Raw genomic sequence first — 57,671 nt, 5'->3', positions numbered from 1 at the left:
TCCTCGCGAGCAACCATCTCTCCTTCTCCGACTCCTTCTTCCTGCCCGCGGTCCTCGACCGGAAGGTCACGTTCATCGCGAAGGCGGAGTACTTCACCTCCCCCGGGGTCAAGGGTCGGCTCACCGCCGCCTTCTTCAAGGGCGTAGGGCAGCTTCCGGTGGACAGGTCCGGTGGGCGGGGCGCCGGTCAGGCCGCGGTCAAGGCCGGCATCGAGGTGGTGGAGGGCGGAGGTCTCTTCGGCATCTACCCCGAGGGCACCCGCTCCCCGGACGGCCGGCTCTACCGGGGCAAGCCCGGTGGCCTGGGCCGGGTGGCGCTCGCGACCGGCGCCCCCGTGATCCCCATCGCCATGATCGACACGGAGAAGATCCAGCCGCCCGGCAAGGTCGTCCCCAAGCTGATGCGTCCGGGCATCAGGATCGGCAAGCCGCTCGACTTCAGCCGCTACCAGGGACTGGAGGAGGACCGCTACATTCTGCGTTCACTGACCGACGAGGTCATGTACGAGATCATGAAGCTGTCCGGGCAGGAGTACGTCGACATCTACGCCACGGTCGCCAAGCGGGAGATCGCGGAGGCGGAGAAGGCGGCGAAGGCGGCGGCGAAGGCCCAGGGGAGCAAGCCCCGTGGGGCGGAGCCGACCGTTCCGGCTGCTCCGGTCGAGGGTGTCGAGCAGACGGACAGACCGCCGGCCGCATAGCAGCGCGGTCGTCGATCAGGGGGTGATCGGGGGTGGGGGACATGGCCGGGAAGGGCGCGGACGCCGAGGGTGCCAAGAGGCCGGGGGACGGTCGGGGCCAGCAGGGCGCGCGGATGTCGGTCGAGCTGCCCTTGTGGCGCGCGCTCGCCGGCTACCGCGTGCTGACGATGGTGTACGCGATACTCCTCTTCGCCTTCACCCCCCAGAAGTTCGAGCGTCCCTGGGTGGCGGTCGTCTTCCTGACGGTGATGTCGGTCTGGACGCTGGCCACCCTGCCCCAGGTCTCCAACGCCGCCCGCTGCACCAAGCGCTTCCTGGGCGCGGACCTCACCATCGCGCTCACGGGCATTCTGATCACCCCCCTCGCCGACGTGGACGCACGGCACGTCGACGGGCCCACCCTGCCGTCCATCTGGACCGCGGGCGCCGTCCTCGCCTTCGCCATCAAGGGCGGCTGGCGGTGGGCGGGCTTCGCCTCGTCGCTGGTCGCCGTCGCCAACATCCTTGAGCGCGCCGAGCCCAGCCGGGACACCTTCCATAACGTGCTCCTGGTCTGGGTCGCCTCGATAGCCATCGGATACGTGGTCGAGGTCGCGCGGGCCTCCGAGCGCACCCTGGCCCGGGCACTGGAGATCGAGGCGGTGACCCGGGAGCGCGAGCGGATGGCGCGGGACATCCACGACGGGGTGCTCCAGGTGCTGGCGATGGTGCAGCGCCGCGGCACGGCCCTCGGCGGCGAAGCGGCCGAGTTGGGTCGGATGGCCGGGGAGCAGGAGATCGCCCTGCGTACCCTCGTCTCCCGCGGACTGGTGCCCGTCACGCGCCCGGGTGCCGCCGAGGCCGGCGAGACAACGGTCACCGAGTACGTGCTCGGTGGGGAGGATTACGACGAGTCAGCCCACGAGTGCGATGTCCGCTCCCTCCTCGCCCGTTATGCGGGCCCGCAGGTGACCTTGTCGGAGCCGGGCGCTCCGGTGCAGCTCCCGGCGCTGGCCGCGGCCGAACTGACGGCCGCCGTCGGCGCCGCCCTGGACAACGTGAAGCGCCATGCGGGTGCGGATGCCAACGCCTGGATCCTGGTGGAGGACTGGACGGACGAGGTGATCGTCACCGTCCGGGACGACGGCCCCGGCATTCCGGACGGCCGTCTCGCCCAGGCGGAGGGCGAGGGCAGGCTGGGTGTCGCCCAGTCCATCCGCGGCCGGTTGCGGGATCTGGGCGGCACGGCCGAACTGGTCTCCGTACCGGGGCAGGGAACGGAGGTCGAGTTGAAGGTGCCGCGCCAGCGATGACGTTCGGAGCGCGTTCCGTCGGTGAGACGGCGAGACGGCGAGACGGTGAGACGGCGGGCCCTGCCAGGTCACGGGCGGCCGAACTCCTGCGCCCGCCATCCCCTTCATTTGATTTCGTTCCATTTCAGTTCACTTGTTCATAGGGTCGGTTTCATGGGGTCGATCAATTCACCGAGGGCGATGAGTTCGGCGGGGGAAGGCAGCGGGAGATGACGGAGCAGCAGACGGTCAGGGTGATGGTCGTCGACGACCACCCGATGTGGCGGGACGCGGTCGCCCGCGACCTGGCCGCGGCCGGATTCGACGTGGTGGCCACGGCCGGCGACGGTCGACAGGCGGTACGCCGGGCCAAGGCCACCGTGCCGGACGTCCTCGTACTCGACCTCAACCTTCCCGAGCTCCCCGGTGTGCAGGTGTGCAAGGAAGTGGTCGGCGCACTGCCGGGGGTACGGGTCCTGGTGCTGTCCGCCAGCGGTGAGCACGCGGACGTGCTGGAGGCGGTGAAGTCGGGTGCCACGGGCTATCTGCTGAAGTCCGCGAGCACGCAGGAGCTGACCGATGCCGTGCGCCGCACGGCCGTGGGGGACGCCGTCTTCACCCCGGGGCTGGCCGGTCTGGTGCTCGGGGAGTACCGCAGGCTGGCCACGGAGCCGGCCCCCGCGTCGGGTGCGGACGAGCCCAAGGCCCCGCAGCTGACCGACCGGGAGACCGAGGTGCTGCGGTTGGTCGCCAAGGGGCTCTCGTACAAGCAGATCGCGGAGCGGCTGGTCATCTCCCACCGCACGGTGCAGAACCACGTCCAGAACACCCTCGGCAAGTTGCAACTGCACAACCGGGTGGAACTCGTGCGCTATGCGATAGAACGCGGCATCGACACCCCTGACGGTCCCGAGGTCCCCCGCGGCGGCCGACGTTAGCTTCGCCCCCGACGGCCGGGCCGGGCCCGTGAGCGCTCCGGCGCGCGCCGGGTGGAACATCTCCGCGTCGGTGCGGTGCCCCCGGAAACGGGCGCCGCACCGACGTTTTGGTGTCGCGTTTCAGCAAGTGTCGTGCGAGCCGTCGGGACCCCCGTGGTGATCGTCCCCCTTGCCTGCCTTTGCGCGTTGTGATCACGGCCGTCCGCCGGCGTGCGCCATAGCCACGGCCGGGTGGTGGTGAGCGTGCGAGCACCACCCCGCTCGTAAGAGTGAAAAAGCCCCTCTATGCAGTGCTTCAACGGCCTTAATTAGCGCGGGAATTGGCTATCCCTCGCATCCCACGGTGACGCGTTTCACCACTAGCGTTGCCGTCCTGGGGCCCCCGCGAGAAGACGGATTTGGGGCCCATTCAGGCGAAGGGAAGTATCCATGCGCGTAGGAGTACTGACCGGGGGCGGCGACTGCCCCGGCCTCAACGCCGTCATCCGCGGCGCTGTCCGGAAGGGCATTCAGGAGTACGCGTACGAGTTCGTCGGTTACCGCGACGGATGGCGCGGCCCGCTCGAAGGTGACACGATCCCGCTCGACATCGCGGCAGTACGCGGCATTCTGCCTCGCGGTGGCACCATTCTCGGCTCCTCCCGCACCAACCCGCTCAAAGCCGAAGACGGCGTACGGCGGATCAAGGAAAATCTCGCAAAGCACGAGGTCGATGCATTGATCGCAATTGGCGGCGAGGACACTCTCGGCGTCGCGACAGCGCTCTACGACGAGTACGGAATTCCCTGTGTCGGGGTGCCCAAGACCATCGACAATGATCTTTCCGCAACCGACTACACCTTTGGATTCGACACGGCCGTCGGCATCGCCACCGAGGCGATCGACCGACTGCACACCACGGCCGAGTCGCATATGCGGGTGCTCGTCGTGGAGGTGATGGGCCGGCACGCGGGGTGGATCGCGCTCCACTCGGGTCTCGCGGGCGGCGCCAACGTCATCCTCATCCCCGAGCAGCGGTTCGACGTCGACCAGGTCTGCAAGTGGGTGACCTCGCGTTTCAGAGCCACCTATGCACCGATCGTCGTGGTGGCCGAGGGCGCCATGCCCAAGGACGGCGATGCGGTGCTCAAGGACGGTTCGCTCGACTCCTTCGGGCACGTACGGCTCTCCGGGGTCGGCGAGTGGCTGGCCAAGGAGATCGAGTCCCGTACGGGCAAGGAGGCCCGTACGACGGTTCTCGGCCATGTCCAGCGCGGGGGCACTCCCAGTGCCTTCGACCGCTGGCTGGCGACCCGCTTTGGGCTGCACGCGATCGACGCGGTGCGGGACGGCGACTTCGGCAAGATGGTCGCCCTCCAGGGCACCGACATCGTCCGGGTCCCGATCTCGGACGCGACCTCGAAGCTCAAGACGGTCGACCCGAAGCTCTACGAGGAAGCCGGAGTGTTCTTCGGCTGATCCACACGCTGAACGGCGCCACCGAGGTGTGGGCCGTATATTCGCGATATCCGGACCCTTCGCGATATCCGGCCCACAGCTCACATTCCTGGAGGAAGTCGTGGACGTCCTTGCCTTCGGGGTGCAGGCGGATGAGAAGCCCTTGATCGAAAAGGCATTCGCCGGACTTCACGACGTCCGCTGTGTCGAGGTGTTCCTCAGTCCCGACACCGCGCCCATCGCCGCGGGCTATGAAACGATCTCCACGAGCGTCAACGCCAATCTGAGCGGACCGGTGCTGCAAACCCTGGCGGTCGGCGGTACCAACATGATCGCTCAACGTTCCACAGGATTCAATAATATCGATCTTGAGGTGGCGGAGCGGCTGGGTCTGACCATTGCGAGGGTCTCCTTCTACTCGCCCTACTCCGTGGCCGAGTTCGCCTGGGCGCTGGCCATGGCGGTCAACCGCAGAATTGTCCGTGCATCCGCCCGCACCCGTGATTTCGACTTTCGCCTCGACGGGCTCATGGGCCGTGATCTTCACGGCCGCACGGTCGGTGTGATCGGTACCGGAAAGATCGGCGAGGCATTCACCCGGATCGCCCATGGCCTTGGAATGAACCTCTTGGGCTGGGACATCACCGAGAATCCCGCCTGCGTCGAACTCGGGATGCGGTACGTCGACAAGGACGAACTGCTCGCGTCCGCCGACCTCGTCAGTCTGCATGTGCCCCTGCTCCCCGCCACCCACCACCTGATCGGCCGGGACGCGCTGCGCGCCATGAAGGACGACGCCATCCTGATCAACTCCAGCCGGGGTGGACTGATCGACACGGAAGCCCTGGTGGGCGAGTTGCGCAAGGGCAGGTTCACCGGGGTGGGGCTCGATGTGTACGAGGCGGAGGCCGGACTCTTCTTCCTCGACAAGTCCCTGGAGCCCGTCGAGGACGACACCCTGGCCCGACTGGTCACCTTCCCCCAGGTCCTCGTCACCTCGCACCAGGCGTACTACACCGAGGACGCGGTCGGCCAGATCGTCGCCGCGACCGTGCAGAACGTCAACGACTACGCGGCCGGTCGGCGCACCGGGAACTTCCTCGTCCCGAAGGCGGGCTGATCCGGCGGACGGTACGCGGACGCCGTTCCCGACCGGCCGTGGGCGCGGGCCGTCCCTGACGACGCCCGCACCCGGGGTGTCAGCCGCGCGGCAGCGCCGTGGCCGCCAGAAGCTCGGAGACCACTGCCGGACCGTCCAGGGTCAGCACCGATTCGGGATGGAACTGCACCGAGGCGAAGGCAGCCGACCGCAGCGCATGGACATCACCGGTCAGCGGGTCCCGCGCCGCCTCCACGCCCCGCCCCACGAGTTCCGCGGCCATCCGGTCATCGCAGCGCGCGGTGAAACTGTTGTAGAAGCCGACGGTCCTCGTGCGTCCGAACAGTTCGATGCGCTCCTGCGCGCCCTGGTACGGCTGCGCCTTCCGTACGATCGGCACGCCCAGCTCCGCGGCGATCAGCTCATGGCCCAGACACACGCCCAACAGCCCCTGCGGGCGGCTCGACAGCAGTTCGGCCGTCAGCCCCCGCAGCAGCCGCATCTTCGGATCGGACGCATCGGTGGGATCGCCCGGCCCCGGCCCCAGCACCACCGGTCCCGGATGGGTCAGTGCCGTCTGGCGCAGCCCCGGTTCGTCGAAGCGCCGCACGGTCACCTCCAGCCCAGTGGAGCGCAACAGATACGCCAGCATCGCGGTGAAGGTGTCCTCACCGTCGATCATCAGGGCGTGTCCGGTCGACTCGACGGAACGCTCCTGCATCCGCAGCCAGAACGGGGCCAGCGACGCCCGCCGCGACTCCAGGGCCGCCTGCACCCGGGGGTCGTCCGCCAGCCGGGGACGCTCGGGGCCCTCCTCGCTGCGCCGCGGACCCACGCCGAGCGCCGCCAGTACCCCCGCCGCCTTGGTGCGCGTCTCGGCCACCTCAGCCTCGGGGTCCGAATGCCGCACCAGCGTCGCTCCGACCGCCACCCGCACCCGACCGTCGGCGGAGATGTCGGCCGTACGGATCGTGATGGGGGAGTCCAGCATCTGCTGCCCCCCTGCGTCGACACCGAGGAGGGCGAGCGCGCCCGCGTAGTAGCCGCGGCCCCCCGCCTCGTACCGCCGAATGACCCGACAGGCGTTCTGGACGGGCGATCCGGTGACCGTCGCCGCGAACATCGTCTCCTTCAGCACCTCCCGCACGTCCAGCGACGAGCGCCCGCGGAGTTCGTACTCGGTGTGGGCGAGGTGGGTCATCTCCTTCAGCCGCGGACCGACGACGACTCCGCCCCGGTCGCCGACGGTGCACATCATCTTCAGTTCTTCGTCGACCACCATCGACAGTTCGTCGCGCTCCTTGCCGTCGTCGAGGAAGCGCAGCAGCCCTTCGGCGTCGGGGCCCTCGGGCGGGTAGCGGAACGTGCCGCTGATCGGATTCATCACCACGGTCTCGCCGCTCATCCGCACGTGCACCTCCGGGCTGGCGCCGACCAGCGTGCGCTCCCCGGTGTGCACGACGAAGGTCCAGTACGCACCGCGCTCACCGGCCAGCAGCCTGCGGAACAGCGCCAGCGCGTCCGCCCGGCCGAATCCGGGCACGGCACCGGAGAACGTGCGTCGGATCACGAAGTTCGCCCCCTCGCCCTGACCGATCTCGTCCTCGATCACCCGGCGCACGACCTCGGCGTACTCGGCGTCCCCGATGTCGAAGGCCCCCGATTCGACGCTCACCGCGTGCGCGGGCAGCGTCCGCAGCGCCTCGTCGAGCGGGAGCGTCCAGGACTCGTCCGCGACCAGCACGCTCAGGGGCGTCCCGTCGTCGTGGACGTCGAAACCCCGTTCCGCGATCTGCCGGAAGGGGACGAGCGCGAGCGAGGGGCGCTGGGAGACGGGGAGCTCGGCGAGGGTTTCGACCTCCCGTACCGAACCGATCAGGACCTCCACCAGGTTCTGATCGTGGCCGGGGGTGCGTCTGCGCAGCAGCGCGAAGGGGGGACATGCGTCGTCGAGGAGTCGACCGAGGTTCTGCGGGGGTGTTGCGGCGGTTGCCATCCGGGCTGTTCCTTCCGAGGAGAGGAGGAGGAACGGCCCGTTTCGCTGCGGAAACACCGAAGGCCGCCCCTCGGGCGGCCTGTGGGAGTTCCGATTGCGCCGTGCGCAGTCAGTGGGCCGCCGAGTGAGCGGTCCACCACCAGTTCTGCTGCACATGTGCGGTCACGCCGCGAACTGTAGCGCACAGGGGATCGAGGACGACGGCTGTGACCAAAACCACCTCGCGCCCGGGAGGAGCGCCAAAGTCGCGCCCCACCCGCCCCATCGCACGCCCCCGTGCCCATGGACCCGCTCCCGGGCCGGGGCGATCCCTGTCCAGAGTGTGAGCGGCCGGGGAGTACGGCCCGGCGACGTCGTAACCTAAAGAGCGTGACGATGAACGTTGAGAGCTCAGCTGCCCCGGTGCCCACCTGGCGAAACCTGCCTGCCGCGCAGCAGCCCGAGTATCCCGATCCCGAAGCTCTTCGCGGGGTCGTCGCCGAGCTGGAGAGCTACCCCCCGCTGGTCTTCGCGGGGGAGTGCGACCAACTGCGCGCCCGGATGGCTGCCGTCGCCCGCGGAGAGGCGTTCCTGCTCCAGGGCGGCGACTGCGCCGAGTCCTTCGAAGCCGTGGGCGCCGACGACATCCGCGCCAAGCTGAAGACCCTGCTCCAGATGGGAGCGGTCCTGACCTACGCGGCATCCGTCCCCGTGGTGAAGGTCGGTCGCATCGCGGGCCAGTACTCCAAGCCGCGGTCCAAGCCCACCGAGACCCGCGACGGACTGACGCTGCCGACCTACCGCGGCGACTCCGTCAACGGCTTCGACTTCACCGAAGAGGCCCGCGTCCCGGACCCCGAGCGGCTGAAGCGGATGTACAACGCCTCCGCGGCCACGCTCAACCTGGTGCGCGCCTTCACCACCGGCGGTTACGCGGACCTGCGCCAGGTGCACGCCTGGAACCAGGACTTCGTGAAGTCCTCCCCGTCCGGTCAGCGTTACGAACAGCTCGCCCGCGAGATCGACAACGCCCTCAACTTCATGGAGGCGTGCGGCACCGATCCCGCGGAGTTCCGTACGGTCGAGTTCTTCGCCTCGCACGAGGCGCTGTTGCTCGACTACGAGTCGGCGCTCACGCGGATCGACTCCCGCACCGGGCACCTGTACGACGTTTCCGGCCACATGGTCTGGATCGGCGAGCGCACCCGCCAGCTGGACGGGGCGCACATCGAGTTCGCCTCGAAGATCCGCAACCCCATCGGCATCAAGTTGGGCCCGACCACCACCGTGGACGACGCCCTCCAGTACATCGACCGTCTCGACCGGGACCGCGAGCCGGGCCGGTTGACCTTCATCGTCCGCATGGGCGCCGACAAGGTCCGCGACAAGCTTCCGGAGCTGGTCGAGAAGGTCACCGCGTCGGGTGCGACCGTCGCCTGGGTCACCGACCCGATGCACGGCAACACCTTCGAGGCCGCTTCCGGCCACAAGACGCGGCGGTTCGACGACGTCCTCGACGAGGTCAAGGGCTTCTTCGAGGTCCACAAGGCGTTGGGCACCCACCCGGGCGGCATTCACGTCGAGCTGACCGGCGACGACGTCACCGAGTGCGTGGGCGGCGGTGACGAGATCTTCGTCGACGACCTCCACCAGCGGTACGAGACGGCCTGCGACCCCCGGCTGAACCGCAGCCAGTCGCTGGACCTGGCCTTCCTGGTCGCCGAGATGTACCGCGACCAGTGAGCTGATCAGCAGTTTTGAGTGTGATGTGGGGCACGTATCCATGTGATACGTGCCCCACACTGTTTTCAGCCACCCTCAAGGCGGGTAAGGTTAGGTTTGCCTCACCGATCAATCGGAAAAGGCGCGCCCCAGATCCCATCGGCCCGTCGGGGAGGTGACCCGCGTGTACGTCTGCTCATGCTTCGGCATCACCGAGAAGCAGGTGAAGGAGCACGCTGACGCCGGCGCCCACACTCCGCGCCAAATAGCGTCCGCCTGCAAGGCGGGCACCGACTGCGGGTCATGCGTGCGGCGCATCCAGTCGATCCTCGGCCGCGGCAACTGCCCACGGCGTGAGCTGCTCGACCAGGGCAAGCCGGCTCTGAGGGCCGTATCGGAGCTGAACGAGGCCGCCTGAGGCGGTGCCCGACGAACCGGATCCGATGGATTCCCGTCGATCACCAACGGTCGTCCGCCCGATGGTTCGAGCACCCCGCTGGAAGGCGCTCAGCTCTCCGGCTGCTCGATCAGCTGGGCGATGTAGAGCGGCTCACCCAACTTCTCGACCAGTTCCAACTGGGTGTCGAGATAGTCGATGTGGTGTTCCTCGTCCTCAAGGATCGACTCGAAGATGTTCGCCGACGTGATGTCGCCCTTGGTGCGCATGACCTCGATGCCACGCTTGAGCCGGTCGATCGCCTCGACCTCGACCTGTCGATCGGCCTGGAACATCTCGGTGACCGTCTGGCCGATCCGCACGTGGAACAGCCGCTGGTAGTTCGGCAGGCCGTCGAGGAAGAGGATGCGGTCGGTCAGCACCTCTGCGTGCTTCATCTCATCGAACGACTCGGCCCGGGTGTACTTGGCAAGCTTCGTCCAACCGAAGTTCTCCTGCATCTTCGCGTGGAGGAAGTACTGGTTGATCGCCGTCAGCTCGGCCGTGAGCTGTTCATTGAGGAACTCGATGACCTCGGGGTCGCCCTGCATCGCAGAAGCTCCTTCCACGTGTGTGGCTCGGGGGCAGGTCCGCGCATCCTTGCATCGCCATAGTGAGCCGTCCAGTAAGTGCCTCCTTAGTAGGAGTTGCCCGAATCGGGCCAGACCTGGTCATGACCACCCCTCCCGGTCTGTCACCATGGAACGCATGGGTCAGCCGGAGAGCCGGGATTACCGCGCAGCAGAGGAGTCCACGCTTCCACCGGGACAGCGAGTCCAGCGCGGTTGGCCCGTTACCCACTATGGTCCGGTACCCAAATTCAAGGCGGACCGTTGGGAATTCAGGGTGTTCGGGGCGACGGCCGACGGGGACAAGCACTGCTGGAGCCATGAGGAATTCTCCGCATTGCCGTTTTCCACCGTGGTGGCCGATCTGCACTGCGTGACGAAGTTCAGCATGTTGGGGGCCGAATGGGGCGGTGTGCCCGCCTCCGTCATCGTCGATCTCGCGCCGCCTGCGGATGACGTCACGCATGTCATGGTCTGGGCCGAGTACGGCTTCAGCGCCAACATGCGACTCTCCGACTTCACGGCCGAGCGCACGATTTTCGCCACGCACAAGGACGGTGAACTGCTCACGGCGGAGCATGGGTTTCCGCTCCGCCTGGTGGTTCCGCATCTCTACGCCTGGAAGGGGCCCAAATGGGTCCGGGGCGTGGAGTACATGACGGCGGACCGCCGCGGGTTCTGGGAGGAGCGCGGCTATCACAACCTGGGCGACCCCTGGGAGGAGCAGCGGTACTCCTATCAGGAGGAACCCGGGGACGGCCCTGAGCTGTAGTGACACGTGACAAGGGCCCTGGCGCGCGCCAGGGCCCTTCGTCGTGCGGTGCCGTTGTCGGTTGTTGTGGAGCCTGCTCGTCCCCGTGCAACTCGCCTCAGTGGAACTGGTGCATGACGGCGTGGCCCTTGCCCCGGCCGATCAGCCACTTGTTCACCGGAGTGGTGACGAGGAAGGCGACGGCGAAGGCGATCGCCAGCGCGTACCAGAACAAGCCATCGGACAGTTGGGCGTGCATGGCTCCGGGCCAGAGCGCGAGCACGCTGTTGTCCGTGATCTCCATGACCAGGATGGAGAGCGTGTCGGCGGCCAGGGCGACCTTGACCGCAGCCTTGAAGCTGAGGCCGGCACGCAGGATCGTGATCATGGTGAACGAGTAGCCGAAGATGAAGGCGAGGAAGATGGCGAGCGCCATCGTCGGAACGTTGTGCCAGCCCAGGGCCGTACCGATCACCATGCCCAGCACTTCACCGATGGCGCAGCCGATGAGACAGTGGAGGGTCGCCCGGGCCGCCATGGACCAGCTGACGCCGTCCTCGTGCGCGCTGTGGTCGTCGTGCGCGCTGTGGCCTTCGTGTCCGCCCGGTCCTTCGTGCCCGCTGTGCTCCGCCCCGCTCGGCGGATGTGCTCCGTGTGGTGAGTGTTCCGTGTGTTCTATGTGATCAGCGTGGTGCTCATGTCCTGAGTGCTGGGTGTGCTGGGCGTGCTCGTGGCCCGTTCCGTTCGGGCTTCCAGGGTGGCCCGCCGGGTGGCCGTGAGCGTCGTGCTGCATGAGGGATCCCCCGAGTTGGGTGTGAGGTTCCTGCGAACAGACAGAAACCTTATACCCCCACAGGGTATTTGGTCAGGGGCGGAGGGCCTTCAACCGCTCCACGTCGGCAGCGTGCCCCTGTGGCCCTCCGGGTGTTTCGATGACCAGCGGTACCCCTTCGGTCGCCGGATGGCGCAGCAACCGTCCGAACGCCTCCGCGCCGATGTGACCGGCACCGATGTTGGCGTGCCGGTCCTTGCGCGCACCGGCCGCCTCCTGGGAGTCATTGGCGTGGATCAGCTTGAGCCGGCCCTCGCCCACCGTCTCCACCAGCAGGTCGAGCGTCCGCTGCACTCCGAGCGGGTCCGCCAGATCATGTCCCGCCGCGTGGATGTGGCAGGTGTCCAAGCAGATGCCGAGTTTGGGGTGGGCGTCCAGGGCGTCGAAGTAGGGGCCGAAGTCCTCCGCGCGGGAGCAGAGCGAGAAGCCCTGTCCGGCGGTGGACTCCAGCAGGAGGAACGGATCGTCGTCGTGCGTCAACTCGTCCAACAGCGGCAGCATCAACTCCCTGGCCTGCGCCAACGCCACCTCACGGGTGCGACCCCCGGTGGCGGAACCGGTGTGGACGACGACGCCCCGCGCACCGATCTGCCGCCCCCTGCGCAGGGAGTGCCGCAGCGACTCCACCGACTTCTCGGCGGTCGCCTCGGTGTGGGACCCGAAGTTGATCAGATAGGGCGCATGGACCCAAGCGGTCAACCCGGCTTCGGCACACCCGGCACGGAACCGTTCGTCCTGTGCCGGGTTCCCCGGTGGTGTCGCCCAGCCGCGCGGATTGGCCACGAAGACCTGGACGGTCTCGGCCTTCAACTCGTGCGCGTAACCGAGACCGGTGGTCGCCAGACCTCCCGCCACGGGGACATGACCGCCGACGGGGTTTCGCATGGGGGTTCTCGCTGTTCTCATCAGGGGAGGGGCGGGGCGCGGTGGACATCCTGGGACGTGCGACGAGCACGCCCCACTCGATGCCGGACCGTGGCCGGGGCGGTGGTTCACCGGGACACGGTGATCACAGACCCTTGATCTTGATGGTGACCGTGCTGTTCTCCGGTGCCTCGTCGTCGCCGCCGGGCGACTGGCTCTCCACCGTGTCACCGAGGTACGGGAAGTTCTTCTCGGTCTTCACCCGGAAGCCGGCGGCCTCCAGTGCGCTCTTGGCCTCGCCGGCGCTCTGCCCCACCACATCGGGGACCGCCACCATCCGCGGGCCCTTCGACACCGTCAACGTCACGGTGTCACCGCTGGCGAGCCGGGTGCCCGAAGGTGCGGACTGCCGGGCCACCGTGCCCGCCGCCTCGGGTGCGTGGACCTGCTCGGCGGCCACCGAGACCTCGAATCCGGCGCCCTCCAGCACGCTCGTCGCTTCCTGCACCGGGCGCCCGGCGACATCGGGCACCGTGATCGGTGCGCCCTTGCTCACCACGATGGCCACCGCGGAGTCCGGGCTGCGGCCGGCCCCCGCACCCGGGTCCGTACGGATCACCGCGCCCTGGGGAACCTCCTGGCTGAACGCCTTGGTCACCACCCCGGGTGCCAGCCCGAGGTCCCGTAGGGTCCGTTCCGCGTCGTCCAGTGATTCGCCCCGGAGATCGGGCACCCGGACGATCTCCGGGCCGCGCGAGATGATGAGCGTGACCGATCCATTGCCGCGGATGCGCTCGTGGGTGGCCGGATCGCTGCTGATGACGGTTCCGCGGTCGACCGTCTCGCTGAACTCCTTGCGGACGTCGCGCACGTCGAGGCCGGCAGTCCGGAGGTCCTGGCGGGCTTCCTTCTCGGTCTTGCCGATGAGGGCGGGAACGCGGGTGAACTGGCCGGAATTGATGTACCAAACGCCCGCACCCACGCCGAGTACCAGCAGTACGGCCGTGAGGGCCGCGATGATGCCGCGGCGGGGCAGGGCGAGCCGCCGGCGCCCGCCGGGACGGTCCGGGGTCATCGGGGGCAGGACCAGCCGAGCCGTGTGGCTGACGCCGGACTCCGGTGCCGGCAGGGCCCTGCTGATCACGTCCGTGCGCTCCTGGCCGTCCGCGCGGCCGGCGGGCGGCTCCCGGTCGGCGCTGGACCGGTCGGCGCTGGACCGGGTGGCGTCGACGGCCGAAGCCCGGGGCGGCATCCGATCGAGTTGTTCGTCACTGAGCCCGGCCCGCGCCCGACGCGCCCTGGCCAGCAGTGCCACCGCGTCGTCGGGGCGCGCATCGGGATTGCGGGCGGTGGCCCTCGCCACCAGGTCGTCCAGTTCCGCCGCGAGCCCGGGCGCCAGCGCGGACGGTGGCTGAACGTCCTCGTGGAGGTGCTGGTAGAGCACGTGCGCCGGTGTCTGGCCGCCGTACGGTTTGGCGCCGGTGAGCATCTCGTAGAGCACGACGCCGCACGCGTACACATCGGTGCGGGTGTCGGACGTGCCGTCCTCGATCTGCTCGGGGGCGAGGTAGGACACCGTGCCGAGGACCGTGCCGGTGGTGTTGGTGACCGAGCCCACGGCGCGCACCAGTCCAAAATCGGCCACCTTGACCCGGCCGTCGTCCCCTATGAGGACGTTCTCCGGCTTGATGTCGCGGTGGACGAAACCGGCGCGATGGGCCGCGCCCAGGGCGGCGAGCACGGCTTCCAGGATGTCCAGCGCCGCCCGCGGCTGGAGTGCGCCCCGCTCCCGCAGTACGTCACGCAGGGTGCAGCCGGCGACGTACTCCATCGCCAGGTAGACGTAGGCGCCCTCGGCGCCCTGGTCGAAGACCGCGACCACATTGGGGTGCGCCAGCCGCGCCACCGACTTGGCCTCGCGGATGAAGCGCTCGACGAAGGTGACGTCGGTCGCGAGGGCCGGGTGCATGACCTTGAGGGCGAGCTCGCGGTCGAGACGGGTGTCGACGGCCCGGTAGACCGTGGCCATACCGCCGACGGCGATGCGCGCGTCGACGCGGTAGCGGCCGTCGAGCAGCTGCCCGACGAGGGGGTCCTGGAGGGTCGTGTCCACGCAGCGATTCTACGAGCCGGTACCGACAGGACGATCTGGTCGCGTCCGTACCGCAGCAGAGCTGTGACAGCCCGCGCGCACCGGCGGGCCTGCGCTTACCCCGCCGCCGGACGCCCGCCCCGCCGCCGGGGACCGGGGTGGACCGCGTCCGGCGGGCGCCGTTGCGCAGCCGTGCGCGACCTGGCGGAGCGGGGCGTTCCGCGACAGCACGCCTAGAACGCGGGGCGCTCGGGGTCGAACTCCGCCCTGCCGGCCTCCGGCGACGACGCCAGGGCGAAGTGCCGGCGGGGGATGCGTCCGGCGCGCCGGGCGAGGCGGCCGGCCGTGACCGCGTGCCGCATCGCGTGCGCCATCAGCACCGGTTCCTGGGCGCGGGTGACCGCTGATGCGAGCATCACCGCTGCGCACCCCAGCTCCATGGCGAACGCGGCATCGGACGCGGTGCCCGCGCCCGCGTCGAGGATCACGGGCACCTGCGCCCGCTCGGTGATCAGCTGGAAGTTGTGGGGATTGCGGATACCCAGCCCGGAACCGATCGGGGACCCGAGGGGCATCACCGCTGCGCACCCCGCGTCCTCCAGCTTCCGGGCCAGGATCGGATCGTCGTTCGTGTAGGGCAGTACGGTGAAACCGTCGTCGACCAGAGTTTCCGCCGCATCGAGCAATTCGACCGGATCGGGCAGCAGGGTCCGTTCGTCGGCGACGACCTCCAGCTTGATCCAGTCGGTGCCGAGGGCCTCACGGGCGAGCCGGGCGGTGAGGACGGCCTCGCCCGCGGTGAAGCAGCCCGCCGTGTTGGGCAGGACCCGGATGCCGAGTTCGGCGAGGACCGAGAGCACCGAGCCTTGGACGGTGGGATCGAGGCGGCGCATGGCCACCGTGGTGAGTTCGGTGCCGCTGGCCACGAGGGCGCGTTCCAGGACGTCGAGACTGGGCGCCCCGCCCGTACCCATGATCAGTCGGGAGGTGAAGGCGGTGTCCGCGATGAGCAGCGGATCGTCCAAGCCGGTGTCAGCGGGAGGGCCGGGAGCGTCGGTGGGGGCAGAGGCGGGTGTGGACACGGGTCAGCCTCCCTGAACAGCGGTGAGCACTTCGATGCGGTCTCCGTCGTCGAGGAGGGTCAGCTCCCAGCGGCTACGGGGCACCACGGTCTCGTTCACCGCTGCCGCGACGCCCGTCGGGGCGGCGGTGAGCTCGGCGACCAGGGCGCCCAGGGTGGTTCCGGCGGAGACTTCGCGCCTTTCGCCGTTGATGGACACCGCCACGGGGTGAGTGTTCATGCGGAGTGCTCCTGGGCGAGGGGTGCGAAACGGTGCGGGGTGAAGGGGAGCGCCTCGTCGGGCAGTACGCCGCGGACGAGCACCGAAGCCATCGCATCGGCGGTCAGCGGGGTGAGTAGGACGCCATTGCGGTAGTGCCCCGTGGCGAGCAGCAGGCCGGGCAGCGCGGTCGGGCCGAGGAGGGGGGCGTTGTCCGGGGTGCCGGGGCGCAGTCCGGCCCTGGTCTCGACGAGGGGCAGTTCGGTGATGCCGGGGACCAGTTCATGGGCGTCGCGCAGCAGTTCGTAGACGCCTCCCGCGGTGACCGTGGTGTCCCACCCCAGCTCCTCGCTGGTGGCCCCGACGACCAGTTCGCCGTCCTGCCGCGGCACCAGGTAGACGGAGCCGCCCCGCACGACCGCCCGTACGGTCCGGGACAGGAAGGGGGCGAAGGCGGCAGGCACCCGGAGGCGCAGGACCTGGCCCTTGACCGGTCGTACCGGGGGCAGCACGTGCGGCGGCACCCCGTCCAGCTCCCTGCTGAAGCTGCCGCCGGCGAGTACGGTCTGTTCGGCGCGGACCTCTTGCCCGTCGGCGAGCCGCACGCCCACCGCCCGGTCACCGCGCACGGTGAGGGACTGCGCCCAGTCGCGGTGGAAGACCACGCCGGCGCGTTCGCAGGCGGTGAGCAACGCCGAGGTGAGCCGTCGCGGGTCGACCTGGTGGTCGCCGTCCACCCGCAGTCCGCCGCGTACGCCGGGGGCGAGCATCGGTTCGAGACGTCGGCATTCGCGGCCCGAGAGCCACTGGGAGTCCAGGCCGGAGCGCTGCTGAAGGGCGTGGAGCTCCCGCAGATGGGCCCGGTCGTCGCTGTCGAGCGCCACCGCCAGGGTGCCGCAGGGGCGGTAGCCGACCTCCTGGCCGCTGCACTCCTCCAGTTCGGCGGTGAAGTCCGGGTAGCGCTGCGCGGATTCCAGATTGAGGGCGAGCAGGGTCTGCTCGCCGTAGTGGAGTTCGGTGACGGCGGCGAGCATTCCCGCCGCCACCTGGGCCGCTCCACCGCCCGGTGCAGGATCGACGACGGCGACGCCCAGACCGTGTTGGGCGGTTCGCCAGGCGGTGGCGAGGCCGATGATTCCGCCCCCGACGACGAGGACGTCGGTGCTCTTGGACGGTGCGTGCGCGCCCTGCGCTGTGGCGCGGGTGCGGGGGACGTACGGCACGGTGGGCCAGCTCCTCCCTTCGCCGGCATGACCCGGATCAGGTTCGTACGGTCGGAGGCCGGCCAGCCCCCCTCTCAGCCCGGTGCGTCCGGGCTCCCGCGAGTGCTTTACGGTGGCCACCCTAACCCCCGGCCCCAACTCGCGTCAGAGGGTCGGCCGCGCACCGCCGTGGCCGGTGCGACCGAGTGGGCCCCAGGCGCAAGGGAGCGCGGAGCATGGCAAGGTCACTCGACGGGCTCGTCCTCGCCCCGGTCGCCGATCAGGCACCGGGTCAGGTGGGCACCAGCACCCGGTTCGCGTACCACGAGCGGGACGGTCGGATCTGGGCCGAGTACGAGGGTGGCGACGTGGTCCGCGGCTATCTGGTCGGCAGTCGTGAGAATGACCGGATCGACTTCCGCTACGTCCAGCTCAAGGCCGACGGGACCACGTCGTCGGGGCACTGCGTCTCCGAGGTCGTCGACCTGCCCGACGGGCGGGTCAGATTGGACGAGACCTGGGAGTGGGAGTCGCAGGAGGGCAGCGGTACGAGCGTGGTCGAAGAGGTCCCCGCAGACGCCCTGCTTTCCTGACGTTCCGTCAGCTGTTTAGGGTGGGCATGTGAGCGAGCAGCGGACACAGCGCGTGACGGTCGTCGGTGCGGGCATGGCGGGGGTGCAGACCGCCGTCGCCCTGCGCGAGCAGGGCTTCACCGGCCCGATCACCCTGATCGGCGCCGAACCCCACCAGCCGTACGACAGACCGCCCCTGTCCAAGGCGGTTCTGCTCGGCAAGGCCGAGGACTCCGCCTTCGAGGTCGACTTCGAAGCGCTGGACATCGAACTCCGCCTCGGCGTGGACGTCACCGGAGTGCGCGCCACCGCCCGGGAACTGGACACCGAGGCCGGCCCCGTCCCCTACGACACCCTGGTCATCGCCACGGGCGCGGAGCCGATCGAACTGCCGGGCACCGAAGGCGTCCCCGGCGTCCATCTGCTGCGCACGCTCGACGACGCGGCCCGACTGCGTCCCGTCCTCGCCCGGCAGCACGACATCGTGGTCGTCGGTGCGGGGTGGATCGGGGCCGAGTTCGCCACGGCCGCCCGGGCGGCCGGGTGTGCGGTCACCGTGGTCGAGGCCGCGGACCTCCCCCTCGCCGGCGCGCTGCCCGCCGAGGTCGCGGCCCCGATGGCCGCCTGGTACGGCCAGGGCGGAGTGCAACTGCTCACCGGTACCCGGGTCGCCGGTGTGGAGGACGGCTCGGTGCTCCTGGCGGACGGGCGGCGCATCCCCGCCGGAGCCGTCGTCGTCGGCATCGGGGCCCGCCCCGCCACCGCCTGGCTCGCCGGTTCGGGGATCGCCATCGGAGCGGACGCCGCGATCGTCGCCGACGAGCACCTCCGCACCTCCCTGCCCTCCGTGTACGCCGTGGGCGACTGCGCATCCTTCCCCTCCGCGCGCTACGGCAGACGACTCCTCGTCCACCACTGGGACAACGCACTCCAAGGACCCCGGACGGTCGCGTCCAACGTGATCGCCGACGTACTCGGCACACCACCCCAGACCTATGACCCCGTGCCGTACTTCTGGTCCGAGCAGTTCGGGCGGTTCGTGCAGTACGCCGGCGACCACGCGGCTGCGGACACCGTCCTGTGGCGGGGCGACCCCGCTGACCCGGAGTGGTCGGTGCTGTGGCTGCGGCGCGGAGCTCTGGTCGCCCTGCTCGCCGTGGGGAGGCCCCGCGACCTGGCACAGGGCCGCAAGCTCATCCACAGCGGAGCGCTCCTGGTCGTCGAGCGCGCCGGCGACCCGTCGATCCCCCTGAAGGCCGCTTCCCAGTAAATCGAAATGAGCGATTCCGCAGGGCGCTGACCAGCGGTTCCCTTCCTCGGATCCCCGGATGGACGTGCTCCACGGCCGGGGTCCGGCTACCGGCTGACAGTCCCAGATGGCAGGCTTGTCCCGTGACCGAGATTGACGCAAAGATCGATGCCCTCGTGCCCGCCTGGCTCAACCTCCCCGACATCGCGGAGAAGCTCGGGGTCGAGGTGACCCGTGTGAGGCAACTGGTCAAGGAGGGCCAGCTGATCGCGGTGCGCCGCGGGGAGAACAGGGCGCTGCACGTCCCCGCCGCCTTCATCAGCGACGACAAGGTCGTGAAGGGCCTCTCCGGGACCCTGACCCTGCTGAGGGACGACGGATTCACCGACGCGGAGATGCTGGAGTGGCTCTTCACTCCCGACCCGTCGCTGCCGGGCACCCCCGCACAGGCGCTCAGCGAGAACCGCGGCACGGAGGTGAAGCGCAGAGCGCAGGCGCTCGCCGTCTAGGTCGCGCCATCACGAACGACACAGCACCCGCGGTGTGCGGCCACGTCCCAGCCCGGCCGCACACCGCCGAACTGCTCCGGGGGATCCTTATGTCCGCGACCCATGCGCCGTCGTCCGAACCGTCCACCCGGGCGGTGGCCGCCGAGCCGCTGCGCCGCGCCCTGGACGCGTCCCTGCTCTATCTGTGCACCGACGCCAGGACCCGGCAGGGGGACCTCCCCGACTTCCTCGACGCGGCCCTCTCCGGCGGCGTGGACATCGTGCAACTCCGGGACAAGGGCATGGAAGCCGCAGCGGAGTTGGAGAACCTCCGGATCTTCGCGGACGCCTGCCGCAGGCACGGCAAGCTGCTCGCGGTGAACGACCGCGCGGACGTCGCCCATGCCATCGGCGCCGACGTGCTCCATCTGGGGCAGGGAGACCTTCCGGTACCCGCTGCCCGCGCCGTCATCGGTGCCGCACCCCTCATCGGTCGCTCCACCCACTCCGCCGCCGAAGCCGCCGCCGCGGCCGTCGAGCCCGGGGTGGACTACTTCTGCACCGGCCCCTGCTGGCCCACCCCCACCAAGCCCGGGCGCCACGCCCCCGGCCTCGACCTCGTACGGCACACGGCCGCCCTCAAGACCCAGCGGCCCTGGTTCGCCATCGGGGGCATCGACGCGGGGAACCTCGACGAGGTGTTGGACGCGGGAGCACGGCGGGTCGTCGTCGTCCGCGCCATCACCGAGGCGACCGATCCGGCGGCAGCGGCGGCTGCACTCAGGGCACGGATCGTGGCCCGCGGTCACTGAGCGCAGCAGGTTTTGACCTCCACTACCTCATTACGGACAGTGTGTGTCCGATAGATGGACTCCGGTTGGGCTGCCTTCCTGGCCCCCGCTAGCCTGCGAGCATGGCCCTCGGAACATCATCGACCAGGACGGATCGCGCACTGACCGTGCGCGAACTGCTCGCCACAGGCAAGACTTCCTACTCGTTCGAGTTCTGGGCGCCCAAGACCGAAAAGGGTGAGCGCAACCTCTGGAACGCCCTGCGCAGGATCGAGGCGGTGGCTCCCAGCTTCGTCTCGGTGACCTACGGCGCGGGCGGCTCCACCCGCTCCGGGACGGTGCGGGCCACCGAGCAGATCGCCTCCGACACCACACTGACCCCGGTGGCCCATCTGACCGCGGTCAACCACTCCATCGCCGAACTGCGCAATATGATCGGCCAGTATGCGGACGCCGGAATCCGCAACATCCTCGCGGTCCGCGGCGACCCGCCCGGCGACCCCACCGCGGAGTGGATCAAGCACCCTGAAGGTGTGGAGTACGCGGCCGATCTGGTCCAGCTGATCAAGGAGTCGGGTGACTTCTGCGTCGGCGTCGCAGCCTTCCCGGAGATGCACCCCCGCTCCCAGGACTGGGACACGGACATCCAGCACTTCGTCGCCAAGTGCCGTGCCGGGGCCGACTACGCCATCACCCAGATGTTCTGGCAGCCGCAGGACTATCTGCGACTGCGCGACCGGGTCGCCGCGGCCGGCTGCGACACCCCCATCATTCCCGAGATCATGCCGGTCACGAGCGTCAAGCAGCTTGATCGATTCGCTCAGCTCAGCAATGCCGCGTTCCCGTCCGAGCTGAAAGATCGCATCCACTCCGTCAAGGACGATCCCACCGCTGTACGCTCCATGGGTATCGAGTTCGCAACGGAGTTCTGCGCAGAGTTGCTTTCCGAGGGTGTCCCCGGTCTGCATTTCATCACGCTCAACAACTCGACTGCGACGCTCGAAATCTACGAGAATCTCGGACTGCACGTGCAGTCGTAACCGGTCGAACCCGTCCTGAGCCGGGGCGGCGGCCGAAGGAGAGGGGCGGGCATGGGCTGGACGGTCCTCTATATCGCTTTCGGCGTCGTGGCGCTGTGGTTGCTCGGCGAGGTCCTGCTGCAGTACAAGGCGCGGCTGCGCTGGCGGCTGTTGGCGTTCGGCGGCTTCGTCGGTGTGGTCATCGGCGTGTTGATGTCGTCCGTCGCCGTCATCGGTCTCGGTGCCATCGCCTTTGCGATCGGCCAGACCTGTGTGACGCTCTCGTTCCGCAAGGGCTTCTCCACCGGCTGGGCCATCGGCGGCGGACCGGGGGCGAGCCGTCGCCGTCGGGCGGGCAGCGGCGACGGGCCGCGCGAGCCCGCGCTTGAGGTGTCCCCGATCGAGGAGAACGCCGACGCGTTCGCCGCCATGGAGACCGCCGTGGGGCCCCAGGCCATATACGAGCCGTTGCCCCTGCCCGACGAGACCGGTCAGTACGGCGTCTACAGCGACGCGGCCTATGACGCCCTGAACGCCTCCCAGGGCGAAGGACAGCACGCGGGCCCGGCGGCCCACCCCCAGGACACCGACGCGTACGCCGGCGCCTTCGACCCGTACTACGCCCAGCAGCAGCCCGCCGATCAGGAGAGTCCGGTCGGTCAGTACGACTACGGCACCGGGCAGCAGCAGTACGCGGCCTACTCCGACCCGTACGTGGGCGGGCAGCAGTACGGCACCTACGAGAGCTACGACAGCTTCGGCAACGAGCAGCAGTACCCGGCGGACCCGTACTACGCCCAGCAGCCCTACTCGGAGACGCCCCCGGGAGGGGTCTGGGTCCCGCAGCAGCGCGACACCGACGAACACCCGCCGCACGAGGAACCCGCCCAGTACGGCTATGACTCCGGGCAGAACGAACAGCAGTACCGCTACTGATCCCGCGCGCCCCGCTGCCCCGGGCACCGACCGGCAGTGGCAGCGGTGGCACGAAGCAGCGAGCACGGCGGCACAGCGGTGCTTCCTGCGGTCACTGGGATCCCCGGAAATCCGCTCCTTCGACGATCAGCCCGGCGACCAGCGCTCCCGACATCCCCGCGTGCGCCAGCCCGCCCCCGGGGTGGGCATGTCCTCCCACCAGGAGGAGACCGGGCAGCCGGGTGCTGTTCCCCGGGTGCAGCCAACGACCCCGCCCACCGGCCAGCGCGGGTGGGGTCAACACCCCCGTCTCGACCGGGGTCAGGACCTCATGCCAGAGCAGTCGTTCGCGCAGTTCCCGCACGCCGCCGGTGGCTCGACCGGCCGCATCGAGCAGAAGCTCCGCGTACCGCTCGCGCAACGCCTTGTCGGACCAGTCGAGTTGGCCGCCCTGCCCGGCGACCGTTGCGCTCACGGTGATCGCCTCGTGCTCGGCGTCGGGGCGGGTCAGCGGGTCGTCGGGCCGCAACACGGTGACCGTGGGGTGGTCGGCGGCCCGACCGCCGAAGACGGCCTCCGCCTCCGCCTCCGGATCCAGGGAGTGCACCACGGTCCGGTGTGCGGTCGAGGGCCGGGCACCCCGTAGGGCCAGCAGCACGGTGAACCTACCCGGCTGCACCAGGTCCGCCGAAGTCTGGGCGGACACCTCGCCGTCGTGCCAGAGCGGGCTGGTGGTCAGGCTCCGGACGTTCCCGATGCCCGCCACCACCCAGTCCGCCTCCACGACGGTCCCGTCGGCCAGGGCGACCCCCGCGGCCCGATCGTCCCGCTCGACGATCGCGTTCACCTCCGCACCGAAGACGAACTCGACCCTGCGGGCGACACAGCGCTCGTACACCGCGCGGGCCAACTCCCGCAGCCCGCCCGTCACATACCAACTGCCGAAGGTCTGCTCCATGTAGGGCAGCAGGGCCGCGCTCGCGGGGGCGCTCCGCGGATCCAGGCCGTAGGACAGGGCGTACGCATCGAAGAGGGCGGCCAACCGGGGATCGCCCAACTCCCAGGCGCCCACCTCGGCGACCGTGCCGGCCTGCCGGGAGCGCAGCAGTCTGCGCTGGCGCACCGCGGGATACGGATCGCGTTCCAACGGGTGCCAGTCGGACCGCAACGGCTCCTCCAGGAGCGGTCGACGCGAGCGGTCCCAAGCCTCCCGGGCCCGTCCGAGGAACCCACCCCACCGCTCACCCGCCCCCGCGCCCAGGGCACCCTCCAATGCGGAGACGATCCCGGCGCGTGATGCATTGGGCAGGGTGACGTCCGTGCCGTCCGCGAAGAGGTGCCGGCTCGCCGGGTCGACCTGCACCAGATCGACGCACTGCTCCAGGGGCTCCTTGCCGGTCTTGACGAAGAGGTCCCGCCATACGGCCGGTAGGTGCAGTAGCCCGGGGCCGGTGTCGAAGGCGAACCCCTCGCGCCGAACGGAGCCGACGGCTCCGCCGTAGGTCGCCGAGCGCTCGAACACCGTCACCCGGTGGCCCGCCACGGCCAGCCGTGCGGCAGCCGCCATGGCGCCCATTCCCGAGCCGATCACTGCAATCCGTGCCATGCCTGCGACTCTATCGACTGCCACCGACACGGCTTCCGGGTGAGCCGTTCGACCAGGGGCTCACCCCGACGGTCTGCCGCCGGACGCCAGGCGCTTCTCCTCGCGCCGCTGGGCCCTGCGCCGCAGAAAGCGCCGGATCTTCTTGGCGAGCAGGACGACCGTCACGATGCCCAACAGCAACAACACGCCCGCCACGACGGCCGCGGCCACGGGATTGAACATGGCGAAGGTGATGACCCCAGCGACACCGAGGTCCTCGGCCACGCTCAACACGACATTGCTGAACGGCTCGGGCGAGGTGTTGACCGCCATCCGCGTGCCCGCTTTGACCAGATGGCTCATCAGCGCGGTGGACCCCCCGACCGCACCGGCCGCGAGTTCGGGGAGCGAGCCGCTCTCACCGGCCAACAGCGCCGCCACGACGGCCCCGGCGATCGGACGGATCACGGTATGGGCGGTGTCCCACACCGAGTCGACGTAGGGGATCTTGTCGGCCACGGCTTCGCAGAGGAAGAGCACCCCGGCCACGATCAGTACGTCCGTGCGCTGGAGCGACTCGGGCACCTCGTCGGTGAGCCCGGTGGCACCGAACAGACCGAGGAGCAGGACCACAGCGTAGGCGTTGATCCCGCTGGCCCAGCCGCTCGTGAACACAAGGGGGAGTACGGACACGGACGCGATCGTATCTAGGGACGGTCCTTCGGCGCTGGGCGCGGATGCGCAGACGTGAGTACCGGTACCTAGCCGATGACTTGAGTACCCGTACGGATGGGCCGTCATCAGCACGGAAGGGAGAGTGGAGATCACGCAGGAGGGGCCGGCGCCGGTACCGCCGACACGGGGTGGCGGAACGGCGCGGCTCCTCCGGGACATCCGACCCGACACCGATGAACGACCTCGGGCTCTCCGCGTCTGCGGGGGGAGCGGAGGCCCGAGGAACCCACGGGGGACCAGGAAGGGGTTCACGGGAGAGGGACGGGGGAGCAGGGGCCCGCGGGCACGGGGGAAGCGCCCGCGGGACACGGGGGAAGCACGGGGGAAGCAGGAGGGACACCGGTCCGGTGGCCACTCGAAGACTCGGGTGGCCACCGGACCGGTGTCCTGTCGTTCGCCCCCTGCGCCGGCCCCGACACTCGGCACTCGGTTCCGGATGGGCTCAGCGACCGCTCACCCGTCCGTACAGCAACCGGGAGAGCGCCGCATGGACGTCGTCGAGCGACCGTTCTCGCTGGAACGACTGCCAGTCCAACGCCGCCACCAACACCATCCCGACGAGTGCGGCGGCCGTCAGCGGAATGTCGATCTCATCGCTGAGTTCGCCGTTCTCCACGGCCTCCCGGAGCACCGTCTCGACCACGGCCACCGCCTGTTGGCGCACCACCAGCAACGTCGACTGCCACGCCCGGTTGGTGCGCCACAGCTCGGCGACGTACAGCTGGGTGAAGGCCGGGTAGCGGTCGATGAAGACCAGGCCGGCACGGATCATCGCGTCCAGCGCGGCCACCTTCGTACCGCCGCGCTCCGCCGTCCGGTCGGCGGCCGACTGGAGTGAGGCGGTGAGCAGCCCGACCCCGTACCGCAGCAGTTCCTCGAAGAGTTCGGTCTTGCTCTTGAAGTTGTAGTAGACCGTGCCCTTGGCCACTCCGGCGCGCTCGGCGATCTCGTCCACCGTGGTCGCCGAGAAACCCTGCTCGGCTATCAGTGTCACTGCCGCTTCGTACAGTTTCGCCCGTGTCGCCCGGCGTCTGGTGCTGCTGCTGTCCCTCGCGTCCATGGTGCCGATTCTCACAGGTTCGACCCGCTTCCCGGATCGCTCCCGACTCTTCGCGGCACCTCAGAGGCTCAGTTCGGGGTGCAGCCGGTCCAGTGTCCACACCTGTTTGCGGCGGGCGGACAGTGCCGTGAGGGCGAGCGCGCCCGCGGTGAACGCGAGCAGGACGGCAGTGGCCTGCCACACCGGACCGAGTCCACCGCCCGTGATCAGCCTGCGCAGTGCCTCGACCACATGGGTCATCGGCAGGAAGGGGTGCAGCGCGTTGAAGAACGCGGGACTGGTCTGGACGGGATAGGTGCCACCGGCCGAGGTCAACTGGAGCATCAGCACGGCGAGTACGAGGATCCGTCCCGCGGCGCCGAAACGGGCGTTCAGCCACTGGACGATCGCCGCGAAGCAGCCGATGGTGAGCGCCAGGAAGGCGACCGTACCGGCTGCGCGGGCCATGTGCAGCCCGAGCCCCCAGTGCAGTACCGAGAGGAGCGCGCCGACCTGCACCAGCCCGATCGCGACCACCGGCAGCCACCCCGCCAGCGCGATCCGCCAGGCAGAGCCTCCGGCGGCCAGTGCCCGACGGTTGAGCGGCTGAATGATCATGTACGCGACCATGGCGCCCACCCAGAGGGAGAGCGGAATGAAGTACGGGGCGAAGCCGGTGCCGTAGTTGGGTGCTTCGTTCAGCGACTGGCTCGCCAGACGCACGGGGTCGGCCATCACCTCCGTACGGCGATCGCGGTCCGGCTCGTCGTAGTCCGGGATCTTGGTGACACCGCTCTTGAGTCCACCCGCCAGCTCGGCCGATCCATCGGCGAGTTTGAACAGACCGCCGTCCAGGTTCCCGGCACCCTCGGTCAACTTGCTGACGCCGGAGTCGAGCCCCTTGGCGCCGGACCGTGCGCCACCCAGGCCGGCGTGGAGCTTCTTGGCGCCCTGGAAGACCTCCTTCGCCCCGGAGTTGAGGGCGTTGACGCGGTCCACGGCGGACTTGAGGTCGTCGTCGAGGCCGGGGGCGCGCCGGGCGAGGTCGTCGGCCTTGCCCTGGAGGTCGGCGAGCTTGGTGTCGAACTTCTTGAACGCGCGCTCGTTCCCCTGCACCAGGGCGTTGGCGTCGGCCGCGGCGCCGGCCGCAGCCGTCGCCGCGGTGCTGGCCTGCTGGAGCGCGGGGCAGGCGGTGTCCGCTTGCTCTGCGTCTTGCTCTGCGTCGATACAGCGCTCGCGGTGGATCGCGCTCAGTTCGTCGGCCGACGCGCGCGCGGTGGCGGCAGCGGTCGGGGCCGCGGTCACCAGGTCGTCGATCCGTTCGCGCAGCGCCCGGGAGGAGTCGGCTGCCCGTCGGGCGGCCGTTCCGATGGACGTGCCGTCACCCTTCAGATAGGGGCGGACGCCGTCGGCGATCCCGTTGACCTTGTTCGCGATGGTCTGCGTACCGGAAGCGAGTTGCCGCGAGCCCGACTCCAGTTCACCGGCTCCCTCGGTCAGCTGGGTCAGACCGCCCGCCAGCTTTCCGGTGCTGGCCTTCGCGTCCTTGAGTCCGTCGGCGAGGTCGCGGGAGCCCTGCTTGGCCTCCCCGATGCCACCCTTCAACTCGGTCGCCCCCTTGGCCGCCTCCTCGGTCGCCGCGTGGATGTCGGAGAACGAGATGAAGATCCGGTCGAGGAAGCCGCGGGACGCCTTGGCCGACGCCGCCGTACGGACCTCGGCGAACACCGTCCGGGAGATCTGCCCGACGATGTAGTTGTTGGCGTCGTTCGTGTGCACCTGGAGGGCGCCGGTCTCGGGCGAGTCGCCGTCGCTGGACGCGATGCGTGAGCTGAGGTCCTTCGGCAGGGTCAAGGAGAGGTAGTACGCGCCGCTCTCGACGCCCTCACGGGCCTCCTTCGCGCTGACCTCGTCCCAGGCGAACACCTCGCTGTCGTGCAGACCGCGGACGATGTCGTCACCCGCCGAGACGCGTTCTCCCCGCGTGGTCGCACCGGCGTCCTCGTTGACGAGGGCCACGGGCACCCGGTCGAGTTGTGCGTACGGGTCCCAGAAGGACCACAGGTACAGCGCGCCGTACAGCAGTGGGAGCAGCACGACCGCGACGATCGCGGCGCGCGGCAGCCTTCCCCTGCCGAACCGCTTGAGTTCAAGCGCGGCCAGCTTCGGCGAGCGCATCGGCCGTTCCCCTCCGTGTGTGCCGTTCGTTCTTCCCGCTCGCCGTGTCCCCGGGGGTTCCGGCGTCGTCGTCGCCTCGGTCGGTCGACCCGTCCCGACCGGCGGCCGGACCGTCGGGGTGCGGACCGCCGGGGTGCGGTGCGGGCGCGTTGGACGTGGTGGTCTGCACGGTCGTCGCGTACGGCGGGGCCTGGCTGGACACCGCCAGTACGGTCGTGCCGGATGCGGCGACCGACCGCAGCGCCGACCAGGCCGCGCGCCGGTCGACCGCGGAGAGTTTGAGATCGGTGTCGTCGATCGCGAGGAGGCGGGGGCGTCCGATCAGCGCCAGGGCGATGGACAGCCGCAGTGCCCCCAGCCGTTCCACCTCGCGCACCGGTGTGCGAACTCCCCGGGGCAGTTCTGCCACGGCGAGGCCCGCAGTCTCCAGCGCCTCGTCGATCCGCCGTCGTGCGTCGGCGCGCCGATCGGTCCGCGAGAGCAGCAGGTTCCGGGTGAGTTCGGGCAGCGAACCGGCGAACCGACGCTGCATGAGGGCCCGTTCGCTCAGGTGCTCGGCGACCGTCAGCGCCGGGTCGAGCTCATTGACCCCCGGTACGTGGCCCAGGGCGCTGATTGCGCGGACGGCGGCCATCTTGCGCGGCAGGGGGAGTCCGTCGACTTCGGCGCTGCCCTCGGTGGTGCGCATCCTGCCGCTGAGGGCGAGCAGGAGGCAGGTGCGCCCGGAGCCGGACGGCCCTTCGACGGCGATGAGCGAGCCCGGTTCGGCCTGGAGGTCCACCGCCCTGAACGCCCAACCCCGCGGCCCCTTGAGCCCGAGGCCCTCGGCGCTGATGCGCGCCCCGCGTGGTCCGTCCACACGTCCCCCTCTTTTGAACTGACCAGTCAGTTCAAAAACTATCGCGAACCTTTGGCCACGGCAAAAGCGCAGGTCGAGGCCGATTGTCAGTGGGGCCCTTCACGATGGGCACATACGGCCACAGAGCCGTCACACGACGACAGGAGGTTCGTCATGGCCAACCGCCATCCGGCCGCCGCACATCGGCGCCGTGCCACCGGCCCTGTCCCCTCACTGGCCGGGCCCGCGAGCGATGTCCATCCCGTCCTGCGGCGCGCATCGGCGCCGCCCGCGGCCCTCGACCTCCTTGCGCAGGCCCGTACTGGACTCGACGAGGCGGCCACCCTCGACGTGCCCAACGAACGCTATGCGCGGGCCCATCTCGCCGCCCTGCGCACCGCCGCGGCCGTCCTGGCCGCCCGCGGATATCCCGACGGCTCGCCCAACACGCCGCCGAGCTCGGGGAGCGCGCCCCGCCGCGGCCGGAGGGCGGGCATCCGCACGGCATGGGAGCTGCTGCCCGAATCGGCACCCGAACTCGCCGAGTGGAGCACCCTGTTCGCCTCGGGCGCCGCACGGCGGGCGCGGGCGGAAGCCGGCATAGCCGGTGCGGCGAGCAGCCGCGATGCCGATGGACTCCTGCGTGACGCCGCCAGGTTCCTCCGGCTCGTCGAGCGGATGCTGGTCGTCCAACCCGTCCTGCCGCTCCCGAGGGAGGGCCACACCGACAGGGCACCAAAGGACGCGACGGGGAGGGCCTGAGATCCCGTGGAGTACTGGGTCGGGTGGGTGAGGGGCGGTCCGCACAGGGAAGGGGCAGCGGTGTACGAGATCCGGTGACGGCGGAGGTCAGTGCAGGCCGTCACATGAGACGGAACGCTGGGAGACGCGGTGGAGGCAATAGGGTGGGTGACGTTCCCAGCCCATCGAGCGTCCATCGACCCGGTCCGACCCGACATCCGTCGGCCCAGGTCATCGCACACCGTCCGCCCCGTCGCGCCGCAGCGGCCAGGGGGCGGCACCCGTCCGAGGAGTCAACTGCCGTGCCGGACCAGTCCCCCCGTGGGGAGACCCCACCGCGCCCGCCCCGGGCCTCGCTGCGCACTTCCGTGGTCTGGGAAGTCGTGAAGGACGCTCTCGACCGTCGGGCCAAGGCGACCGGCGCGGACGTCCTCGACGTCCTCGACACGGGCGGCGGCAGCGGCTCGTTCGCCGTGCCGGTCGCCCAGCTCGGCCACCGGGTCACCGTGGTCGATCCCAGCCCCAACGCGCTCTTCGCGCTGGAGCGCCGTGCTGCGGAGGCCGGCGTCGCCGACCGCATCCGCGGTGTGCAGGGCGATGTGCACGGACTCTTCGATGTGGTGGAACGCGACTCCTACGACGTCGTCCTGTGCCACGGGGTCCTGGAGTATGTGGACGATCCCGCCGAAGGCGTGCGCAACGCGGTGGCCGCACTGCGGCCCGCGGGTGCGATCAGCCTGCTGGTCGCCGGCCTCGGCGGTGCCGTCATCGCCCGCGCCCTCGCCGGCCACTTCGCCGAGGCGCGCCAGGCGCTGACCGACCCCGCCGGACGGTGGGGGGACGGTGACCCCGTGCCCCGCCGATTCACCACCGACCAGCTCACCGAGCTGTGCGGCGAAGCCGGGGTCGAGGTAGGCGCCGTGCACGGCGTACGGATCTTCGCCGATCTGGTTCCCGGTGTTCTGGTGGACACCGAGCCGGGTGCCCTGGACGCCCTGCTCAAGCTGGAGGCAGCCGCCGCCGAGCTCTCCACATTCCACGCGGTCGCCTCTCAGCTGCACGTCCTGGGTGAGAAGCGCGCCTGATCAGGGGCGCAGCCGCAGATGGAGTACGCCACAGACCCCCCGATCGTGTCGATCGCCCCGTATGATCGAAGGACACCATCCGGCATGACGGATCGGAGGTTGGGGAATCTACGCCTCAACAGCCAAAGCCGCCGTGGCGGCCCAAGCTGGCGAATTGGCGTAGAGGGCGGGTTTCACGGGGGCGATTCCCTGCCTATCCTGAAAGGGCCGCATACGGTCGCCCCCGCGGCCGACGACTAGGAGGACTCCGTGCCGCTCTCGGAGCACGAGCAGCGAATGCTCGAGCAGATGGAGCGAGCGCTGTACGCCGAAGATCCCAAGTTCGCTACAGCGCTTGAGGGAAGCGGGCTGCGTACGTACACCCGGCGACGGGTCTACCAAGCGGTCGCGGGCTTCCTGGTGGGTATCGCGCTCCTCATGGCCGGAATGGTCGCGCAGCAGATCTGGATCAGTGTGGTGGGGTTCCTCGTCATGCTGGGCTGTGCGGTCCTGGCCGTCACCGGATGGCGCAAAGCGCCGAAGCCGGGTGAGCAGCAGACCCTGGGGGATGCGGCAGCGGGTGCTCGCCGCCAGCCCCGTCAGTCCCGTCAGCGTAAATCGGTGATGGACCGGATCGAGGAGCGGTGGCAGCGCCGCCGTGACGAGCAAGGCCACTGAAACAACCGATCCCGCCGGCCCGGTGTCCGGGCCGGCTTTGTTGACCTCTCTTGTCGACCGCAGCGGCTTCCCAGCACCGCCTGGCCGGGGTACCGAACCTGCTCGCCGGTGGGATGCCCGACACACCTCGACGACGCGCGGCCGTGGTCTCGGAGACCACGGCTCTGCGCAGCCCCGTCGCCTCTGGTCAGCGCTGCCCACTCCGGTGTGTGCCGGGGTGGATCATCCATGTTTCGGCCTGGGCGGCCATGTGTACGCCAGGTTCGCGGCTCAGCGGCCCCGCAGCCCAGTGCCCCAGTAGAGAGCGCCCCCAGCACTTCCCAGCCCTGGTCCGGGGCTGATCGCCGGATGTACGAGAGGGCCGACGCCTGTCACTGCGTCGGCCCTCTCGTACATCTGCTCGATGCATCCCCAGGTCAGCTGCGCTGACGCAAGGGGCGGCGCAGGAGCGCTGCCGCACGGGCCGGGGACCAGCGGCTGGTGCGGAACCGCTCGGCAATGGCAGCCCCGTGAGCCGAAGCCGCCCACATCACCCGAATGGCCGATCGTGGCAGAAGAAGCGCCCGCAGCCGGATGCCCTGCCCGGCCGCAGCTCCCAGACCTGCCCGGATGCATGCGGCATCGTCCACCAGACCACCGGTGGCCTGGTGGCGGGGCGCGTACAGCACCTGCTCGACCGCGCCGGCCATCCGGTGGACGGCGTCCGCGGCCTCGCCCTCAAGGCGCCCCTCACGAACGAGCCTGGCCGCCGTCCTGCGCGGTGTGTCGGAGCCGTCCGGTGTGATGCCGTGGTCCCACGCGGTGTCCAGCACCTCGTGCCAGGCTGCCAAGGTCCGGCCGGTGGCATCGGCCTCCGTGCGTCCGCCGGAGCCCAGCCGTCGCGCTCGTACCCGTAGCCTCCACACCATGGGCGCCAGCGGCACGGCCAGTGCGGCCAGCACGGTCACCCCGGTGAGCAGGACGCTCCAGAGTGAACCGCCACCACCGGTCGGGGTGGCCACGTCCTGGGGCGCGGCGGCGCCGCACTCGCCGAGGCGTCGCAGTTCGGGGGCGCAACTGTCGGAGGCCGAAGGGGCCGCGGAGGCTTCGTTCGTCATGGTCGCCTCGGGCAGTGCGGGGGTGCTCGGGGCACCGGACGGGGTCTCCGGCTGCGCGTACCGGGGCACGTTGCCCCGGCTGGGCGTCGGCTCGAACCGGGTCCACCCCACACCCTCGAAGTACAACTCCGGCCAGGCGTGGGCGTCCCGCACCGACACCGAGACCGTGCCGTCCGCCCCCGGGGTGCCGGGGGTGAAGCCCACCGCGACGCGCGCCGGTATCCCCAGGGTCCGTGCCATGGCGGCCATGGTGAATGAGAAGTGGATGCAGAACCCCTGCTTCTCCCGGAGGAAACGGGTGATCGCCTGGATGCCGGTGCCGGACTGCACCTGGGTGTCGTACGTGAACCCGCCGTCCCGGGCGAACCAGTCCTGGAGCATCACCGCCCGCTGGTAGTCGTTGGTGGCGCTGCGGGTCACGTCTTCCGCGGTCCTACGGACGACGGAGGGCAGGGAGTCCGGAACCTTGGTGTACTCGCGCCGGAAGTCGGCCGGTGCCGGCGGTGCCTCGGCCAACTGCCGAGCCGTGGGCTCCACCAGCAGACTGCCCACCGTGTACTGGGCACCGCGGGTGTCCTCGCCCCGGTCGCCGACCACGGTCCTGCCTTCGGGCTCGAACCGCCAGCGACCGTCGATCGACACCTCCGTCGCCGGATAGGGGAGCGGAAGCCAGTTCTGCTCGTAGTAGCCGGCGGCCGTGATGTTCGTCCTGATCTCGGTGGTCTTCACCGATGAGCTCAGCCCCGGCGGTTGGGGCAGGCGGTCAGGCACGTCCTCGACCTTGCGCTCGGAAGACTTCCAGGTGGTTCCGTCGAACTGGTCGAGGGCCACGAACCGCAGGTACAGGTCGTCGTTTTCCTTGGCGCTGGTGCGATAGCGCATGACCTCGCGGTTGTCCGACTGGTTGAGGTTGTCCTGGAGCGACACCAGGGGGTTCACCGCGGTGATCGTGCCGCCGCCCGAGCCGGAGCCCTCGCCCGGGCCGACGCCGGCCAGGAGGCCACCGTCCAGTGCGGGCAGCGCGGTCGGCACCACGAGCGCGACCCCCAGGGCCAGGGCCCCGATGCGCCGTCCCGTGCGAACGGACGCCAGAGGCTCACCGCCGTCGGATTCGAAGGCCTTCGCCCCGCGCGGGGGAGCAGCGGGAGCACCTCGGAACACCCGGCCCCACTGGGATACCCGGTCCTTGCTCTCGGCGAGCAGGAGCAGTAGAAATCCGGAGGCGGCGAGCAGGAACCACAGCCAGTTGGCGCCACCTCCGGAGAGCCCGGCGGCGACCGAGTACAACGCCAGCAGGGGCAACCCGGCCGGCGCTGCGCTGCGGAAGGTGACCGCGACGGCGTCCACGCAGAGGCCGATCAGCAGCACTCCGCCGACCACCATGAGCCGGATGCCGTCCGTAGCCGGTGCGGGCGTCGCAAAGCGGCCGATGTCCTGTCCGCCCGCGGCCAGCAGTTCACCGAACCATGCGAACGTCGCGGGGCCCGGGATGACCCCCAGCAGCGCCTGGCCACGGGCGAAGACCCAGGTCAGCAGGAAGATCGCCAGCAGCGCCTGGAGGCCAACCGTCATCAGTCGGGCCAGTGGAACTCGGCGTGCAGCCACACCCGCCGCGCTCTGGATCGCCAGCAGAACGGCCGCTTGTACGAGCCATCCGGGCGAGTCCAACAGCGGCAGGAGCGCGCACGCCGTCATCACCGTGGCGGCATAGGCGCAGAGCGCCAGCCGTCCTTGACCGCTCATGTCGTACCCCCACCGTTCATGACCAGGTTCCCGTCCCGGCCGTGCCTCCGCCGGTCTCGGCCCGCTGTTGACCCGCCTGCTGCCACAGCGCGGGCAAGGACGCTCCGGGCGGGGCGGCGAGTGCGATCCACCCGGCCTCGCGCAGGGCTCGGACGCGCTGGGTGGCCCCGGCGGTCACCCTTCCGCCGCTCGCCCAACTCTCGCTGTCCAGGACGAAGGCGACGGCGGCTCCGGCGCGCTGTCGCATCCGGCCCGCGAGGGCGATCTGCTCCGTGTCGAGGTCGCCGAAGAACGCCACCAACAGACCTTCACTGCCTCCGCGCAACACGTCGTGGGCGGCGGTGAGCCCCTCTTGGTCCGACTGCTCGACGACGGCGAGCATGTCCATCATCAGACCGGCGGACTGGGCGGATTCCTGGGCGGAGGCGCTGAAGCCGTTCGCCCCTTGCCCCGGTACCGACTCTCCGGTGTCCGTGAGCACCCGGACCGCGAAGCCGCGCTCCAGGATGTGCACCAGGGTGGAGGCGGCACCGGAGACGACCCACTCGAAGGCGGAATCGGGCCCGGAGCCTTCGTAGGCGACGCCGCGGGTGTCGAGCAGGACGGTGCACCGTGCCCGCTGCGGTTGCTCCTCGCGGCGCACCATCAACTCTCCGTGGCGGGCGGTGGAGCGCCAGTGCACCCGCCTGAGGTCGTCCCCGTACCGGTAGCTGCGGGGAATGACATCGTCGTCGCCGGCGAGCGCGAGTGAGCGCAGCCTACCGTCTCCGTATCCCGAGGCGTCTCCGAGCAGGCGCACCGGAGGCAGCGGTTCGGTCCGCGGTATCACGGTGAGGGTGTCGAAGGCGCCGAAGGAACGCGTCAGTTCGCACATTCCGAAGGGGTCGTTCAGACGCAGTTGCAGGGGCCCGAGCGGATACCGGCCGCGCAGATCGGAACGCACCCGGTACGACACCTCGCGCCGGCCGCCCGGCTCCATCCGGTCCAGGACAAACCGCGGCCGGGGGCCGAGGACGTAGGGCACGTGGTCCTGGAGCATGAGCAGGCCGGTGGGCAGCCGCGAGACGTTGTCCATGCGGAGGTGGACGCGTGCCTCCGAGCCCGCCGGCACCCGGGACGGCGTCAGCCGCCGACTGCCCGTGACGCGGTGGCGGGTGCGGTAGAGCACGGTCACGCAGACCAAGGGCAGCACGGCGAGGAGCAGCCCCACCCGCAGCAGATCGCTCTGCCCGAGGACGTAGGCACAGATGGCCGCTGCCACTCCCGCCGCGAGGAACGACCGTCCGCGCGTCGTCAACCCGCCCAGCGCCGCCCGCACTCCCGAGGCGTCCGTTTCGGTGCTCGTGTGCATGTGGGCGTCCGCCACCACGGCGGCGCCCGGCCCGTCGGACATCACAGGCGCCGCGGGCCGAGGTGCTGCCCGTACAGCGGCTGCGGCTGATGGCCTCCCAGGTAGGGGGCCTCCGCACCCTGCGCGGTGGGCACGGGGGTGCGCTGGAGGATCTCCAGGACCACCTGCTCAGCTGTGCGTCCGTTCAATTGGGCCTGCGCGGTCGGCAGCAGTCGGTGCGCGAGCACCTGCACCACGAGGGACTGGACGTCGTCAGGCAGGGCGTAGTCGCGGCCGGCCAGCGCCGCGGTTGCCCTGGCGGCACGCAGCAGATGCAGGGTGGCGCGCGGGGAGGCACCGAGCCGGAGGTCAGGATGGCCTCGGGTCGCACCGACCAACTCCACCGCGTAGCGGCGCACGGGTTCGGCGACGTGGACGCTGCGCACTGCGTCGATCAGTTTGAGGATGTCGTGGGCGTGGGCCACCGGCTGGAGGTCGTCGAGCGGGGAAGCCCCGCCGTGCACGTCGAGCATCTTGAGCTCTGCTTCGGCGTTGGGATAGCCGATGGACACACGGGCCATGAAACGGTCGCGCTGGGCTTCGGGCAGGGGATAGGTGCCCTCCATCTCGACCGGGTTCTGCGTGGCCACCACCATGAAGGGGCTGGGCAGTTCGTAGCTGTTGCCGTCGATGGTGACCTGACGCTCCTCCATGGACTCCAGCAACGCGGACTGGGTCTTGGGGGAGGCGCGGTTGATCTCATCCCCGATGACGATCTGCGCGAAGATCGCTCCCGGTTTGAACTCGAATTCCCTCTGCTGCTGGTCGAAGATGGACACGCCCGTGATGTCGGACGGCAAGAGGTCCGGTGTGAACTGGATCCGTCGCACCGAACAGTCGATGGATCTCGCCAGGGCTTTGGCCAACATGGTCTTGCCCACGCCCGGCACGTCTTCGAGGAGCAGATGCCCCTCGGCCAACAGCACGGTCAGCGAGAGCCGTACGACCTCTGGCTTGCCCTCGATCACGCTCTCCACTGATCTGCGGACGCGATCCGCTGTGGTGGTCAGATCTGTGAGGCTCGCTCGATCGTCATAGGTCGTCACCCGGCCCTCCTCGGCACGTTCTCCGGCCGGTCCGCACGCGGCCCGGCCCACCCCAAACACGAACACCGGTCCCTGGAAGTTCCGGAGGGGGTGCTACCCCCGCATTCTTGTTGCCGTTACCGTCTCGTGTCACTCGCCTGTGGATAACTGGGAGTGATTTGCCGGGTTTGGGGTGGTTAGCCGGAGCCTGTGGAGGTCACGAAGAGGGATCGACCTCGCGAAGGAGGCCGTCGTGCACATCGAAGACGAAGCCGCGGACATCGTCGTTGTGGAGCAGGAACGGCGAGGTGCGAACCCGCTGCATCGACTGCCGGACGTCCTGGTCGACATCGCTGAACGCCTCGACCGCCCACTGCGGACGCTGTCCGACCTCGCGCTCCAACTCGTGCCGGAAGTCCTCGGTCAGCGATTCCAGACCGCAACCCGTGTGGTGGATGAGGATCACAGCTCGGGTGCCGAGCGCCCGTTGGCTGATGGTCAGCGAACGGATCACGTCGTCGGTCACCACCCCTCCGGCGTTGCGGATGGTGTGGCAGTCACCCAGTTCGAGGCCGAGCGCGGCGTGCAGGTCGAGGCGGGCGTCCATGCAGGCGACCACGGCCACTTTCAGCACGGGGCGCGCATCCATGCCCGGGTCCTCGAACCCTGCGGCGTAGCGCTCGTTCGCCGCGACGAGGCCATCGGTGACCGAGCCGGCCACGGGCGGTGAGTCGGCGGGGCGGTGTGCGGAAGTCGTCATGTTGACGACGGTAATGGCCGTGGGCACCGGAAGCTTGCTGCGAAGCGGACAAAGAACATCAACATCACTTGTTGTGAGGTAACCCACAAGAGTGGGACCGGGACGCCCGTTCGAGTGAAGTGTTCCGTTCGGGCGAGCACGTCCGCCCCGGCCGCCACGCCGTCGTGCAGTTGATTGACCGCACCGTACGGTGGACTAAAGTGACGCGGAGTCCACGGACACATCCTGCACTTTCCCCATGATTTCCCCGCGTGTGCGGCGTACGCACGGCTCGGCCCCCGCTCGCCGGTCGATTGGGCCCGCGCCGGACCTGAGAGGGCGCTTTGAGCAATACCCGCCATGTCCCGGTGATGCTCCAGCGGTGCCTGGACCTGTTGGCCCCGGCCCTGGAACGACCAGCGGAACCCGCCAGCTCGGGCGCGGCGCCCGAAGCTCCCGTCGTGGTGGACTGCACCCTCGGTCTCGGCGGGCACAGCGAGGCGCTCCTCACCCGCTTCCGCGACGCGCGGCTCATCGGCCTCGACCGCGACAAGGAGGCGCTGCGGCTCTCCGGTGAGCGCCTGGCCCCGTTCGGCGATCGGGCGACGCTGGTCCACGCCGTCTACGACGAACTGCCCGAGGTCCTCGACCGTCTCGGCATCCGTCGCGTCCAGGGCGTCCTGTTCGACCTCGGGGTCTCCTCGATGCAATTGGACGAGGCCGATCGCGGCTTCGCCTACGCCCAGGACGCCCCTCTCGACATGCGCATGGACCAGACGACGGGCATCAGCGCCGCCGAGGTCCTCAACACCTACCCGCCCGGTGAGCTGGTGCGCATCCTGCGGATGTACGGCGAGGAGAAACAGGCCCGCCGAATCGTCTCCGCGGTCGTCCGGGAACGGGACAAGGAACCCTTCTCCCACAGCGCGCGTCTGGTGGAACTGATCCGTGACGCCCTGCCGCAGGCCGCCAAGCGCACCGGCGGTAATCCGGCCAAGCGCACCTTCCAAGCCCTGCGCATCGAGGTCAACGGCGAGCTCAGCGTGTTGGAACGTGCCATTCCGGCCGCGGTCGGAAGGCTCGCCCTCGGCGGGCGCATCGCCGTGCTCTCGTACCAGTCGTTGGAAGACCGGCTGGTCAAGCAGGTGTTCGCGGCGGGAGCCGCGAACACCGCGCCCGCCGGACTGCCCGTGGTGCCCGAGGAGTACCAGCCACGGCTGAAGCTGCTGACCCGCGGCGCCGAACTTCCGACCGAAGAGGAAGTGGCGGAGAACCGCCGTGCCGCCCCTGCGCGTCTGAGGGGAGCACAGCGCATCCGTGAGGACGCGTCGTGAGCGACGCGCACCGGTCGGGGCGTCGACACGGGAACGCAACGCCCCCGGCACGCGGATCTGCGGTCGGGGGTACGAGCGCAAGGAACGGGAGGACTCGGTGAGCGCAGCGTCCAAGCAGCTCAAGGGGCGTGCCGCCCAACTCTCCCGGTTGATGCCGGCCGGGCCGAGCAGCGCCGCCCGCACTCCCTTCGTCCTGCTGGTCGTGGTGTTGCTCGGCGGTGGTCTGATCGGTCTGCTCCTGCTGAACTCCGCGCTCAACGAGGGCTCGTTCGAGCTCAGCGAGCTCAAGCGCAAGACCACGGAGCTCACCGACGAACAGCAGGCGCTCCAACGGGACGTGGACGACTTCTCCGCCCCCGACGCCCTGGAGCGGCGGGCCCGTGAGTTGGGCATGGTTCCCGGCGGCAACCCGGCCTTCATCGATCCCGACGGGACCGTGAGAGGCGAATCCGACCGGGCGACCTCGTCCCCATCCCCCGAAGCGACCAAGTCGGCCGCGGCCACCCCGTCCGCCGCGCCCGGTTCTTCGGCGGCCCCCGCACCCTCGACCTCTTCGTCGCCGGGAGCGCTGGAGCCGCAGGAGCCGCTGGAGCCCCAGGGGTCCACATCCGGTGTCGCGACCGCAGCCGTGCCCGCGCCGACCCCGGTCGGTCGGACCGACACCCCCACCGGGCCGACCGACCGACCGATGCCCGCCCCCGACGCCGCATCGATCCCGGCAGCCCCGGCAGCCCCGTCGGCCCTTGCGGCCTCGCCGCGGGCGATCACCCCGCCCGTCAAGCCCACCCCGACACCTCCCGGCAGGTGACGCAGTGCCCCCCAAGGATCCGCCGCCCCCCAGGCGCCGTGTGCCCGGGCCGGCCCAGCGCCGCCCCGCAGGCCCGGACCGTGCCGCCCGCCCGCCCCGCCCCGCGGGGCGCCCCGCCCCCAAGGCTCTCAAGCTCGGCAACCCCCGCCCCCGGCTGCGCCTGGTCAGCATCGGCCTCACCCTCGTGATGCTGGCCTTCGTGGTCCGGCTGCTCCAGGTGCAGGCGGTGGATGCCGACGCCTATGCGGCCAAGGCCCAGAAGCACCGTTTCATCAGCGTGGAGTTGGCCGCGGAGCGCGGTGAGATCACCGATCGGGCCGGGATCGCACTGGCCGCCAGTGTCGACGCGTACGACATCACCGCCGACCCGAAGCTGTTCACGCCCGCGGAGAGCAAGTCGCCCAACGCGCCCGAGCAGGCCGCGGCACTGCTGGCGCCCGTCATCGGCAAGACCCCCGCCGAACTGGTCGAGAAGCTGAAGACCCCCAAGTCCCGCTACACCGTCCTGGCCCGCCGTCAGACACCCCAGGTCTGGAACCAGATCAAGGACCTGAAGAAGGTCTACGCGGAGAAGGCCCGCGAGAACCGGGCGAGCGGCGGTCCCGGGGTCAGCATCCTCGCCGGCGTCCTCCAGGAGCCCAGCACCAGGCGCGTCTACCCCAACGGTGATCTCGGGGCCGGGATACTGGGTTACGTCAACGCCGACGGCCGGGGCGGCGGTGGGATCGAATCCATGCTGGACACCACGCTGGCCGGCAAGGACGGCGAGATCACCTATCCCCAGTCCGGCGGGCGCCGCGTCCCCACCGCCGACGGCACCCGCGAGACGCCCGCCGTGCCCGGTTCCGACATCGAGCTGACCATCGACCGCGACATCCAGTGGGCCGCCCAGCGCGCGATCAGCGACCAGGTCCGCACCTCCAAGGCCGACCGCGGTTACGTGATAGTGCAGGACACGCAGACCGGTGAAGTCCTCGCCATGGCCAACGCCCCGGGCTTCGATCCCAACGACCTCTCCCAGGCCAACGCCACGGCCATGGGGAACGCCGCACTCCAGGACGCCTACGAGCCCGGCTCCACCGCCAAGGTCATGTCCATGGCTGCCGTACTGGAGGAGGGGGTGGCCACCCCCAAGACGCACGTGACCGTCCCCAACCGGCTGCACCGCGGCGACCGCCTGTTCAAGGACGACATCGACCACCCCACCTGGTACCTCACCCTCAACGGGGTGCTCGCCAAGTCCAGCAACATCGGGACCATCCTCGCCACCGGCCAACTCGGCAAGAACCAGACCGAGGCCAACCGGGTCCTCCACTCCTACCTGCGCAAGTTCGGCATGGGCAGCCCCAGCGGGCTCGAATATCCGGGCGAGACCCCCGGCATCCTCGCCCGCCCCTCGAAGTGGTCCACGTCGCAGCAGTACACGATCCCCTTCGGCCAGGGCTTCTCCATCAACGCCATGCAGGCCGCCTCCGTCTACTCGACGATCGCCAACGGCGGCGTACGCATCGAGCCCACCCTGGTCCGGGGCACCAGAGGTCCAGGCGGCCGGTTCAGCGCGGCCCCGGCCCCCAAGAAGACCCGCGTCGTCAGCGAACAGACCGCCACGACGCTGGCCACGATGATGGAGTCCGTCGTCGGCAACGAAGAGGGCACCGGCACCAAGGCCCGCATCCCCGGGTACCGGGTCGCGGGCAAGACCGGCACCGCCAACCGCGTCGACCCGGAACTCGGCCGCTACCGCGGCTACACCGCGTCCTTCGCCGGATTCGCACCCGCCGACAAGCCCCGCATCACCGTGTACTGCGCCATCCAGAACCCCACCGAGGGCAGCTACTTCGGCGGGCAGATCTGCGGTCCGATCTACCAGAAGGTGATGCAGTTCGCGCTCAAGACCCTCAAGGTGCCGCCCACCGGCGACGAACCCACCCGGCTTCCCGTGACCTTCAAGCCCGGCGAATGACCCGAGGAACCACCAGTGACAACGACGAAGCCCGAACCCGGGAACAGCGGCCCCGGGCAGCACACCTCATTTAGCCCCCGGGAGGGGGAGCCCGGTACGCTCACCGCCGTGCCACACCGTGATCAGTACCAAAACCCCCCGCAGGACGCCCCGGCAAAGCAGCCGGGAGCACCCCGTCCGGACCGGACCCGCCCGACACCGCTCGGGGAGCTGGCCGCCCGGCTCGGGGTGACGGATCCCCGTCCGGACGAGGCCGCCGGTACGGAGACGATCATCGGTGCCACCCCCGCCGAGTTCGGTCCCGTCCAGGTCACGGGCATCACCCATGACTCACGTGCCGTGCGCCCCGGCGACGTCTACGCCGCACTGCCCGGCGCCCGCCTCCACGGCGCCGACTTCGTCGCCCAGGCGGCCGACCTCGGCGCCGCCGCGATCCTCACCGACCCCTCCGGCGCCGAACGCGCCGCCGCGACCGGTCTGCCGGTGCTGGTGACCGACGACCCGCGGGCCCGGATGGGGGAGCTGGCCACCGAGATCTACGGACACCCCGGCGAGGACCTCCTCCAGATCGGCATCACCGGGACCTCCGGCAAGACGACGTCCGCCTATCTCATCGAAGGCGGTCTGCGCGCCGCCGGTCGCGCCACCGGCCTGATCGGCACGGTCGAGATGCGGATCGGTGACGACGCGCTCAAATCGGAGCGGACCACCCCCGAGGCCACCGACCTCCAGGCCCTGTTCGCCGTGATGCGCGAGCGCGGAGTGGAAGCCGTCGCCATGGAGGTCTCCAGCCATGCCCTGGTGCTGGGACGGGTCGACGGCTGCGTCTTCGACGTCGCCGTCTTCAACAACCTCAGCCCCGAGCACATGGAGTTCCACTCGGGCATGGAGGACTACTTCCAGGCCAAGGCACAACTCTTCACCCCCGAACGCAGCAAGCTCGGCGTGGTCAACCTCGACGACGCCTACGGGCGCAGGCTGGTCACCGAGGCGTCCGTGCCCGTCGTCACCTTCTCCGCCGAGGGGCACCCGGACGCCGACTGGCGTGCGGAGGACGTCGAGCTCGGTGCGGTCGGCTCGGTGTTCACCGCCGTCGGCCCCGAGGGCGCGCGCATCGAGGCCAGGTCCCCCCTTCCCGGAGGGTTCAACGTGGCCAACGCGCTGGCCGCCATCGTCGCCCTGGCCGCAGCCGGCATCGATCCGCAGACCGCCGCCGACGGCATCGCGGCCGTGCCCGGCGTGCCCGGTCGGCTGGAACGCGTCGACGAGGGGCAGCCCTATCTCGCCGTCGTCGACTATGCCCACAAGACCGACGCCGTCGACTCGGTGCTGCGCTCGCTGCGCAAGGTCACCAAGGGGCGGCTGCACATCGTCCTCGGGTGTGGCGGCGACCGCGACACCACCAAGCGGGGCCCCATGGGCGCCACCGCCGCCCGGCTCGCCGACACCGTCGTGCTGACGTCCGACAACCCGCGTTCGGAGGACCCTCTGGCGATCCTGGCCGCCATGCTCGCCGGAGCCGCCGAAGTGCCGGTCCACGAAAGGGGCGACGTCCTCGTCGAAGCCGATCGTGCCGCCGCCATCGCCACCGCCGTCGCCCGGACCGAACCCGGCGACACCGTCCTGATCGCCGGCAAGGGCCATGAACAGGGGCAGGACATCGCCGGGGTCGTACGTCCCTTCGACGACCGCCAGGTGCTCCGCGCTGCCATTCGCGACTCCCGTGCCACCCTTCACCACACATCCCAGGGATGACCCAGTGATCGCCCTCTCCCTCTCCGAGGTCGCCGCCATCGTCGGCGGGCAGCCCCACGACATACCGGATGCGGACGTCCGGATCACCGGCCCGGTCGTCATGGACTCCCGCCAGGTGCGGCCCGGCGCCCTCTTCACCGCCTTCGCGGGCGAGCGCGTCGACGGCCATGAATTCGCCGTGCAGGCCGTCGCCGACGGCGCGGTCGCCGTCCTCGCCACCCGGCCCGTCGGCGTCCCCGCCATCGTCGTCGACGACGTCACCGTGGCGCTCGGCGCGCTCGCCCGCCATGTCGTCGAGCGCCTCGGCGCCACCACCGTCGCCCTCACCGGCTCGGCCGGGAAGACCAGCACCAAGGACCTGATCGCCCAACTGCTGGAGCGCAAGGGGCCCACCGTCTACCCGGCGGGAAACCTCAACAACGAGATCGGCCTGCCGCTCACCGCACTGCGCGCCGATGAGAAGACTGAACACCTCGTCCTGGAGATGGGGGCCCGTTACGTCGGTGACATCCGCTACCTCACCGAACTCGTGCCGCCGCGGATCTCCCTCGTACTGAACGTCGGCACCGCCCACATCGGCGAGTTCGGCGGCCGTGAGCAGATCGCCCTGGCGAAGGGCGAGATCGTCGAGGCCCTGCCGTCGGCCGCGCAGGGCGGTGTTGCCATCCTCAACGCCGACGACCCCCTCGTACGCGCCATGGCGTCCCGCACCACGGCCCGGGTGATCACCTTCGGCGAGTCGGAAAATGCCGATGTGCGTGCCGAGAATGTCCGGCTCACCCACCAAGGTCAGCCCGCCTTCACGCTTCACACCCCCACCGGGTGCGGCAATGTGACTATGCGGCTGTACGGTGAGCACCACGTGTCGAACGCGCTCGCTGCCGCCGCCGTCGCCCATGAGCTGGGCCTACCCGCCGAAGAGATCGCCCTCGCGCTCTCGCAGGCCGGTACCCTCTCCCGCTGGCGCATGGAGGTCACCGAGCGTCCGGACGGCGTGACGATCGTCAACGACGCCTACAACGCGAACCCCGAGTCCATGAGGGCGGCGCTGCGCGCGCTTGCCGCCATGGGCACAGGCGCACAGGCCCGGGGGGGAAGAACGTGGGCGGTGCTCGGCCTGATGGCCGAACTCGGTGACGAAGCGCTCGCCGAGCACGACGCGGTCGGACGGCTCGCCGTCCGACTCAACGTCAGCAAGCTCGTCGCGGTCGGGGGCAGGGAAGCGTCCTGGCTGCAACTGGGCGCATATAACGAGGGTTCGTGGGGTGAGGAGTCGGTGCACGTGTCCGACGCGCAGGCGGCGGTCGACCTGTTGCGCAGTGAGTTGCGCCCGGGAGACGTCGTGCTGGTGAAGGCGTCCAGATCGGTCGGCCTTGAGCGGGTGGCCCAGGCATTGCTCGACAGCGCGGCAGTGCCCACGGATGGGCAGGGTGCCGGTCGATGAGGCAGATCCTCTTCGCGGGGGCCATCGGGCTCTTCTTGACCCTGATCGGCACCCCGCTGCTGATCAAGCTGCTGGCCCGCAAGGGCTACGGCCAGTTCATCCGGGACGACGGCCCGCGCAGCCACGGCAGCAAGAAGGGCACGCCCACCATGGGCGGCATCTCCTTCATCCTGGCCACGCTGATCGCGTACGCCCTCGCCAAGGTGATCACAGGGGAGCGGCCGACGATCTCCGGGATCCTGGTCCTGTTCCTGATGGCGGGAATGGGGGTCGTCGGGTTCCTCGACGACTACATCAAGATCGTCAAGCAGCGTTCGCTCGGTCTGCGGGCGAAGGCGAAGATGGCCGGTCAGTTGATCGTCGGTATCGCGTTCGCGGTGCTCTCGCTCCAGTTCGCCGACAAGCGCGATCTGACCCCGGCCTCCACCAAGTTGTCGTTCATCAACGACTTCGGCTGGTCGATCGGGCCCGTACTGTTCGTCATCTGGGCGCTGTTCATGATCCTCGCCATGTCCAACGGCGTGAATCTGACGGACGGTCTGGACGGTCTGGCCACCGGCGCGTCGGTGATGGTCTTCGGCGCCTACACGTTCATCGGCCTCTGGCAGTTCCAGGAGTCCTGCGCGAACGCGGTCTCGCTGACCAATCCGGCCGCGTGCTTCGAGGTGCGCGATCCACTCGACCTGGCCGTCGTCGCGTCCGCCCTGATGGGTGCCTGCTTCGGCTTCCTGTGGTGGAACACCTCACCCGCCAAGATCTTCATGGGGGACACCGGCTCCCTGGCGCTGGGCGGCGCGCTCGCGGGTCTGGCGATCTGCTCGCGCACCGAACTGCTGCTGGCCATCCTCGGTGGACTCTTCGTCCTGATCACCATGTCCGTGGTGATCCAGGTCGGCTCCTTCCGGATGACGGGCAAGCGGGTGTTCCGTATGGCCCCGCTCCAACACCACTTCGAACTCAAGGGGTGGTCCGAAGTCCTTGTCGTGGTCCGGTTCTGGATCATCCAGGGCATGTGCGTGATCGTGGGCCTGGGTCTCTTCTACGCTGGCTGGGCGGCCGACAAGTGAGTACGGGGGCGCAGTGGCGGGGGCGGCGGGTCACCGTCGCCGGCCTCGGGGTGTCCGGCATCCCGGCGGCCAAGGTCCTGTACGGCCTGGGTGCCGTCGTCACCGTCGTCAACGACGGCGACGACGAGCGCTCCCGGGCCCAGGCGTCCGAGCTCGAACAGTGGGTCGCGGCCCGTGAGGCCGCGGGCGACGGGCCCGGGGGGTCGATCACCGTACGCCTCGGCGACGGCGCCACCCTGCCCGTTGGCACCGAACTCATCGTCACCGCCCCCGGTTGGCAGCCCGAAAAGCCCTTGTTCCTGGCCGCCGCCGAGGCGGGGGTGGACATCTGGGGCGATGTGGAACTGGCCTGGCGGCTGCGCGGTCTCAACGGCCGCAAGGCCGCGCCCTGGCTCGCCGTCACCGGCACCAACGGCAAGACCACCACCGTACGGATGCTCGCGGCCATCCTCGAAGCGGCCGGTCTGCGCACGGCAGCGGTCGGCAACATCGGCGTCTCCCTGCTCGATGCCGTCCTTGGTGACGAAGCAGCCGAAGGCGGCAGCGAGAGCGGTGAGTACGGTGACTACGACGTGCTCGCCGTCGAACTCTCCAGCTACCAACTGCACTGGGCGCCCTCCGTACGGGCCCACTCGGCCGCCGTCCTCAACCTGGCCCCCGACCACATCGACTGGCACGGCTCGATGGCCGCCTACGCGGCCGACAAGGGCCGCATCTACGAAGGCAACACGGTCGCCTGCGTCTACAACGCGGCGGACGCGGCGACCGAGGATCTCGTCCGGGGCGCGGACGTCGAAGAGGGCTGTCGGGCGATCGGATTTACGCTCGGCACCCCCGGGCCTTCGCAACTCGGCGTCGTCGACGGCATCCTGGTCGACCGCGCCTTCGTGGAGAACCGACAGCAGCAGGCGCAAGAACTCGCCGAAGTGGCCGACGTCAATCCCCCGGCACCGCACAACATCGCCAACGCCCTCGCGGCGGCGGCACTGGCCCGGGCCTTCGGTGTCCCCGCGGCAGCCGTACGGGACGGGCTGCGGGCCTTCCGCCCCGACCCGCACCGCATCGAGAAGGTCGCGGACGTCGAGGGGGTCGCCTACGTCGACGACTCCAAGGCGACCAACACCCATGCAGCCGAGGCGTCCTTGGCCGCCTACGACCCCATCGTCTGGATCGCGGGCGGGCTGGCGAAGGGGGCGACCTTCGACGAACTGGTCGCCGCTTCGGCCCCCCGGTTGCGCGGAGCCGTACTGATGGGGGCCGATCGTGCGCTCATCCTCGAAGCCCTGCGACGACACGCCCCCGACGTCCCGGTCGTCACCCTCGACCGGACCGACACTGGGGCGATGGCGGCGGCGGTCCAGGAAGCCGCACGGCTCGCCCGGCCAGGGGACACCGTCCTGTTGGCCCCGGCCTGCGCTTCCATGGACATGTTCGTCAACTACAACAAGCGGGGCGAGGCGTTCGCCGACGCGGTTCGCGCTCTCGCCGCACAGCGCGCCTGACCGGCCCGACCTCCGCGCCGCGGACATCGGGGACCGCCCCGGTGTCCGCGGCGCGCCGGGCACGACTGGAGGGGGACGGCGTCCATGCCGGCTGACGACATCGAACCCGCCGCGGCACGCGTTGCGCGGCGGCCATCCGGCCGGGCGACCGACCGCGCCGACGCAGTGCACGGCCCAAACGGTCCCGACCGCCCCAGCCCTGGGGGAGCACCCGCCCTCCGCGACCGGCTCGCCGAGACCGTACGCGACCGGCTCGCCGACACCGTCCGCGTGCTGCTGCCGACGCCTGCGCTCGTCGGGCTGCCGCAGGAGCGCGGGGCCCATCCCGGACTGGCCCTGCGCAGCGGGACCGCCCGTACGCGCGGCCCCGCCCCCCGCGCCCGGGCCGGCACCCCCGGCTCCTCCCGCCCGCCGCGGGGCAGGGGCCTGCGACGGCTCTACGAGCGCGCCCGCAGGGCCTGGGACCGTCCGCTCACCGCCTACTACCTGATCCTCGGCAGCAGCCTGCTGATCACCGTGCTCGGTCTGGTGATGGTCTACTCCGCCTCGATGATCACGGCGCTGGAGTACGACCTCCCGGCCTCCTACTTCTTCCGCAAGCAGTTCCTCGCCGCGGCCATCGGTACCGGGCTCCTGCTCTTCGCCTCCCGGATGCCCTCCCGACTGCACCGGGCCCTCGCCTACCCCCTGCTCGTCGGCGCGGTCTTCCTGATGGTCCTGGTCCAGATCCCGGGGATAGGGCAGTCGGTCAAGGGCAACCAGAACTGGCTCTCCATCGGCGGCCCCTTCCAACTCCAGCCGAGCGAGTTCGGCAAGCTCGCCCTCATCCTCTGGGGAGCCGACCTCCTGGCCCGCAAGCACGACAAGCGGCTGCTGACCCAGTGGAAGCACATGCTGGTGCCCCTGGTGCCGGTCGCCTTTATGCTGCTCGGGCTGATCATGCTCGGCGGGGACATGGGAACCTCCATCATCCTCACCGCGATCCTCTTCGGCCTGCTCTGGCTCGCCGGCGCCCCCACCCGGCTGTTCGCCGGGGTCCTCGGCTTCGCCGCGCTGGTCGGGTTCGCATTCATCAGGACGAGCGAGAACCGCATGGCGCGCCTGGAGTGCATCGGCGCCATCGACCTCGGTCCCCAGGGCGAATGCTGGCAGGCGGTCCATGGAATCTACGCCCTGGCGTCCGGTGGCTGGTTCGGTTCCGGCCTGGGTGCAAGCCTGGAAAAATGGGGGCAACTCCCCGAGGCCCACACCGATTTCATCTTCGCCATCGTGGGCGAGGAACTGGGCCTGGCGGGGACGCTGTCCGTGCTCGCCCTGTTCGCGGCTCTAGGCTATGCGGGTATCCGCGTGGCCGGACGCACGGAGGACCCCTTCGTGAGGTACGCGGCGGGAGGCGTGACCACCTGGATCATGGCGCAGGCCGTGGTCAACATCGGTGCAGTGCTCGGACTGCTGCCGATCGCGGGTGTCCCGCTGCCGCTGTTCTCCTACGGAGGGTCGGCCCTGCTGCCGTCCATGTTCGCTATCGGGCTGCTGATCGCCTTCGCGCGAGAAGACCCGGCCGCGAAAGCGGCCCTGGCCGTGCGGAGGCCAGGGGTGAGATGGAAGACGATGAGACGGCGCATCACCAAGCGTCCGTCCGGAGAGCGGTGAAATTCGGTGCATGTCGTACTCGCCGGCGGCGGAACCGCCGGCCACATCGAGCCCGCGCTCGCGCTCGCGGACGCCCTGCGCAGGCAGGATCCATCCGTGGGCATCACGGCCCTCGGCACTGAGCGCGGCCTGGAGACCAGGCTCGTCCCCGAGCGCGGCTACGAACTGGCGCTCATCCCCGCCGTACCGCTCCCGCGGAAGCCCACCCCGGAACTGATCACGGTCCCCGGTCGACTCCGCGGCACCATCAAGGCCGCCGAGCAGATCCTGGAGCGCACCAAGGCGGACTGTGTCGTCGGTTTCGGCGGATATGTGGCGCTGCCCGGCTATCTCGCGGCCAAGCGCCGTGGGGTGCCGATCGTCGTCCACGAGGCCAACGCCCGTCCGGGGCTCGCTAACAAGATCGGCTCCCGGTACGCGGCCGGTGTCGCCGTCGCCACGCCCGACAGCAAACTGCGCAACGCCCGCTACATCGGCATTCCCCTGCGGTACTCGATCGCCACGCTCGACCGCGCACGGGTCCGCCCCGAGGCGCGCGCCGCCTTCGGCCTCGACCCCAATCTGCCCACGCTGTTGGTGTCGGGCGGCTCCCAGGGCGCCCGACGGCTCAACGAGGTCGTCCAGCAGGCCGCACCGATCCTCCAGCGCTCGGGAATCCAGATCCTCCATGCGGTCGGCCCGAAGAACGAACTGCCGCACGTGGACAACATGCCCGGAATGCCGCCCTACATCCCGGTACCGTACGTGGACCGGATGGACCTCGCGTACGCGGCGGCCGACATGATGCTCTGCCGTGCGGGTGCGATGACCGTCGCCGAGCTTTCCGCCGTCGGGCTCCCCGCCGCCTACGTCCCCCTGCCCATCGGCAACGGCGAACAGCGGCTCAACGCCCAGCCGGTGGTCAAGGCGGGCGGCGGACTGCTCGTCGACGACGCCGAACTGACCCCCCAGTGGGTCCAGGGCAACGTCCTCCCGGTACTGGCCGATCCTCATCGGCTGTACGAGATGTCGCGTGCGGCTGCCGAGTTCGGCCGTAGGGACGCCGACGAGCTGCTGGTCGGCATGGTGTACGAGGCGATCGCGGCACGTCGATAGGCGTGGACCGCGTGGCCCGGGGGCAACTCCCCGGGCCCCGGCCGGAAGGAGACCCGGAGCGTGGTCGGACCCACCACCACGGAACGCGGTTCGCGCGAACCGTCCCCGCCGTCGCAGCGCCCGAACGGGCGGCCTTCGCCCGAAGCCCAGGGCGCCGCACCCGCCGGCCTTCGCCGGTTCCTGGCCCCCCGCACCCTGGTGCTCGCCCTGCTGGCGGTCGCTCTCCTCGCCGGCGGGATCTGGGTGCTGTACGGATCCGACTGGCTGCGCGTCGAACGCGTGGAGTCCTCGGGGACCAAGGTGCTGACGGCGGAACAGGTGATTCAGGCTGCTGGGGTTCCCATGGGGGCACCGCTCGTTTCCGTCGACACCGACGGAATTGAGTCAAGATTGCGTGAGCGCCTTCCCCGGATCGACGAGGTGGAAGTCTCCCGGTCCTGGCCGCACGGCGTTACCCTCACGGTTACCGAGCGCACACCCGTGCTGCTTCTCACCAAGGGTGCGCGGTTCGTCGAAGTGGACTCGCAAGGCGTACGGTTCGCCACCGTCGACAAGGCGCCGGCCTCCGTCCCCCTTCTGAAGTTGTCCCCGGTGCAGGCTCCGAGCCTTCGCCGGTTTCCCAGCGATCGGTTGATCGGAGAGGCCGTGGCTGTCACGGGTCAACTCCCGGTAAAGGTCGCGGAGAGCGTTCGCAGTCTTGTAGTCCGTTCATATGACGACATGTCCCTTGAGTTGACGGACGGTCGCACCGTGGTGTGGGGGAGTCCGGAAGAAGGCGACTCGAAAGCCCGTGCCTTGACGGCGCTGCTGAAAGCCGACCCCGATGCACGGCACTTCGACGTGAGCTCGCCCATCGCTCCCGCATCGTCGGGGAGTTGACGCACAGATGACCCCCTGAGCACCCTGGCTGGTCACCGCGACGGCTGATCACATAGGGTGAAAAGAAAAACGGGAGGTTCGGCGTGTTCATTGAACGTGCGCCGCTTGTCGACTTAGTGTCCTGTTCGGAAGAGTCCAACGAACAGTCACACTGGTAACCCTAAACTTCAACGTTAGGGTTTGGGTCGGCGTTTCGGACCGTCCCATCGGCATCCGTCGTCGCAACGCGCTTCAGAGCGTGGTGGCGACACGTAATCGAGGCGAGAGGCCTTCGACGTGGCAGCACCGCAGAACTACCTCGCAGTCATCAAGGTCATCGGTGTCGGCGGCGGTGGTGTCAATGCCATCAACCGAATGATCGAGGTCGGCCTCAAGGGCGTTGAGTTCATCGCCATCAACACCGACGCACAGGCGCTGTTGATGAGTGACGCCGACGTCAAGCTTGACGTCGGTCGCGAACTCACCCGGGGACTTGGCGCCGGCGCCAATCCGGCCGTCGGTCGCAAGGCGGCAGAGGACCACCGCGAAGAGATCGAGGAGGTCCTCAAGGGGGCCGACATGGTCTTCGTCACCGCGGGTGAAGGAGGCGGCACCGGCACCGGCGGCGCACCCGTCGTGGCCAACATCGCCCGCTCCCTGGGCGCCCTCACCATCGGTGTGGTCACCCGGCCCTTCACCTTCGAGGGTCGGCGCAGGGCCAACCAAGCGGAGGACGGCATCGCCGAACTCCGCGAAGAGGTCGACACCCTCATCGTCATCCCGAACGACCGGCTGCTGTCCATCTCGGACCGTCAGGTGAGCGTTCTCGACGCATTCAAGTCGGCGGACCAGGTACTGCTCTCGGGCGTCCAGGGCATCACCGACCTCATCACCACCCCCGGTCTGATCAACCTCGACTTCGCCGACGTCAAGTCCGTGATGTCCGAGGCCGGATCGGCGCTCATGGGCATCGGCTCGGCACGCGGCGACGACCGCGCGGTTGCCGCGGCCGAAATGGCCATCTCCTCGCCGCTCCTCGAAGCGTCCATCGACGGCGCCCGCGGGGTGCTGCTCTCCATCTCGGGCGGTTCGGACCTCGGTCTCTTCGAGATCAACGAGGCCGCGCAACTCGTGAGCGAGGCCGCCCACCCCGAGGCCAACATCATCTTCGGCGCGGTCATCGACGACGCCCTCGGGGACGAGGTGCGCGTCACGGTCATCGCCGCAGGCTTCGACGGTGGCCAGCCGCCCAGCCCGAACGCCCGGGTCAAGGTCGTCGGCGGATCCACGCAGGGTCCCAAGGCGGCCGACAGCCACTCGGTGCCCAGGCCGGGCGGCCAGGACGACTCCCACCGGGTGTCGGAACTGGGCAACGTACCGCCGAGGAAGCCCGCCCCCGAGCCGGCTCCCGTGCCCGACGACGACCGGACCTGGTTGCCGCCCATGACGTCGGCGCACTCCTACGGGGATTCGCCCGCCCCCGAGGAACTGGACGTGCCGGACTTTTTGAAGGGGCCGTGAAGTACGAAGCGATAGACGCGAGCGGCGCGCACTTCGCCTTCACTGACAAGTGGGGCGGGGTGAGCGCCGCTCCGTACGAACAGCTCAACCTCGGCGGCGCGGTCGGCGACGACCCCGCCGCCGTCCTGGCGAACCGGGCCGTCGCGGCGAAGGATCTGGGCCTCGACCCCGATCGGGTCGTCTGGATGAACCAGGTGCACGGCAAGGACGTCGCACGGGTTGACGGACCGTGGGGTGACGCTCCGGTGCCCGAGGTCGACGCCCTGGTCACCGACCGTCGCGGACTCGCCCTCGCGGTGCTCACGGCCGACTGCACCCCCGTACTGCTGGCGGATCCCGTTGCCGGGGTCGTGGCCGCGGCACACGCCGGCCGTCCCGGAATGGTCGCAGGCATCGTGCCCGAGACCGTCAAGGCGATGATGACCCTGGGCGCCGAGCCCGAGCGGATCGTCGCCCGCACCGGCCCCGCGGTCTGCGGACGCTGCTACGAGGTCCCCGCGGAGATGCGGGCCGAGGTCGCGGCGGTCGAGCCCGCCGCCTGGGCCGAGACCCGTCGGGGGACCCCGGCCGTCGATGTGAGCGCCGGGGTGCACGCCCAACTCCGTGCGCTCGGCGTACGGGACCTCCGGTCGTCCGAGGTCTGCACGTTGGAATCGCCCGACCACTACTCGTACCGCCGTGACCGCACCACCGGACGGCTGGCCGGATACATCTGGCTGGCACCGCTCTCCGTGGGGACGGAACCTGGCTCCCCCGCAGGAGAGACCGCAGCATGACGGACCGTCGAAACGAACTCGCCGGCAATCTGGCGCGTGTGGAGGAACGTATCGCCTCCGCTTGCGCCGCCGCGGGACGCGCACGGGAAGAGGTGACCCTCATCGTGGTCACCAAGACCTACCCGGCCAGTGATGTACGCCTCCTTCATGAACTCGGCGTGCGTCACGTGGCCGAGAATCGTGATCAGGACGCCGCACCCAAGGCCATCGCTTGTGCCGATTTGAACCTCACATGGCACTTTGTCGGCCAATTGCAGACCAATAAGGTTCGTTCGGTCGTCCGTTACGCGGATGTGGTGCAATCGGTGGACCGCGTCAAACTGGTCACTGCTCTTTCGTCCGCGGCGGTCTGCGACGGACGGGAGATCGGCTGTCTCGTCCAGGTGGCCCTGGACGCCGAGGAGGGCGGGCGGGGTGATCGAGGAGGTGTCGCCCCGGACGGAATCGGAGAACTGGCCGCCGCGATTGACGGTGCGCCAGGGTTGCGACTCGACGGTCTGATGACCGTGGCGCCGCTCACCGGGCCGTACGCAGGGCGGCAACGCCACGCGTTCGAGAGGCTGGTGGAATTCTCATCCAGCCTGCGCGTCGCCCATCCGGCTGCGAACATGGTGTCAGCAGGGATGAGCTCGGACCTCGAAGAGGCCGTGGCGGCCGGAGCGACACATGTACGCGTCGGCACCGCGGTACTCGGAGTCCGTCCTCGGCTCGGGTAACGTCGCCAAGCAAGTCGGACCACAGCAGACAATATGGTCATTCCCGCAGCAAGGCGGGCAGACCCAGTGGATCGCGGGCACTTGGTGACACTGCGACATTCGTGACTAGGGCGATCCACCACAGAGCGGAGGACTCAGAGCATGGCCGGCGCGATGCGCAAGATGGCGGTCTACCTCGGCCTCGTGGAGGACGATGGATACGACGGCAGGGGTTTTGATCCCGACGACGACTTCGAACCCGAGCCGGAGCCCGAGCGGGAGCACCGGCGGCACCAGCCCGCGCACCCCGTCGAGCGCGAAGAACCGGTCCGAGCCGTGCAGCCTCCGGCGCCCCGTGAGCCACTGTCACGTCCCGCTCCGCTATCCGCAGAACCCGGACGTCCGGCGCGAATTGCCCCCGTGGCGTCCATCACACCTGAACGTCCGAGCCTGGAGAAGAACGCACCGGTGATCATGCCCAAGGTTGTGTCCGAGCGGGAGCCGTACCGCATCACCACGTTGCACCCGCGGACCTACAACGAGGCCCGTACCATCGGGGAACACTTCCGCGAGGGCACTCCGGTGATCATGAATCTGACCGAGATGGACGACACCGATGCAAAGCGACTTGTCGACTTTGCCGCGGGACTTGTCTTCGGTTTGCATGGCAGCATTGAGCGGGTGACACAGAAGGTGTTCCTGTTGTCGCCTGCTAACGTCGATGTCACGGCGGAGGACAAGGCCCGTATCGCAGAGGGCGGATTCTTCAACCAGAGCTGAGAAGCGCAACACCGGGACCGGTCGCGAAGCGGCCGGAGTGAGAGCACAGGGGAGAGGGAAGCGCGGGATGGGCGTCGCACTACAAGTGGTCTACATCGCGCTGATGTGCTTCCTCGTCGTGCTGATCTTCCGGCTTGTCATGGACTACGTCTTTCAGTTCGCCCGTTCATGGCAACCCGGCAAGGTGATGGTGGTCGTCCTTGAGGCGACCTACACTGTCACCGATCCACCGCTCAAGCTCCTTCGGCGGTTCATTCCGCCGTTGCGTCTCGGGGGCGTGGCACTCGACCTGTCCTTCTTCGTTCTGATGATCATCGTCTGGATCCTGATCTCCCTCGTGAGTGGCTTGGCGAGGTGATCAAGTAACTGTGGACGATACGGTCTTGCCGACTGCCGACGACTACGTAGAGGTGAAGAAGAGATGCCGCTGACCCCCGAGGACGTGCGGAACAAGCAGTTCACGACCGTCCGCCTCCGAGAAGGCTATGACGAGGACGAGGTCGATGCCTTCCTCGACGAGGTCGAGTCCGAGCTGACCCGCTTGCTCCGCGAGAACGAGGACCTGCGAGCCAAGTTGGCTGCGGCGACCCGTGCGGCGGCGCAGAACCAGCAGCAACAGGGCATGCGCAAACCGCCGGAGCCGCAGGACGGCCGCGGCGGACCGGGGGCCCCGGTGCCCGCCGCCATATCCGGACCTCCGGTCCAGCAGCAGCCCCCGCAGATGGGTCCGCCCCAGCTGCCCGGTGGAGCTCCGCAGCTGCCGGCCGGTCCGAGCCATGCCGGTCAGAACCACGGCGGCCCGATGGGCGGTCCCGGTCAGATGCAGGGCGGCCCGATGGGCGGTCCCGGTCAGATGCAGGGCAACCCCATGCAGGGCAACCCGATGCAGGGTGGCCCCATGGGTGGTCCCATGCAGGGCAACCCGATGCAGGGCGGTCCCATGGGTGGGCCCCCGCAGATGGGCAACCCGATGCAGGGCGGCCCCATGGGTGGTCATCCGCAGCAGATGCAGCAGCCCGTTCAGGCCCCCGGCGGCGACAGCGCCGCTCGGGTGCTCTCGCTGGCGCAGCAGACCGCTGACCAGGCGATCGCGGAGGCCCGTTCCGAGGCCAACAAGATCGTGGGTGAGGCTCGTTCGCGCGCCGAGGGCCTGGAGCGGGACGCCCGTGCCAAGGCCGATGCGCTGGAGCGGGACGCGCAGGAGAAGCACCGCGTCGCGATGGGCTCCCTGGAGTCAGCGCGGGCCACGCTGGAGCGCAAGGTCGAAGACCTCCGCGGCTTCGAGCGCGAGTACCGCACCCGTCTGAAGTCCTACCTGGAGAGCCAGCTGCGTCAGTTGGAGACCCAGGCGGACGACTCGCTGGCTCCGCCGCGCACGCCGTCGGCTGCTTCGCTGCCGCCCGCGCCGTCGATGGCCTCCGCGGGTGCCGGTGCCATGGGGCACTCCATGGCCGGCAGTTCCTCCATGGGCCAGTCCATGGGTGGCGGTCCCTCGATGGGAGGGGCTCCCTCCTACGGTGGTCAGCAGCAGATGTCCCCGGCGATGACCCAGCCGATGGCACCCGTTCGACCGCAGGCACCGCAGCCGATGCAGCAGGCGCCCGCGCCGATGCGTGGCTTCCTGATCGACGAGGACGACAACTGACAGGCGAGACGCGCTGAGCGCGTAACCTTCTCGGCAGTCGAAGGGCCGTGCCCAGGACAACAGTCCTGGGCACGGCCCTTTTCCTTGCGCGGACGCCCTGTTTCTCGGGGCTGCTGACCTGGACAAGACCCCCGGTGTTCCACCCAGTGTGGGCGCACCCGGACAAGACGAAGCCGGGGCGGTCTTCCCTGTGTGGAAGACCGCCCCGGCCGGGTGCGGACGCTACTGCTTGCGCAGGTGGAAGGTCAGCGCCAGTGAATCGTCGGTGAAGGCGGGGCCGTACGAGTCATCCGGGTCCGATGCGGTGAACGCCGTCGCCAGAACCTCGTCCGCGATGAGGGACGCATGGGCGGTGAGCGCCTCGGTCGTGGACGCATCCGATGAACTCCACACCACCGCGATCCGGTCCGCCACGTCCAGACCGCTGTTCTTGCGGGCTTCCTGGATGAGTCGGATGGCATCGCGAGCCAGCCCCGCGAGGCGCAGTGCGGGGGTGATCTCCAGATCGAGCGCCACCGTGGCACCCGAGTCCGAGGCCACCGACCAGCCCTCGCGCGGGGTTTCGGTGATGATGACCTCATCCGGTGTCAGCGAGATCGTCTCGCCCTCGACCTCCAGCGTCGCCGTACCGTTCCGCAGGGCGAGGGAGAGTTCGGCGGCGTCCGCGGCGGCCACGGCCTTCGCCACGTCCTGGACTCCCTTGCCGAACCGCTTGCCGAGTGCACGGAAGTTCGCCTTGGCCGTCGTGTCGACGAGCGAACCGCCGACCTCGGAGAGGGAGGCGAGCGAGGAGACGTTCAGCTCTTCGGTGATCTGGGCCCGCAAGTCGTCGGAGAGCGCGTCGAAACCGTTCGCGGCCACCAGGGCGCGCGACAGGGGCTGACGTGTCTTGACGCCGGACTCAGCCCGGGTCGCCCGGCCCAACTCCACCAGCCGTCGCACCAGCACCATCTGCCGGGACAGTTCGGGGTCGATCGCGTCGAGATCGGCATCGGGCCAGGAGCTGAGGTGCACCGACTCCGGTGCGTCCGGCGACACCGGACGGATCAGGTCCTGCCAGACCCGTTCCGTGATGAACGGGGTGAGCGGGGACATCAGACGGGTGACCGTCTCGATCACGTCGTGCAGCGTCCGGAGCGCGGCCGGGTCGCCCTGCCAGAAGCGGCGGCGCGACCGGCGCACGTACCAGTTGGAGAGGTCGTCGACGAAGGCCGACAACAGCTTTCCTGCGCGCTGGGTGTTGTACCCCTCCATCGCCTCGGTGACCTGGTCCACCAGGGCGTGGAGCTCGCTGAGCAACCAGCGGTCCAGGACCGTGCGGTCCGCCGGGGCGGGGTCGGCCGCGGAGGGGGACCAGCCGGAGGTCCGTGCGTACAGGGCCTGGAACGCCACCGTGTTCCAGTAGGTGAGCAGGGTCTTGCGCACCACCTCCTGGATGGTGCTGTGACCCACCCGGCGTGCGGCCCAGGGAGAACCGCCGGCCGCCATGAACCAGCGGACGGCGTCGGCGCCGTGCTGGTCCATCAAGGGGATCGGCTGAAGGATGTTCCCCAGGTGCTTCGACATCTTTCGGCCGTCTTCGGCGAGGATATGGCCGAGACAGACCACGTTCTCATAGGAGGACTTGTCGAAGACGAGGGTCCCGACCGCCATCAACGTGTAGAACCAACCGCGCGTCTGGTCGATCGCCTCGGAGATGAACTGCGCCGGGTAGCGCTTC

General features: G+C 69.7%; 51 protein-coding genes and 1 riboswitch (2 of these 52 cut by a window edge). Of the genes, 33 read left to right on the top strand and 18 right to left on the bottom strand.

Features of this window, described 5'->3' with window-relative positions:
- The 5 genes from ABZ348_RS09375 to ABZ348_RS09355 form a co-directional block, all read left to right on the top strand.
- Window positions 1–701: the 3' portion of a lysophospholipid acyltransferase family protein gene (locus ABZ348_RS09375; RefSeq protein ID WP_358931089.1), read on the top strand. It extends 88 nt beyond the left edge of the window; the window shows 701 of its 789 coding nt (coding positions 89–789); its start codon lies off the left edge, out of view; the stop codon is at window positions 699–701.
- A gap of 113 nt (window positions 702–814) precedes the next feature.
- The gene (locus ABZ348_RS09370; RefSeq protein ID WP_358931087.1) at window positions 815–1,993 is read left to right on the top strand and encodes a DUF5931 domain-containing protein; all 1,179 of its coding nucleotides are present in this window, start codon (window positions 815–817) and stop codon (window positions 1,991–1,993) included.
- Window positions 1,994–2,202: 209 nt separating this feature from the next.
- On the top strand, window positions 2,203–2,910 hold the full coding sequence (locus tag ABZ348_RS09365; RefSeq protein WP_358930972.1) for a response regulator transcription factor: 708 nt from the start codon (window positions 2,203–2,205) through the stop codon (window positions 2,908–2,910).
- Between the two features lie 429 nt (window positions 2,911–3,339).
- Complete coding sequence (locus ABZ348_RS09360; RefSeq protein ID WP_358930971.1) at window positions 3,340–4,368, top strand: 6-phosphofructokinase; 1,029 nt, start codon at window positions 3,340–3,342, stop codon at window positions 4,366–4,368.
- A 100-nt stretch (window positions 4,369–4,468) separates the two neighbouring features.
- On the top strand, window positions 4,469–5,467 hold the full coding sequence (locus ABZ348_RS09355) for a 2-hydroxyacid dehydrogenase (RefSeq protein WP_358930969.1): 999 nt from the start codon (window positions 4,469–4,471) through the stop codon (window positions 5,465–5,467).
- Window positions 5,468–5,546: 79 nt separating this feature from the next.
- Here the strand turns inward: ABZ348_RS09355 and ABZ348_RS09350 are convergent, their stop codons facing one another.
- A complete protein-coding gene (locus ABZ348_RS09350) occupies window positions 5,547–7,442 on the bottom strand; it encodes an anthranilate synthase family protein (RefSeq protein ID WP_358930967.1) in 1,896 nt (631 codons plus the stop codon).
- A 369-nt stretch (window positions 7,443–7,811) separates the two neighbouring features.
- Between ABZ348_RS09350 and ABZ348_RS09345 the strand changes: the two genes are divergently transcribed.
- Complete coding sequence (locus ABZ348_RS09345; RefSeq protein WP_358930965.1) at window positions 7,812–9,164, top strand: class II 3-deoxy-7-phosphoheptulonate synthase; 1,353 nt, start codon at window positions 7,812–7,814, stop codon at window positions 9,162–9,164.
- 154 nt (window positions 9,165–9,318) lie between these two features.
- A complete protein-coding gene (locus ABZ348_RS09340; RefSeq protein WP_358930964.1) occupies window positions 9,319–9,561 on the top strand; it encodes a (2Fe-2S)-binding protein in 243 nt (80 codons plus the stop codon).
- An 89-nt stretch (window positions 9,562–9,650) separates the two neighbouring features.
- Here the strand turns inward: ABZ348_RS09340 and bfr are convergent, their stop codons facing one another.
- On the bottom strand, window positions 9,651–10,130 hold the full coding sequence (gene bfr, locus ABZ348_RS09335) for a bacterioferritin (protein WP_358930962.1): 480 nt from the start codon (window positions 10,128–10,130) through the stop codon (window positions 9,651–9,653).
- A gap of 157 nt (window positions 10,131–10,287) precedes the next feature.
- On the opposite strand from bfr, the gene ABZ348_RS09330 reads away from it, so the two are divergent.
- Window positions 10,288–10,920, top strand: a complete 633-nt coding sequence (locus ABZ348_RS09330) for a sulfite oxidase-like oxidoreductase (protein ID WP_358930960.1) — start codon at window positions 10,288–10,290, stop codon at window positions 10,918–10,920.
- 97 nt (window positions 10,921–11,017) lie between these two features.
- Here the strand turns inward: ABZ348_RS09330 and ABZ348_RS09325 are convergent, their stop codons facing one another.
- The 6 genes from ABZ348_RS09325 to thiO all read right to left on the bottom strand — a co-directional run bounded on the left by ABZ348_RS09325 (window position 11,018) and on the right by thiO (window position 17,190).
- Window positions 11,018–11,692 (bottom strand): DUF4396 domain-containing protein, encoded by a 675-nt coding sequence (locus tag ABZ348_RS09325; protein WP_358930958.1) that lies wholly within the window; start codon window positions 11,690–11,692, stop codon window positions 11,018–11,020.
- 72 nt (window positions 11,693–11,764) lie between these two features.
- Window positions 11,765–12,616: a deoxyribonuclease IV gene (locus ABZ348_RS09320; RefSeq protein ID WP_358930956.1), complete on the bottom strand. Its 852-nt coding sequence runs from the start codon at window positions 12,614–12,616 to the stop codon at window positions 11,765–11,767.
- Between the two features lie 124 nt (window positions 12,617–12,740).
- Complete coding sequence (pknB, locus tag ABZ348_RS09315) at window positions 12,741–14,708, bottom strand: Stk1 family PASTA domain-containing Ser/Thr kinase (protein WP_358930954.1); 1,968 nt, start codon at window positions 14,706–14,708, stop codon at window positions 12,741–12,743.
- 212 nt (window positions 14,709–14,920) lie between these two features.
- Window positions 14,921–15,712: a thiazole synthase gene (locus tag ABZ348_RS09310; protein ID WP_358931085.1), complete on the bottom strand. Its 792-nt coding sequence runs from the start codon at window positions 15,710–15,712 to the stop codon at window positions 14,921–14,923.
- Between the two features lie 60 nt (window positions 15,713–15,772).
- Window positions 15,773–15,988: a sulfur carrier protein ThiS gene (thiS, locus tag ABZ348_RS09305; RefSeq protein ID WP_358930952.1), complete on the bottom strand. Its 216-nt coding sequence runs from the start codon at window positions 15,986–15,988 to the stop codon at window positions 15,773–15,775.
- Window positions 15,985–17,190, bottom strand: a complete 1,206-nt coding sequence (gene thiO / locus ABZ348_RS09300) for a glycine oxidase ThiO (RefSeq protein ID WP_358930950.1) — start codon at window positions 17,188–17,190, stop codon at window positions 15,985–15,987. Before thiO ends, thiS begins: the two co-directional genes overlap by 4 nt.
- Window positions 17,187–17,300, bottom strand: a riboswitch (TPP riboswitch). It overlaps the preceding gene by 4 nt.
- A 105-nt stretch (window positions 17,301–17,405) precedes the next feature.
- On the opposite strand from thiO, the gene ABZ348_RS09295 reads away from it, so the two are divergent.
- From ABZ348_RS09295 to ABZ348_RS09270, 6 genes are all read left to right on the top strand, one after another.
- Entirely contained in the window at window positions 17,406–17,762 is a 357-nt protein-coding gene (locus ABZ348_RS09295) for a hypothetical protein (protein WP_358930949.1), read from the top strand.
- 73 nt (window positions 17,763–17,835) lie between these two features.
- The gene (locus ABZ348_RS09290) at window positions 17,836–19,011 is read left to right on the top strand and encodes an FAD-dependent oxidoreductase (protein WP_358931083.1); all 1,176 of its coding nucleotides are present in this window, start codon (window positions 17,836–17,838) and stop codon (window positions 19,009–19,011) included.
- Between the two features lie 122 nt (window positions 19,012–19,133).
- Window positions 19,134–19,499 (top strand): Rv2175c family DNA-binding protein, encoded by a 366-nt coding sequence (locus ABZ348_RS09285; protein WP_358930948.1) that lies wholly within the window; start codon window positions 19,134–19,136, stop codon window positions 19,497–19,499.
- A gap of 89 nt (window positions 19,500–19,588) precedes the next feature.
- Entirely contained in the window at window positions 19,589–20,290 is a 702-nt protein-coding gene (gene thiE / locus ABZ348_RS09280) for a thiamine phosphate synthase (protein ID WP_358930947.1), read from the top strand.
- A gap of 101 nt (window positions 20,291–20,391) precedes the next feature.
- Complete coding sequence (gene metF / locus ABZ348_RS09275; protein WP_358930945.1) at window positions 20,392–21,309, top strand: methylenetetrahydrofolate reductase [NAD(P)H]; 918 nt, start codon at window positions 20,392–20,394, stop codon at window positions 21,307–21,309.
- A 51-nt stretch (window positions 21,310–21,360) separates the two neighbouring features.
- Window positions 21,361–22,224: a hypothetical protein gene (locus tag ABZ348_RS09270; protein ID WP_358930943.1), complete on the top strand. Its 864-nt coding sequence runs from the start codon at window positions 21,361–21,363 to the stop codon at window positions 22,222–22,224.
- Between the two features lie 91 nt (window positions 22,225–22,315).
- Here the strand turns inward: ABZ348_RS09270 and ABZ348_RS09265 are convergent, their stop codons facing one another.
- From ABZ348_RS09265 to ABZ348_RS09245, 5 genes are all read right to left on the bottom strand, one after another.
- Window positions 22,316–23,794: an NAD(P)/FAD-dependent oxidoreductase gene (locus ABZ348_RS09265; RefSeq protein WP_358931082.1), complete on the bottom strand. Its 1,479-nt coding sequence runs from the start codon at window positions 23,792–23,794 to the stop codon at window positions 22,316–22,318.
- Between the two features lie 75 nt (window positions 23,795–23,869).
- On the bottom strand, window positions 23,870–24,481 hold the full coding sequence (locus ABZ348_RS09260; protein WP_358930941.1) for a DUF4126 domain-containing protein: 612 nt from the start codon (window positions 24,479–24,481) through the stop codon (window positions 23,870–23,872).
- A 484-nt stretch (window positions 24,482–24,965) separates the two neighbouring features.
- Window positions 24,966–25,583 carry a helix-turn-helix domain-containing protein gene (locus tag ABZ348_RS09255; RefSeq protein ID WP_358930939.1) on the bottom strand — a complete coding sequence of 206 codons (618 nt, stop codon included), beginning with the start codon at window positions 25,581–25,583 and terminating at the stop codon, window positions 24,966–24,968.
- Between the two features lie 60 nt (window positions 25,584–25,643).
- A complete protein-coding gene (locus tag ABZ348_RS09250) occupies window positions 25,644–27,740 on the bottom strand; it encodes a YhgE/Pip domain-containing protein (RefSeq protein ID WP_358930937.1) in 2,097 nt (698 codons plus the stop codon).
- A complete protein-coding gene (locus ABZ348_RS09245; protein WP_358930935.1) occupies window positions 27,712–28,599 on the bottom strand; it encodes an ATP-binding cassette domain-containing protein in 888 nt (295 codons plus the stop codon). Before ABZ348_RS09245 ends, ABZ348_RS09250 begins: the two co-directional genes overlap by 29 nt.
- Before the next feature lie 153 nt (window positions 28,600–28,752).
- On the opposite strand from ABZ348_RS09245, the gene ABZ348_RS09240 reads away from it, so the two are divergent.
- The 3 genes from ABZ348_RS09240 to ABZ348_RS09230 all read left to right on the top strand — a co-directional run bounded on the left by ABZ348_RS09240 (window position 28,753) and on the right by ABZ348_RS09230 (window position 31,061).
- The gene (locus ABZ348_RS09240; protein WP_358930933.1) at window positions 28,753–29,340 is read left to right on the top strand and encodes an SAV_6107 family HEPN domain-containing protein; all 588 of its coding nucleotides are present in this window, start codon (window positions 28,753–28,755) and stop codon (window positions 29,338–29,340) included.
- Between the two features lie 281 nt (window positions 29,341–29,621).
- Window positions 29,622–30,404 carry a methyltransferase gene (locus tag ABZ348_RS09235; protein WP_358930931.1) on the top strand — a complete coding sequence of 261 codons (783 nt, stop codon included), beginning with the start codon at window positions 29,622–29,624 and terminating at the stop codon, window positions 30,402–30,404.
- Between the two features lie 249 nt (window positions 30,405–30,653).
- Window positions 30,654–31,061: a DUF3040 domain-containing protein gene (locus tag ABZ348_RS09230; protein WP_329017462.1), complete on the top strand. Its 408-nt coding sequence runs from the start codon at window positions 30,654–30,656 to the stop codon at window positions 31,059–31,061.
- 416 nt (window positions 31,062–31,477) lie between these two features.
- Here the strand turns inward: ABZ348_RS09230 and ABZ348_RS09225 are convergent, their stop codons facing one another.
- From ABZ348_RS09225 to ABZ348_RS09210, 4 genes are all read right to left on the bottom strand, one after another.
- Window positions 31,478–33,901: a DUF3488 and transglutaminase-like domain-containing protein gene (locus ABZ348_RS09225; protein WP_358930929.1), complete on the bottom strand. Its 2,424-nt coding sequence runs from the start codon at window positions 33,899–33,901 to the stop codon at window positions 31,478–31,480.
- 16 nt (window positions 33,902–33,917) lie between these two features.
- Window positions 33,918–35,252: a DUF58 domain-containing protein gene (locus ABZ348_RS09220; protein WP_358931080.1), complete on the bottom strand. Its 1,335-nt coding sequence runs from the start codon at window positions 35,250–35,252 to the stop codon at window positions 33,918–33,920.
- A gap of 41 nt (window positions 35,253–35,293) precedes the next feature.
- Window positions 35,294–36,337 carry a MoxR family ATPase gene (locus tag ABZ348_RS09215; protein ID WP_358930927.1) on the bottom strand — a complete coding sequence of 348 codons (1,044 nt, stop codon included), beginning with the start codon at window positions 36,335–36,337 and terminating at the stop codon, window positions 35,294–35,296.
- A gap of 196 nt (window positions 36,338–36,533) precedes the next feature.
- Complete coding sequence (locus ABZ348_RS09210; RefSeq protein ID WP_358930925.1) at window positions 36,534–37,076, bottom strand: carbonic anhydrase; 543 nt, start codon at window positions 37,074–37,076, stop codon at window positions 36,534–36,536.
- Window positions 37,077–37,399: 323 nt separating this feature from the next.
- On the opposite strand from ABZ348_RS09210, the gene rsmH reads away from it, so the two are divergent.
- From rsmH to ABZ348_RS09130, 16 genes are all read left to right on the top strand, one after another.
- Window positions 37,400–38,389 (top strand): 16S rRNA (cytosine(1402)-N(4))-methyltransferase RsmH, encoded by a 990-nt coding sequence (gene rsmH, locus ABZ348_RS09205; RefSeq protein ID WP_358930923.1) that lies wholly within the window; start codon window positions 37,400–37,402, stop codon window positions 38,387–38,389.
- A gap of 151 nt (window positions 38,390–38,540) precedes the next feature.
- Window positions 38,541–39,197 (top strand): septum formation initiator family protein, encoded by a 657-nt coding sequence (locus tag ABZ348_RS09200; protein WP_358931078.1) that lies wholly within the window; start codon window positions 38,541–38,543, stop codon window positions 39,195–39,197.
- A 4-nt stretch (window positions 39,198–39,201) separates the two neighbouring features.
- The gene (locus tag ABZ348_RS09195; protein ID WP_358930921.1) at window positions 39,202–41,160 is read left to right on the top strand and encodes a penicillin-binding protein 2; all 1,959 of its coding nucleotides are present in this window, start codon (window positions 39,202–39,204) and stop codon (window positions 41,158–41,160) included.
- Between the two features lie 108 nt (window positions 41,161–41,268).
- Window positions 41,269–42,915, top strand: a complete 1,647-nt coding sequence (locus tag ABZ348_RS09190; RefSeq protein ID WP_358930919.1) for a UDP-N-acetylmuramoyl-L-alanyl-D-glutamate--2,6-diaminopimelate ligase — start codon at window positions 41,269–41,271, stop codon at window positions 42,913–42,915.
- 4 nt (window positions 42,916–42,919) lie between these two features.
- Entirely contained in the window at window positions 42,920–44,359 is a 1,440-nt protein-coding gene (murF, locus tag ABZ348_RS09185) for a UDP-N-acetylmuramoyl-tripeptide--D-alanyl-D-alanine ligase (RefSeq protein WP_358930917.1), read from the top strand.
- Window positions 44,356–45,426: a phospho-N-acetylmuramoyl-pentapeptide-transferase gene (mraY, locus tag ABZ348_RS09180; RefSeq protein WP_358930915.1), complete on the top strand. Its 1,071-nt coding sequence runs from the start codon at window positions 44,356–44,358 to the stop codon at window positions 45,424–45,426. Before murF ends, mraY begins: the two co-directional genes overlap by 4 nt.
- A complete protein-coding gene (gene murD / locus ABZ348_RS09175; protein WP_358930913.1) occupies window positions 45,423–46,928 on the top strand; it encodes a UDP-N-acetylmuramoyl-L-alanine--D-glutamate ligase in 1,506 nt (501 codons plus the stop codon). The genes mraY and murD overlap by 4 nt, the downstream gene beginning before the upstream one ends.
- Window positions 46,929–47,012: 84 nt before the next feature.
- On the top strand, window positions 47,013–48,581 hold the full coding sequence (ftsW, locus tag ABZ348_RS09170) for a putative lipid II flippase FtsW (RefSeq protein ID WP_358930911.1): 1,569 nt from the start codon (window positions 47,013–47,015) through the stop codon (window positions 48,579–48,581).
- Window positions 48,582–48,587: 6 nt separating this feature from the next.
- Window positions 48,588–49,676: an undecaprenyldiphospho-muramoylpentapeptide beta-N-acetylglucosaminyltransferase gene (murG, locus tag ABZ348_RS09165; RefSeq protein WP_329017433.1), complete on the top strand. Its 1,089-nt coding sequence runs from the start codon at window positions 48,588–48,590 to the stop codon at window positions 49,674–49,676.
- Window positions 49,677–49,736: 60 nt separating this feature from the next.
- A complete protein-coding gene (locus ABZ348_RS09160) occupies window positions 49,737–50,555 on the top strand; it encodes an FtsQ-type POTRA domain-containing protein (RefSeq protein ID WP_358930909.1) in 819 nt (272 codons plus the stop codon).
- Window positions 50,556–50,831: 276 nt separating this feature from the next.
- Complete coding sequence (gene ftsZ, locus ABZ348_RS09155) at window positions 50,832–52,055, top strand: cell division protein FtsZ (RefSeq protein WP_358930907.1); 1,224 nt, start codon at window positions 50,832–50,834, stop codon at window positions 52,053–52,055.
- Entirely contained in the window at window positions 52,052–52,831 is a 780-nt protein-coding gene (gene pgeF, locus ABZ348_RS09150) for a peptidoglycan editing factor PgeF (protein WP_358930905.1), read from the top strand. The genes ftsZ and pgeF overlap by 4 nt, the downstream gene beginning before the upstream one ends.
- Window positions 52,828–53,547, top strand: coding sequence for a YggS family pyridoxal phosphate-dependent enzyme (locus ABZ348_RS09145; protein WP_358930903.1), 720 nt, complete (start codon window positions 52,828–52,830; stop codon window positions 53,545–53,547). The genes pgeF and ABZ348_RS09145 overlap by 4 nt, the downstream gene beginning before the upstream one ends.
- Window positions 53,548–53,688: 141 nt before the next feature.
- Window positions 53,689–54,306, top strand: a complete 618-nt coding sequence (gene sepF, locus ABZ348_RS09140) for a cell division protein SepF (protein WP_358930901.1) — start codon at window positions 53,689–53,691, stop codon at window positions 54,304–54,306.
- Between the two features lie 67 nt (window positions 54,307–54,373).
- Window positions 54,374–54,664: a YggT family protein gene (locus ABZ348_RS09135; RefSeq protein WP_358930899.1), complete on the top strand. Its 291-nt coding sequence runs from the start codon at window positions 54,374–54,376 to the stop codon at window positions 54,662–54,664.
- Window positions 54,665–54,727: 63 nt separating this feature from the next.
- Complete coding sequence (locus ABZ348_RS09130) at window positions 54,728–55,951, top strand: DivIVA domain-containing protein (RefSeq protein WP_358930897.1); 1,224 nt, start codon at window positions 54,728–54,730, stop codon at window positions 55,949–55,951.
- Between the two features lie 222 nt (window positions 55,952–56,173).
- On the opposite strand, the gene ileS is transcribed toward ABZ348_RS09130, so the two are convergent.
- Window positions 56,174–57,671: the final stretch of an isoleucine--tRNA ligase gene (gene ileS / locus ABZ348_RS09125; RefSeq protein WP_358930895.1), read on the bottom strand. The gene runs 1,640 nt beyond the window's last position; the window shows 1,498 of its 3,138 coding nt (coding positions 1,641–3,138); its start codon lies off the right edge, out of view — the gene reads right to left on this strand; its stop codon occupies window positions 56,174–56,176.

The sequence above is a fragment of the Streptomyces sp. NPDC005963 genome, assembly GCF_040638655.1.
Lineage (GTDB): Bacteria > Actinomycetota > Actinomycetes > Streptomycetales > Streptomycetaceae > Streptomyces.
The sequence above is the reverse complement of the archived record's forward strand: the minus strand, read 5'-3'. Positions and strand labels throughout refer to the sequence as shown.

Coding starts and splice junctions, on each gene's coding strand:
- ABZ348_RS09370 (WP_358931087.1), top strand. CDS start 815: ATGTCGGTCGAGCTGCCCTTGTGGCGCGCGCTCGCCGGCTACCGCGTG.
- ABZ348_RS09365 (WP_358930972.1), top strand. CDS start 2,203: ATGACGGAGCAGCAGACGGTCAGGGTGATGGTCGTCGACGACCACCCG.
- ABZ348_RS09360 (WP_358930971.1), top strand. CDS start 3,340: ATGCGCGTAGGAGTACTGACCGGGGGCGGCGACTGCCCCGGCCTCAAC.
- ABZ348_RS09350 (WP_358930967.1), bottom strand. CDS start 7,442: ATGGCAACCGCCGCAACACCCCCGCAGAACCTCGGTCGACTCCTCGAC.
- bfr (WP_358930962.1), bottom strand. CDS start 10,130: ATGCAGGGCGACCCCGAGGTCATCGAGTTCCTCAATGAACAGCTCACG.
- ABZ348_RS09330 (WP_358930960.1), top strand. CDS start 10,288: ATGGGTCAGCCGGAGAGCCGGGATTACCGCGCAGCAGAGGAGTCCACG.
- ABZ348_RS09325 (WP_358930958.1), bottom strand. CDS start 11,692: ATGCAGCACGACGCTCACGGCCACCCGGCGGGCCACCCTGGAAGCCCG.
- ABZ348_RS09320 (WP_358930956.1), bottom strand. CDS start 12,616: ATGCGAAACCCCGTCGGCGGTCATGTCCCCGTGGCGGGAGGTCTGGCG.
- thiS (WP_358930952.1), bottom strand. CDS start 15,988: ATGAACACTCACCCCGTGGCGGTGTCCATCAACGGCGAAAGGCGCGAA.
- ABZ348_RS09295 (WP_358930949.1), top strand. CDS start 17,406: ATGGCAAGGTCACTCGACGGGCTCGTCCTCGCCCCGGTCGCCGATCAG.
- ABZ348_RS09290 (WP_358931083.1), top strand. CDS start 17,836: ATGGCGGGGGTGCAGACCGCCGTCGCCCTGCGCGAGCAGGGCTTCACC.
- thiE (WP_358930947.1), top strand. CDS start 19,589: ATGTCCGCGACCCATGCGCCGTCGTCCGAACCGTCCACCCGGGCGGTG.
- metF (WP_358930945.1), top strand. CDS start 20,392: ATGGCCCTCGGAACATCATCGACCAGGACGGATCGCGCACTGACCGTG.
- ABZ348_RS09270 (WP_358930943.1), top strand. CDS start 21,361: ATGGGCTGGACGGTCCTCTATATCGCTTTCGGCGTCGTGGCGCTGTGG.
- ABZ348_RS09255 (WP_358930939.1), bottom strand. CDS start 25,583: ATGGACGCGAGGGACAGCAGCAGCACCAGACGCCGGGCGACACGGGCG.
- ABZ348_RS09250 (WP_358930937.1), bottom strand. CDS start 27,740: ATGCGCTCGCCGAAGCTGGCCGCGCTTGAACTCAAGCGGTTCGGCAGG.
- ABZ348_RS09240 (WP_358930933.1), top strand. CDS start 28,753: ATGGCCAACCGCCATCCGGCCGCCGCACATCGGCGCCGTGCCACCGGC.
- ABZ348_RS09225 (WP_358930929.1), bottom strand. CDS start 33,901: ATGAGCGGTCAAGGACGGCTGGCGCTCTGCGCCTATGCCGCCACGGTG.
- ABZ348_RS09220 (WP_358931080.1), bottom strand. CDS start 35,252: ATGCACACGAGCACCGAAACGGACGCCTCGGGAGTGCGGGCGGCGCTG.
- ABZ348_RS09210 (WP_358930925.1), bottom strand. CDS start 37,076: ATGACGACTTCCGCACACCGCCCCGCCGACTCACCGCCCGTGGCCGGC.
- ABZ348_RS09200 (WP_358931078.1), top strand. CDS start 38,541: ATGCCGGCCGGGCCGAGCAGCGCCGCCCGCACTCCCTTCGTCCTGCTG.
- mraY (WP_358930915.1), top strand. CDS start 44,356: ATGAGGCAGATCCTCTTCGCGGGGGCCATCGGGCTCTTCTTGACCCTG.
- ftsW (WP_358930911.1), top strand. CDS start 47,013: ATGCCGGCTGACGACATCGAACCCGCCGCGGCACGCGTTGCGCGGCGG.
- ABZ348_RS09145 (WP_358930903.1), top strand. CDS start 52,828: ATGACGGACCGTCGAAACGAACTCGCCGGCAATCTGGCGCGTGTGGAG.
- sepF (WP_358930901.1), top strand. CDS start 53,689: ATGGCCGGCGCGATGCGCAAGATGGCGGTCTACCTCGGCCTCGTGGAG.
- ABZ348_RS09135 (WP_358930899.1), top strand. CDS start 54,374: ATGGGCGTCGCACTACAAGTGGTCTACATCGCGCTGATGTGCTTCCTC.
- ABZ348_RS09130 (WP_358930897.1), top strand. CDS start 54,728: ATGCCGCTGACCCCCGAGGACGTGCGGAACAAGCAGTTCACGACCGTC.